Raw genomic sequence first — 57,671 nt, forward strand, 5'->3', positions numbered from 1 at the left:
AAGGACCCTACACATTTGATTCGTCGAAACTTTGTTCAGTTTTCAAAGGTCTACCCCGTCAATAGGCACTGCCTATTGGCAATTACTAATTATAATTAACTGACAAGTAGATGTCAATAGTTAATCTTAATTAGGAAGGAAGTTGAAGGGTGAAACGAACTGTTCCGCCGCAACAACGTTATAAAATATACCAGTGAACCAGAGCCTTTGTCAACAAGATTATCGGAACTTTTTCGCCTTTTTCTTAAAACAGGACAATCTTATATTGCAACTACTTTATGTTCGATTTTTACTGGACGATAAGGACTATTAGTGATGATATATTCGTCATAAATTAAGACGTGCTGAACCTGGATTAATAAGAAAAGCAAACGTGAATTAACAAGATATCATTCAACCGTTACTCATGACTAACCAATAAAAAAGCAGCCAAGCTCATCAACGGCTCAGGCTGCGTAGTTGTTTATTTAATAGTACTACTAGAAAGAATGACGGAAATCGTAGAGACAATCATAGACTTCAATGGCCACTAGGTCGAGATCGTCAAAAATCATCCGCCGGTCGGGTTCATAGCGTTCGACAATAAACTGGTCCTGCTCACGATTAAAGGTGACTTTGCAAACCGGCACTCCAAACTGCATGAACTCACGTGCTTGTGGATCCCCACTGTCATCATGCATCATTGCGTTCAATCGTCTCAATATGTCATATAGATGTGAGTGCTGCATGGTCTCCTCCATTGTTTAATCGTCAATAGATATTCATTAATACACAATCACTAGGGCCCAGTCACATAAAAAGTCTAGATCTGCTGCAAGGGCCCGTCAGCGCACCATTATTTAAGAACGAATCACAGCTGCTAATGGTCGATTATGACTTTGATGCCTTATCCGGACGAATGAATAAGGCAAAGATGCCGGTGAAGATACCAAAGTAGTAAGTCAGGACCCGCCACAGGAGCATAGCGAGCACCATCTTACTATTGGAATGGATAAAGGAACTAAAAAGAACGGAAAAACTGTACTCTGCTCCACCGGTACCACCAGGAATTGGGAAAAGTGAGATGATCATAAAAATCAGCACGTGCAGGCTCGTTACCATGATTAAGTTAACGCCGTGCACACCCAATGCCAAGAGGATGAAGTACGGGATAACATAGTAAGCCTGCAGTTGAATGATCGTCACTAAGGCGACTTTCGCCATCTTCTTGTATTGTGACTTCATCCGCAAACTTTCAGAATAAAAAGAGTCGATCTTCTCGTTCAGACGGACTTTCATATCCGCATAGTGCTGCGGCTCCATGAACCAAGCAGCGGGTTTGATACAGATATTGGTCATCTTCTTGGTGAACTTATACCAGTACATGACCATCAAGAGAGCCACGATCACGCTCAGGTGGATTAAGAATCCAAAAATCACAAAGAGTGACAGGGCGTGCAGCTTACTGGCAATGTAGTGGAACCCAATCAAAATACTAATCAGAAAGTTGATCACGATCATTGACTGAAAGACCACGAACTTCATCAGCAAGACCGAGCTAGCGATTCCGCCATCGACACCTGACTGCAGCATGGCCAGTAATTGGGCCGGTTGACCACCAGTCGAAAATGGGGTGATCCCGTTAAACAGCTGTTCAATCAAAGGCAGGCGCAAAGCATCTTTCCAGGTGAAGTTCTTAAAGCGGTTGCCCATAAAAATTTTGACAACCACACCTTCTAGACCCAGGTAGATGCAGATACAGATAACGGCCACTAAGAACCAGCCCCAGTTCATCGCTGCCAGATCGCGTCCCAGTTGATGAATATCCGTGCCGCGCAAGGAGTAAGCAAAAATGCCACCGCCGGCCAATAACATCAGGATTAAAACCAGCCAATTTTTCCTGGACATTGTTACCGCTCCTTTGCCTGTTCAAGATAAAAACGATGCCAAATTTGAGCCAAGTGATCTTTCGAGTAACGATGAGCTGCTTCGTGGGCCAGCTTTTTCAACATCAACAGCCGTTCTGGGTCGTGACGCAGCCGCACTAATTCGCGCTGCATGGCATCCACGTCCTTAGCCGGTTGGTAATAACCATCGATGATTGAATGGTAAAGATCCAGATCACGCAACATCACCGGTGTACCACAAGAGAATGCCTCCAGCACGGACATCGGGAAAAGTTCATTATACGAAGGCAGGAGAAACAGGTCTGCAACATTATTCAGTTGAGCAATTTCATCACGACTGACAATTCCCGTAAACAACAGGTTCGCCGGTGGATTATCAACGACTCGTTTCAATTGCTTATAGCCATCCGTCATCCGGCCAAAAGAAAAGCCACCGGCCCAGATGAACTGGATGTCCGGGTTCTGCCGCGCCAGTTTAATGAAGTCCGGCACCCCTTTGCGTTCCTGAATCTGACCGCTGCCCAAAACAACAAAGTCATCACGCTTCAAATGAAACTTCTGGCGCAGGTTGATGCGTTCCTGGCTGCTCATCTCATAGAAGCGATCGCTGTCAACGAAATTAGGGATATAGGTGATCTTACTGCCTGGGATTCCATACGCTTCCAGTTTAGGAATGAAAGACGGGTTAACCACCACCAAATGGTCCATCCGCTTATAGAACACAATCACGTAATGATAAAAGATGCTCCGGAATGGCTGCGGGATCGTCAAGCTTTCATCCAAGGTCTCAGGCAAAAAATGGACGTAACCAATTTTGCGCCCACGTTTCTTAGAGAAAGTCGATAAGTAAAATTTAGGATCGATCGTGTGGTAGTGGCTGATGTCACTTTCCCGATACTGATTGATGGCGATGTCAAACTCGCCTTGAAAGCGGGCCCTGAGCATCCGCACCAATTCCACATAGGCGGAGCCAACGCCTTGCCCCTTTACTTTATCTGCCGAAGAATACATTGTGATCTTTAACATCGCTAAGCCTTCTTTCGGTGAAACAGCCGCCGGTGACCAGTCGACTGACGCTCATGTCTTGCCTGACAATCCTCGTAAAAGTCGACAACCCGATGGCCAAAGACCTCCGCTGAAATATCATGTAATTTTGCTTGCCGCTTGGCACTATCCTCAGGCGACGGTGGATTCTCGATGTAGCGCAAAACGCCCTGAACCAACTCTGCCCGCCGCTGGAACGAAATTCCGATGGCTGGGTCGTCAATCAACTCATCCGTGTATGGACTCTGCATCACCACAATCGGTAGGTCTGATGCCAATGCCTCGTCATAGGTCAAGCCCTGTGACTCCGAATCAGACGCAGACACAAACACATTGGCCATCTGATAGTAGTGATAAACCTGATTGTTCGGTACTTCACCAGCAAACTGGATATGATCACCCAGCTGCATTTCTTTAACCTGTCGCTCCAGGCTTTCCTTGGCGGGGCCATCACCGACGATCAGCAGTTGTGCCCGGCTATCTTTAGCCAGAATATCCGGCATGGCTTCAATCAACGCGTGAATGTTCTTCTCAAAGGCCAGCCGACTCAATGACAAGAGCACCGGCGTATCTTCATCATAACCAAAACGCTGCCGCAAAGCATGCGTTTGCTCCGGACTGTCTTCATGACCATAGACATCCAGGTTGACGCCGGTCGGAATGATCCGCATTGGCGAGGTCACCCCGTAGCTTTTCAAAGTCGTATAAACCCGTTCGCTAGGTGCAATGATCCCGTCCATGTTTTTCAGGTAAAGGTGGGCCAACCGCGCCACATCTTTGGGCTTCAGCACATGACCATTGGCAATGTAGTGCAAGTAGTCCTGATACATTGTGTGATAAGTGTGTAGGCAAGGAATGTCCAATTCACGGGCAACCATCTTCCCCATCACACCCAATGAGAACTCGGTTTGGTTGTGTACAATGTCCAAATCCAATTTTTTGGCTAACCGTAACACTTTAAGCCAACCGGCAAAGGCAATCCGCCGGTCGGAGAATGAGACGAATGGCACACTATGAAAACGATAGATGCCCTGTTCTTCATCGACATCTTTTGCGTGGGGATCGGTCGTGGTAAAGATATAGACCTGGTTACCCTGTGCTACCAGCTGGTCACGCAGGGTCTTGATCGAGGTGGCCACACCACTTACCTGAGGAAAATATGTATCTGTGAATAAGCCGATTTTCAAATCAGATTCTCCTTTGGTATGCAACATTGATTGTCGACGTAATCCCAACCATTTTAAACTCAAATAAAATCGCTGGCAAGCACCCCACCTTGACAAGGCCAAATGTAAGCTCCTTCATTATTGTTTTCTTTTTAAAAACAGGGCTTAGGTCACGTCAGGTACGCTTCCTAAGCCCTTGTTACAAAATGTTTAACTTTCAACTAAACAACACAATCTTAAAATACGAGTCACTTTAATTCTCGTACAACTGTGGTAGTTGCGCCTGAACCAGCTTATGCACAGCATTGGCGTTGGCGGCGTCCAGCGCCTGGTGAACTAACGGCTGCAGTTTACGCGCTGACAGACCGTGGACCAGCTGCCGCAGTGGCAGGACCCGTTTACCAGGAACGGAGAAAGCATCCAAGCCCATCGCCATCAGCAACGGCTGGGCGGCGGGCAGTGCGGCCATCTCGCCACACATGCTGACCCACTTGCCTTCTGCATGCCCGCAGTCGATGACCCGGCGAATGGTTCGAAGCATTGCCGGATGCAGGGCCTGATACAGATAGGCCACCTTTTCGTTGTTCCGGTCGGCAGCAAACAGATACTGGATCAAGTCGTTGGACCCAATACTGAAAAAGTCGGCGTACTTGGCTAACTGGTCGGCCATCATGACCGCAGCGGGGGTTTCCACCATCATGCCGACTTCGATATTGTCAGCAATCTTAATCCCTTCTGCCTCTAATTTCTGTGCTTCTTCATCAACGAGTGCCCGTGCTCGGTTGAACTCCTCAACTTCAGAGATCATTGGGAACATGATGGCAACGCGACCGGCCGTCGATGCCCGCAGAATGGCCCGTAATTGGGGACGCAAGAGTTCGGGATGAGCTAGACTGATCCGGATTCCGCGCATTCCTAGAGCTGGATTAACTTCATCGGGAAGCTTCAGGCTGGTTAACAATTTATCATTGCCAATATCTAAGGTCCGGATAACTACCCGTTGACCATGCATTGCACTGACCACTTTGCGGTAAGCGCGATACTGTTCTTCTTCGGTCGGCAATTCCGTTCGGTCCATGAACAAAAATTCGGTACGGAAGATGCCGATTCCTTCTGCCCCGCTCTTCTGGATCGCTGGCAGTTCATTTAATAAGGAGAGGTTTGCCCCAATTGTGTAGTGGTTGCCATCCTTGCTAATCGTTTGATGGTTGCGGAGGCTGCCAACGGCTTTTTGACTCTCCTCGTACTTTTGGGCAATTTCTTGATAGTGATCGATTTCTTTGGGTGATGGTGATAGAACCACCGTACCGTGGATACCATCCACAATCATCACCATGTCATCATGCACATGCTGCAACAGTTGCGGAATACCGACAACCACTGGCAGTGCCAATTCTTCAGATAATAAGGAAAAATGCGACGTTGCACCACCGGTTTCGGTAACCAGGCCGGCAACCAAGTTTCGATTCATTTCGACAACTTGCGTGGGACTAATACTATTAGCGACGATGATGGCCCGGTGATCGATCTGGGTGATGTCCGGCAGCGGCTGGTGCAACAAGTGACTTAATAGGCGCTGGGTCAGGTCACGAACCGTGTTGGCCCAAAATGGACTACTGATGGCCACAGTGGACAAATGCAGCAATTGTTTACCGGCTTCTTGAACGGCCCATTCGGCATTATCGTGGTCTTCATTGATCAACTGGTTAGCTAATTGGCTGAAGACATTGTCCTTTAAAATCGCCAGCTGAGTAGAAATCGTCTGCAGCCGGTGGCCCATCTTCTGTGCGGCCTGCTGATCCAATTGAACCAGTTCCTGCTTAGATAAAGAAAAAGAATCATGAAGCCGCTTAACTTCATGATCCATATTATTTGTCTTCTGATGTAGAGCAGACAAACTGACTGAGCCCAGTACAAAAACCGGTGCGATCGTAATCCCACCGCCGGCCGCAATGCCATGTAGTACCTGGGACATATTAGTCAGATAAGCCTTCCTTCTTCATCGTTTCTTCAATAGCTGCAATGGCGTCCTTTTCGTCGTCACCTTCAGCACTGATCGTAACATCAGCGTTTTGGCCAACACCTAAGGACATAACACCCATGATGGACTTCAGGTTAACACTCTTGCCGTTGTAGGAAAGAGTGATGTCTGAAGTGAACTTGGAAGCAGTCTGGACCAGAATGGTAGCCGGACGTGCGTGAATACCAGTTTCAGCAGTTACAGTAAAATCGCGTTTTTCCATTATAATCAGTCTCCTTAAGACAATTTGGTTAGCAGGGTGTACCCTACCTAAACATGCCTAAATTATATCAATTGTAAGCGGTAAATACAAGAAGAGACATGTGCCTTCTGCATTCACTATTTTGCTTCTTCCTTAATAAGGTGATAGTGAATTTCACCACCATGTTTAGCATTGCCTTCAATCTGTGAACGATATGGGGATGCCTGGAAGATCTTTTGAAAATCCATGAATTCTGGCGGACGCACAACTAATTCGTCGATCTGGCCGTCATGCAATTGCTTTAACAATGTTTCATAGTCCTTCTCTGCCATTGAGCCACCTCCAATCATCAGTTTCCACCCGTATTTTAGCATTCAATGACAAAGAGTGCTAAAATTTTATGGAAGGGTTAATTATGAGATTGGCCTTCAAGCCCGTTAAATCGGCATTTAAACGACTTTCAACTTCTAAGTCAGCTTGCTTGCTTTCTTGGAAAAAGTAAGTATAATGAGAACCAATAGTCAAGAAAGGTCAAACTTTTGATACCTTTCTGGCAACTTTAAGGAGGTAGCACAGAATGCTTTGTCAAAACTGTCATAAAAATCCTGCAACCATCCATCTACAAATGATGGTCAATGGGCAAAAGATGCAGGTCGACCTCTGTCAAAACTGTTACGAAAAATTACAAAACATGCAAATGAACGCAATGAATGGGGGCAATGGTATGGATAATGTCTTTGGCTTCAACAACATGCAAGACTTCATGAACGCCATGAACAACATGCAGCAGAACGCCAACATGGGTAATACTCAGAATCAACGTGGTGGCGGCGGCCGCAACGGTAAAGGCATGCTGGGTCAGTACGGGATCAACATGACCGAACTGGCACGGCAAGGAAAGATCGACCCAGTGATTGGCCGGGAAAAGGAAATCAAGCGGGTCGTCGAAATTCTCAACCGGCGGACCAAGAACAACCCTGTTTTAATTGGTGAAGCCGGGGTTGGTAAGACGGCCGTCGTTGAAGGTTTGGCTACGGCCATTGTTTCTGGCGACGTTCCAGAAAAGCTACAGAACAAGGAAATCATCCGTCTTGATGTTGTTTCCCTGGTTCAAGGCACTGGCATTCGTGGTCAATTTGAAAAGCGGATGCAACAATTGATTAATGAAGTTTCCAAGAACCCGAACATCATTCTGTTCATCGACGAAATCCACGAAATCATGGGTGCCGGTAACGCTGAAGGTGGCATGGACGCAGGTAACGTTTTGAAGCCGGCTTTGGCTCGGGGCGACTTCCAATTGATTGGTGCCACGACCTTGAATGAATACCGGAAGATCGAAAAGGATGGCGCCTTAGCACGGCGGTTCCAACCAGTTGAGGTTAACGAACCAAGTGTGGCCGAAACCATCCAGATTCTGAACGGAATCAAGGGTCGTTACCAGGACTACCACCACGTCAAATACACGGACGATGCCATCAAGGCAGCTGCCAAGTTATCTGATCGTTACATCCAGGATCGTTTCCTGCCTGACAAGGCCATTGACCTGCTCGATGAAGCCGGCTCACGCAAGAACCTGACCTTGAAGAATGTCGATCCGAACGCCATTGAAAACGAGATTCACACCGCTGAAGCACACAAGCAACAAGCGGTTGACAATCAGGACTACGAAAAGGCGGCCTTCTACCGTGACCAAGTTACTCGTTTGACCAAGGCCAAGAAGGAAGCCGAAGAAAACAAGGTTCAAGACGAAGCAACCGTCACCGTTAAGGATATGGAAAAGATCGTCGAAGAGAAGACCAATATCCCTGTTGGCAAGTTGCAGAAACAAGAAGAAAACCAGCTGAAGGACTTAGACAAGGAACTCGACAAACACATCATCGGCCAGAAGACGGCGGTTGATAAGATTGCCCGGGCTATTCGGCGGAACCGGATTGGTCTGAACAAGTCTGGCCGTCCAATCGGCAGCTTCCTGTTTGTTGGCCCGACCGGTGTTGGTAAGACTGAAACCGCTAAGCAATTGGCTAAGCTGCTCTTCGGTTCCAAGGACGCCATGATCCGGTTCGACATGTCCGAATACATGGACAAGATGTCGACTTCCAAACTGATCGGTTCAGCACCTGGTTACGTTGGTTACGAAGAAGCCGGTCAGCTGACTGAACAGGTTCGGCGTCACCCTTACAGCCTGATTCTCTTGGATGAAGTTGAAAAGGCTCACCCAGACGTAATGCACATGTTCCTGCAGATCCTGGATGACGGCCGCCTCACCGATTCACAAGGCCGGACCGTTTCCTTCAAAGATACCATTATCATCATGACTTCTAACGCCGGAACTGGGGACGCGGTTTCCAGTGTGGGATTTGGCGCTGAAGCCAGTGGTGACATGCACTCCGTCTTAGATAAGCTGACCAACTACTTCAAGCCTGAATTCCTGAACCGGTTTGATGACATTGTTGAATTCAATCCACTGACGAAGGATGACTTGAAGAAGATTGTTGACCTGATGATCGCTGACGTTAACGACCAGCTGAAGGATCGGCATCTCCATATCACAATCAACGACGCCGTTCGCGAGAAGTTGGTTGAACTCGGTTACAACCCGAAGATGGGTGCACGTCCATTACGGCGAGTCATCCAGGAACAAATCGAAGACCGGATTGCCGACTTCGTTCTGGATCACAATGATGCTCGCAACCTGGCTGCCGAAATGGATGGTGACAATATCAAGGTCGTAGCTGCTAATGATGAGACTGCAGCCGACAACAGCCAGTCCTCCACGGAAGAAACACTAAATAATGAAGAAAATAGTACTTCAAACACTGATAATAACGATGCAGAATAATTAAGGACTGCCTTTCCTGGGTAGCCCAAGCCGTCAATGTTCGCCCAATCGCGAATGTTGGCGGCTTTTTTGTTTGCATCTGAATGCAACCCACCAAAGCGGCGGTGAAAAGCGGTATACTAAATGAAAACGTTCATATGGAGTGAAAATCATGGTTCATATTATTAAACAGGGCAACCCGATCTGGATTTACTACGAAGACATTGATTCTGGTGAAAACGTCCAGATGCCGAAGTTGCTCCAAGGTCAGGAGGGTGAACAGTTTACGGTCACCCCGCCTAAATTTCCTAAGTATAAGCTGGTGAAAACCGAGGGCGACCTGAAAGGCACCTTTGACATGCAACAGCGCAGTATTCACCTCTTCTACCGCAAAAAGGCCTGGGGCGAAATCGAACGAATCGAATTGTACATTCACCTGGCCAAGCCGGTGCAGCAGTACGATGCCGTTAACGGCCTGCCCGTTGATGAACCATTGCCAGGCGACTTTTATGTCAAATCCTTCGAACGGGTTGCCACGATGAAGGGCGAATTTTGGTATAACGTCAACGCCGACCGCTGGATCAAGTTTGACGTCAACACCATGAAGATTTCCCACGACGACCCCTACGCAAAAGTGGAACCCGCACAAAACGGCCCCGCCTCACAGTTGACCATCTTGCCGCTGAATAACGTTCCCGCCACAGTTGACTACACTGCTGGCGGCCACCTGTTCACTTACAAACGGCCCTATGGCGAGGCCAATGGCACGGTCGAGAATGGTCATCAATTGACCCTGGTCGGTCGGCTGAATGACAACAATGGCGTGACCTGGTACCAGGACAAGGACTTAGGCTTCATCAATGGTTCCTATGTCCGGCTCAACAATGCAGAGGATTAGTATATGTACAAGCCATTAGTAATCGCATTAGTTGGTGATTATGGCTATATCAAGCAGATCGAGACCACGATCAAATCGATCATTTACCATAATCACGACTGTAAGATTTACGTGATCAATCCCGATATCCCCCAGGAATGGTTTTTCTTGGCCAATCAACGGCTGGCCATCATTCACTGTAAAATCATTGACAAAAAGATCCTGCCCAAGACATTGGCCAAGGAATTTGCCTTTCTAGACCAAGTTAGTGTGGTTGCCTACGCCAAATTCCTATTGCCGCGTTTGTTGTCCGATTCGCGCGTCCTCTACCTTGATAGTGATGTCATCGTCAACAATTCGCTGACCCAGCTGTTCTACCAGGATCTGCAGGGGCATCCGCTGGCAGCCGTCGAAGACTACGATGAGCACAACGGGCATTTTAACAGCGGGGTCCTCTTGTTAGATCTCGACCACTTACGCCGCATCCCGAACTTCGTGAGTCAAGCACTAAAACTGGGACAGGATCGTTCCTTAAAGAATGCCGATCAAGATGTTTTCAACCACTTCTTCAAGGACGATTACCTTGCTTTGCCGCTTGCCGACAATTATCAAATTGGGATGGACTCAATTGCCTACTATCACTCAAAAATAAAGCCCTACCTATTGCCAAAATTGGATTCAGTCACCCAACCCGTGATCACCCATTTCTTGACCATCCACAAGCCCTGGAAAGACTTCTCTAGCGGCCGGCTCAGGGAATTGTGGTGGCAATACTATGGCCTAAGCTGGGAAGACGCTGTTTACAACCGGCCGCTACCATTAACTCAGCCCAACCTGTATAAACGCTTCTTCACCTTTTTAATGACTGAAGAGACTGGCCGCTTGGTCGACCTCGCCAAGGCCTGCCCGCAATATGAGTTCAATGTTGCAACTTGGGTACCAGTTGGGCCCAAAATTCACAAACTGCTCCAATATCCTAACATTCACGTCTATGAACACATTGTTGGACGACAGATTGAAGAGTTAGTCAAACACTGTGATGCCTACCTCGATGTTGATTGTCCAGTTAAGGAACACCATGTGTTGAAACAGTTTGCTCAACATCAGACCCCATTTCTGGCCTTTGCCAATGTTGCTGACCACTACCACCACTACCCGAATTACCGGGTGTTTGACGACGATGACTTGCAAGGCTTCATTGACGCATTGAAGCAAATATAAATTTTAAATAACAAAAAAAGAGCAGTTCGCAATGAACTGCTCTTTTTTAGCTCTACTGTATTTAATTATCAATGACCACTTTGGTACCAGCTGGAACATGGTGCTGGATCCAATCAGCATCCGGCATAGCCAGACGGATACAACCATGTGAACCAGGCTCAACACCGAGCTTGGCTGCTTCGGCTGGGTCAATGCGGCCTGTCCAAGGACCATCAAAGATAACGGAGTGGAACAGGTAGACACCGTGATCCTTCCAGGAAGTCCAGTGGAAGGCGTAGTCGAACTCGTCGCCCCGCTCTTGTTGAATATAGTAAGTGCCGGTTGGCGTCAAGGATACACCATTGACATAACGACCAGCCGTGCAGTACATGGTGTAAACCACATTATTGCCATCCATCAGGTAAACCCGGTTTTGGCCGATCCGTACGTGAATCCAGAAGTCATGCAATTGCGACAGGTCTGGGTACGGTACCGTTTCGGAAGACATCCACCACTGAATTGGGTGCCGCATCACATCACCATAGACCATCGCAGAGTTGACGTCTGCATAATCGCTGTTGCCATCGGTGGATGCGGAGTAACGGTGGATGACATAGAAGTTCATCTTATTGGCCCCACCGAGGTTGAAGCTGGCGTTAAAGCCGGCGTGATCAGCACCAGGAACGTAGCCATAGTACTTCAGCAAGTCTGGCCGGCTGATATTTGCCTGCCCATTGCCCAGGTTCATCCGGAAGATTTCACCCTTGCCTTGCTGGATCACGATCAACCATGAATATGGCATCCGGCTTGACTGACTGTTGACGTGCCAACCGGAAACCGTTACGTGGTCGCCGTTAACCTTCACTTGGTCAAAGAAACCAGCATTGGTTGGGTAAGACTGACTCCATTGGCTGCTGTCGCTGTCGGCGTTTTGGTCATCATTGTAGAAACGCAATACCAGTTGCAAATCGCCGGTTACCGTTGCTGGATCAACATCGAAGTTGACGCTGAAGCCACTCTTGCCGGACCGGTAGAGGGATGGGAATGCGGCCGCAACGTCATCACGATCAGCCCAGTCAGTGATCTTGGTCCGGGCCAGTTCACGGGTCTGACCGTTGTTGTGGTTCAACAGGATGACTACCGCATTCGGCTGTGCCAGTGCGTTATCATCGGCTACCCAGCCGGAGACTTGATAGTGCTTGCAAACCGCCTGGAAATTGTCGATGTAGTAGGCACGCTGGTTTAAGGTAAAGGCATTGGACCAGTAGTCCGTGAAGCTTGCTCCAGCATTGCCGCCATTGCCCTTAGCGCTGGTTGAATAACGGGAAACCACTGAGTAAGAATGACCCGGAACTAATTGAGCATCCGCAAACGTGCCGGTGAACCCGCTGTTGGCCGCCGTGGCAATGTTGCCAAATGATTTAGCAACATCCGGACGACTAACAATTGCGGACTTGGTAACGGCAACTTGGCGCTTAGCTGTATTGTCATACAGGATCAAGAAACGATTCTGCTGGGCCAATGAAGCATCCGTGGCGTGCCAACCAGAGACGGTCAACTGTCCCTCGCTCAAATTAAAGTCATCCAAGTAACCCGCATTTTGTGTTGAGGAGGCTGGGAACCAGAAGTCAACGTGCTGGCCTTCCCCATTCTTCGCATCGTTGCTGTAACGCGAGATAATCTGCAGGCTGTCACCGGCAAAGGCAGCCGGAACGACAAATTCGCCGCTAAAGCCCGACTTGCCAGCATTTTCGATGGTTGGGTAAGCTTCAGCAACATCCGGACGAGCAGTTGCAGTGACCTTCTGCCGACTGATTTCCTGCTTCCGACTGGCATCAAAGAGAATCAGCCAGTGACTGTCCGTGGCACTGACCTGGTTAGTCGCCTGCCAACCGGAGACCAGCAGCTTGCCATCTTTGCCTTCCATGTTGTCCAAGGAAGCATAGTTGCCTTGATCAACGTTGACTGGATTGTACCAGTAATCAACGCGAGCACCTTCACCGTTCTTACCGTCATTAGACCAACGGCTGACCACTTGCAGATTCTGGATTCCAGCCAAACTGGTCAATGGAAAACTGACGGAGAAGCCGGAATGCAGAGCGTTGTTCACGGTTGGATATGCCCGAGCAACGTCGGTCCGATCAAGTTGGTCAGTGACCAGTTGCCGGCCAATTTCATGCCCATTGGCTAACAAGATTACCCAGTGGTAGCCGCGACCGACTGCTTGGTTCGTAGCCTGCCAACCGGACACCGTCACTTGGCCATCCTTGACCTGCAGCTTGTCTAGGTAGCCATAGTTGCCATGGTCCATGTTGATTGGGTCGAACCAGTAGTCCAATCGCTGACCTTCGCCGCCCTGTGCTTGACTACTGTAACGGGAAATGATCCGCAGTTGATCATTGGCAACGGCTTGCAGCTGACTGTTATCCAGCTTGAAGTCGGTATTGAAGCCTGACTGGTTGGCTGCGTATACATTATGAACTTTTTGCACGTCAGGCCGGTCAACAGGTTCCACCGCCTGCCGCATCAATTCACGGTTCTGGCTGGCATCATAGACGATCACGTAATGATATGGCATCGTCTTCGTCTGATTGGTGGCCTGCCAACCCGCTAATTGCAGGTGCCCGTCACTCAATGACCAGCTATCGAGGTTAGCATAATTGCCATGATCGTTTTGGTCATAATAGTGAGTGTTGCTTTGAACGGCCGTTGCTGGTGCCTGGCTGGCCGTACTGTTACTTGCTGACTGTGCCTGACCATTATCAGCAGCTGTTTGGGCCGCCAAAACCGTCGTCGGTGCAGTGGCTGGCTGCTCAGCCGCGTGCGCAGTCGTTACGTTCATGCCCGCCCCCAAAGCAAGGGCCATGCCGGCAAGCAGAGCGGTACACCACAGTTTGCCGCTCTTATACATCTTGTAGTGAATCTTTTTAAGCACAATTAATCCTCCCAATAATTAGTCATTTTTTATTATACCAGGTCCGCCTATTCACCATCTCAGCTATTTTAGTGAAAATGTTCCGCCATCTTCTGGAAAATACAAAGAGGGCTCCAGCGTCCGGATCTTCCGAATACTGGAGTCCCTTGGTATACTGCGTTCAAGCATTATCGACTATATAAAGAACTTATGTCACAAACCATCAATGATTAAATGTTGAACCAGTGATCGACAAAGTGACCTTCGCCATGGTCGGCATCGTCGCTATAACGAGCAACGACCGCCAAATTGTCGTTCAAACAATCGTCAGGCAGGGTGAATTGGGCTGTAAAGCCGGAATTAATGGCGTTTGAAACTAACGGATAAACGGCGGCCACGTCAGGACGCTGAATGTCGCTGGCCATCAAGCGGCTCACTTCCTTATTCTGAGTCCGATCGAAGAGGATCACCCAGCGGTACGGGAGACCGGCTGCCTGATTGCTACAACTCCAGCCACTGACCGTCAGCTGGTTGTTGACCCGGTCGGCCCGGTCCAGATAGCCATCGTTGACCTGACTAATCTGAATAGGATCGAACCAATAGTCAACGTTGCTGCCCTCGCCACTATCGGCATTGTCAGAGTAACGACTGACAATCTGCAAGCTGTTGACCTTTGACCAATCAACATTGCTAAAGTCGAAATCATTGCTAAAGCCGGACGTAGCGGCGTCGTTCACCCGCTGGTAGACATCGGCCACATCCTGACGATCAATGCCGTCTTGAACGCGTTGCCGACCAATTTCTTGGCCATTCGCCAGCACGATGATCCAGTGGTAAGGACGCCCGACTGACCGGTTAGTCGCATTCCAGCCGCTGGTGATGATGTGACCATTTTGCAGCTGCAAGTTATCCAAGTGGGCATATTCCCCATTCTGTGCCGGAACGGTGTTGTAGTAATAATCAACATAGTCGCTATTGCCCCATGGATCGCTCGTGTAACGGCTCAAAATCCGCAACGGCGCGTCCATCAGTTCGTCACTCAAGTTAAAATTGATGTCAAAGCCAGCTGCGTGGGCGGTGGCAATCTGCGGGTAAGCAGCGGCAACATCATCCCGGCGTTGACCATTCTGCACTAACTGCCGCGCAATTTCACGGCCGGTGTTGGCGTTCAAAACGATGATGTAGTGGTACAGACGACCCAGCGAATAGTTGGTGGCGTTCCAACCAGCAATGTGCAGTTGGTTGTTTTCGGCCTGACACTTATCGAGCCAACCATTGTTAGAGCGATCGAAACTGATCGGGTTAAACCAGTAGTCGCAAGAATTGCCGTTGCCAGCCGGATCATCGGTCCAGCGGCTGATCACCTGTAATTGATGGTTTGCCAGCTGCGCCAGATCCTGCCATGGAATCTGAATATCGGTGTCAAATCCGGATTCAGCGGCATTGTAGACAGGGAATACCCGCTCAACGTCATCACGTTCAACCTGGTCAATGCGTTGCCGAGCAATTTCATGTTGTCCCTGAACATCCCAGAGAATGATGTAGTGGTACTGCTTACCCTGAGTTTGGTTGCTGGCATGCCAGCCGGCCACGTGCAGGGAGGAGTCGTGCAAGCGAGCATCGTCTAAGTTGGCATAGTTGCCATTGTCCGTCTGATCGAAGTTCTGGCTGGCTGCCTTAACATACTTAACGACAACCGTTTGGCTATCCTGGTTGGGCAAGACCTTAACACTAGCCAACTGTGTGGTTGGAGCGCCGTCGACTAAGGAAACATAGCCCGTGAATTGCGGGATGTCGTACTGAGCCAGTTGACTGTTATCCGTTTGCCAATCACCAACATTGACTAGCCGGTTCGCCGCGGTGTCAAACTGTGCCTGCCGAGTAAAGGAAGCTAATTGTTCCACTCGCTGTTCAGTGCCATCCGGCTGGCTCAAAATGATGGTCCGACTGACTTTGGCTGTCTGCGGCACATCCACTAATTCGTTACTGGATTGAATACCCCAAGTCCGATCCAGGTACTGCAAGCGGGCGTTCACAAATTGGAAGAAGCTTTCCGCACCCGCGAACGGATAATGAGGAAAGGCCGTCGGATTAGAGAACTGGGTCCACAACTGGTCATTGTGCCGGTAAGTTGCCAAGCCAACCTGGTTGTACCAATTATTAAAGAGCTTAAGCAGGTTGCCGGTCGATAAGACATTAGTCCGTAACTGTTGATAAAGATCAATGATGTCCTGCCGGTGATGCTGGTAGATGTTGAGCATCAAGACGTTATTAGCCTGTTGCAAACGATCGGCAAAATTATAATCAGCGGGCACTAACCAATTTCCGGTACCGCTTCCCCAAGTGTAATTCCAGGTCAAATCAAAGTCGTAAGGAACGATCGACCACTTGCTGCCGTCCTTAGCAACGTAGAAGACATTCTTATGTAGGCCGTCGTTGTTGTTGACGACAAATGAGAACAGAAGGAAGTTGATGGCGGAATTGACGTCAAGGTATTGGCTTTCCAGACGGTCATAGTCAGCACCTTGCGCATGAGCCAATTCGTATAATTCATTGATCTGATCAACATTGGCCTGACTAACCTTGGCCGGTGATTCAGCCTCAAAGCCCCGGCCATTCTTGAGGTCATCTAGGGTCATCGGCTGTAAGAAACGACTTTGATCATTGTTGGTACCGGAAATGGCAATCTGGTTTGGCTGCTTATCATCGAGTCCGAACAGCTTGTCTTGGTGATAAGTACTGATGGTGTACAAGCCCTGGTCTAGGCCGTTGACAATCATCTCGAGTGGCAGACCAGCAATCTGGCCGTAATTAGGCATCGTGGCAACCAAACTATCAGCACTGTTGCTTGCATAAATCTCTTTAGCAATCTCTGCGTTGACAATGTTTAAGGAGCCACTGGCATCCGTAAAGTTTGATTTGAGGTTGAAGGAATTGGTCTTGAAATCAGCACCCGGCAATTTCAACTTCAGCTTATCCGTGCAAGCCTCATCCTTAAACAACTTCAGCCGGTAGTTCTTAGCTGGCCAGCCAGTACTGCTGTCACCCTGCGCCTTCACGTTTGCCCAGGCATCCAACTGTTGATTATTGTCCCAATTGATGTGAACCTGGACTTTTGACCACGTACCGTGATTGAAGCCCGTCAAATCACCACTAATGTTGATGTTGGCTAAAGCATTGTTTGTTTGCGAATGCCGATTGACATTTTGGTCGGTCCCTTGGTCTTGCAGGTCGTGCATCTGGCCAGATTGGGTATAAGCCTGCACTTGTCCCTGATCATTGACGGCAGTATTGATCGTATCGTAATCAATAACTTGCTGGGCTGGCTGAGCCGTGGTTGCCTGCACCGCAGCATTCTGCCGGCCCTGCTTGAGTGCCGTTGGCTGGCCAACTTGGGGAGTGGTCAACGGCGCACCATTCTGGTTGCTATCTGCGTGAGCGTCAACACCCGTCATGGTTAATAAGACAACGGTGATCGCCGCCACACACCATAACTTACCGCTCTTGTACAACTTATAATGCTTCTTTGCTTCCACGTTTCTTCCTCCATCCGTTAATAAAACACACAATTAGTTTCATTATATCAGATCAAAGAAGTCCTTATTAATACCAAAACAGTCCAAGCTGATCTCTCAGCTTGGACTGCTTTTTGATTTTACTTATTTGTACCTAACTGTTGCAAAAAGTCGGCTAAGTAGTAACTGCCTTGAGCATAATCGTTTAAACGAATGTGTTCATTAGGAGCGTGGGGACCACTCTTGGCGTAGTGAATGCCGACCATCACCACTGGCAGGTGCAGGGTTTCACCAAACGGCCGTACTGGACCGCCACCGGCAGTGTTGGGCACGAACTTGGTCATCGGTCCATAGACGTTTTTGGCCGTTGCCAATGCCTGTTGAACGAAAGGATCTTCCATCGGAGTCCGCCATGCATCTTCGGCCACGTTCAGGTGAACGTCAAAGTCACTAAAACCATTAGCGGCTAACTGTTGCTGCAACAATTTCATAACTTTCTGCGGATCCTGGTTCGGGGCCAGCCGGCAGTCAAGCTTAGCACTGGCTTCCTTTGGCACAATCGTCTTGACACCCTCACCTTCATAGCCGGATGATAAACCATTCACCGTCAGCGTCGTCCCGTTAACCAGTTCCTCACGAGGATGATCGGTGACCAGTGGCTGCTTCAGCCCATATGTTTCCTTAACGCTTTCCTCGTCAAAGTCCATCTCGTCAACCGCCGCTTTCTCGTTTGGCGTCAAGGATTCGATGTCATCATAAAAGCCTTTGACCGTAATCCGGCCGGTATGGGGATCGCGCAGTGATTCCAGGCCATCCATCAGGCGCCAGGCAGCGTTGGGAACGTAGCTGGCCAAAGATGAGTGAATGTCAGCATCCGCGGTCTTATCGTGGACATCAAAACTAACGATGCCCCGCACTCCGGCAACGACTTCAAAATGGTCGGCCGAGTTCTTGCCCCCGCCTTCCCAAATGCAGGCATCCGCTTGTAGTTCTTCCTGGTGGGCATTCACATATAGGCCCACGTGCCGGCTACCGGTCTCTTCCTCGCCTTCAACGAAGAATTTCAGGTTAACGGGTAAGCCGCCGTGTTCATTGAAGTACTTAACGACTCCCAAACGGGCCATTAATTCACCCTTATCATCACATACCCCACGGGCAACCAGTTTGCCGTTCTTTTCGGTGGGTTCAAACGGATCGGAATGCCATTCGTCTAAGGGTTCCGGTGGTTGCACATCATAGTGGTTGTAAAAGAGAACTGTGTAGTCACTGTTGCCTTTGAATTCGGCAAAGACCACCGGATTGCCGCCCTGGTCCTCCCACTTGGTCGACTTGGCCGCACCCAGTTCCTTGAAGGTGGCAACTAACCAATCGCTGGTTTCTTGAATTCCCTTGTTTTGCGCAGAAATGCTCGGGTGTTTCAAATAATCCTGAAAATCCGCCCAATGATCCAGGGCATATTGTTCGACTTCATTGCGGTCTAGTTCCATCTAAGCCACCTCCATTAGAATTTCTGTTGACCGTGCTGGTAAACGACCTTGTCTGCCTGTTCCACTGCACTCACATCGGCCAACGGGTTGTCCTTCAATACCAGGAAGTCCGCAAACTTGCCAGCTTCTAAGCTCCCATAATCTTTGTCAACCCGGAGCAATTCGGCAGAGCCCATCCCAGCTGCACGCAGGGCCTGATAATTGCTGGCGCCCGCCTTGACCATCAAACTGAGTTCCATTGGGGCGTCCTTGAATTCGTTAAACGGCGTTCCCGAGTCGGTCCCAAAGGCCAGCTTTACGTTGGCTTGTAGGGCACGACCCACGTTTTCAAAGAAGTCATCCAGAAAGGCCTCGGCTTTGTCCAACATGTATTGTGGGAGCTTACCCTGGCCAAACTTCGGAATTGTGTAGCCGGCAATCAAGGTTGGTGTCAGGAAGGTCCCCTTTTCCTTCATCAGGTCAACATCTTCTGGCCGCAAGTAGCAGCCGTGTTCAACCGAGTCGACCCCTGCCACGATGGCGTTGTGAATTCCGCGGGCACCTTCTGCATGGGCAGCAACGGTCATATGCTTGGAGTGCGCCTCTTTGACCGCCATCTGTAATTCTTCCAGGCTCAATTCGGTGTCATCAACCTGGTCGGTGGCAGACATGATGCCGCCAGTCGACATCACTTTGATGTTCTTGGCCCCCTCCTTGAAGGCCAGACGCACAGCATGACGCATCTCTTCCGGGGAATCCACTAGGTAGCCCCAGGTGGTTTCACCATGCTCACCTTCAGTGAAGTCACCGTGACCACCAGTCATTGACATTGGCCGACCGGATGGGAGGATTTCCGGGCCGACAAACGGATGCTCTTTGCGGTACTTGTTGAGCTTAATGTCGACATTAAAGGCGGCCCCACAGTCCCGAACGTAGGTCACACCTGCCTTCAGTGCTGACCGTAAATTCTCCAGCGCTTGCAGAGTGACTTCGGTTTCGGTTAAGTAGTAGAGCTTGTTCGTTAACGCGTTCATCATCATGTGGGTGTGGGCATCGACCAAACCGGGCATGACGTATTGCCCCTGTAAATCCACAGTGCGATCGGCTTGCCCGTTAAACTCGCCGCTGCCGACTTCGCTCAGGCGCCCACTATCTTCATCGACGGTAAACCACGCATCTGGTGTGACCGTATCCTTAGTGCCAGTAAACAAATTGCAATGATTAAATAATGTCGTACTCATATTTGAACCTCCCTACTTCAAATAATGATTAAACCAAGCTAAGACTTCGTTGAGACGTTTTGCACGCTGGTCCGGGCGGCCGTCACGTGACAGGTCGTGATTAGACCCGTGGAAAACCACCATCCGGGTCGGCACACCCTTTAATTTCAATGCCTGAAACATCTGGTAACCTTCCGGAATTGGGCACCGAAAATCATGATCCGAGTGGAGGAACAAGGTCGGTGTCTGCATATTGTTCACGTAAGCCAGTGGTGAATGCTGCCAGAAAGCCTTCATCCCATCAGCTTGAGTCAGACTAGTCGCCATTTGGTCAGTCACAAATTCCGGACCGATATCTGAAATCATCATTGACGACCAAGTAGCAATGCTCCGTTCACTAACTGCGGCCTTAAAACGGTGAGTGTGGCCGACCACCCAGTTAGTCATGAAGCCACCGTAACTGCCGCCAGTCACCCCTAATCTTTCTGGGTCCACATCAGGGTATTGTTGCAGAACTGCATCCACGAAGGTCATCAAGTCATCGTAATCAACCTGGCCATAGCGACCACGCAGATCTGCGTATTCATCGCCTTGGCCTTCTGATCCATGCAGATTGGTCAAGAAAACGAAGTAGCCGGCATTAGCCAAAACCTGCATTTCATGGAAGAAACTGGTCCCATATGCTGCCCGTGGACCGCCATGAACCTCTAGTACGCCCGGATACTGTTGACCCTTTTCATAGTTCACAGGGTACAGGACCCAGCCATGACACTCACGACCCGTCGAATCGTTATAGCTGACCTCATGCATTTTGGCCACCTTACGTTGCTTCAAGAATTGATTCTCAGCCGTCAACTGCTTAAAGTCGCCTGCATGAAAAGAATAAAGCTGTTGCGGTTCGGTCGCCGTCGTTGCGGCAAACAAAAGCTGATGATCTTGAAAGGCTAATGAGTTGACCCCACCGGCCCAGCTAAAGGCCAGGGTCAGATGCTGCCCATCGAAGCAGTGGACTTCGGTATGGTCCACCACCGTTGAGCAGAAGTAGAGCTGGTCATCGCCGACCAGAGCTGTCCGGCCGCCAACCACGGTCATGTCATTAACCAGGATGTTGCCAACGTTATGGTCCCATTTGGCAACCAAGTGGAGTGTCTGCCCGCTATAGCGGTAAAAGTTAGGGTTTTCGCCCATCCCGAAGACCTTGCAGTTGCTGGCCACCACGTACAGTTGTCCTTTCAACCAGGCAACGGTATCCACCCGGTATTTGCCCGGTGCAACCAGTTCCACCAATTTTTGCTGGTCAAAATCATACTCGTAAAGACCATCCTTGAAGGGCCGAACATCCTGGTAACTGGCCCCATTGACCAGCAAGTGACCATCCTGCCACCAATAATTCATGCAATCGAAGTCGGCTGGCAAGAGGTCAGTCAACTGCTGATGATCGCCATCAAACAGCCAGAGGTGACGGCGGGTAGCGTTGACAACTCCTTCATCGTTAGACCAATAAGGGACTTCATTGACCTCATGCCATGGCTCAGCATCCAGCGCTTCTTTACGAGGCGTGCGGCCGCTCAAGAGAAAACGGTTTTCGCCCAGGTATTCAACCACTCGCAGCTGGTGACCAGCTAAGTTGACGGTGGATTGCAGTGCATGTGCCTGCAGGTCATAAGAGTAGAGGCGGGTCTGCTTCTTGTCCTTATCGACCGTGGAATAGACCAACTGATCATCTTCAGCCAGGGCCAGTCCAGGCTGCTGAGCCGTGTTACTTACAACGAAGGCTGCCTGACCATCCGGCTGGGCCCATACTCGCCAGCTATAAGTGTCGGGCTGGTGGGCATTGGCTTGGGCGCTAACCCATGCCCGGACACCGTTTTGGGCGCGCACATTGCCCGTATTGGTTAAGTTATACAGATCATTAACTGTTAATCCATCCATTGGCTAGGCCTCCTTCGTTAAGCGATTGACTAAACAACGTCCTTTGCGATAGACCGCCGTTGCCTGTTCGAACGCGGCAAAGTCATCCAGCGGGTTCTTCTCCAGAACCACAAAATTGGCTTCAAAGCCGTCCGCAACTTGGCCCACCGTCTGATCAACCCGTAAGAGCTTTGCGGCCACCTTGGTTGCGGAATTCAGGACTTGCACCGGCGTCATTCCGGCGTCCAGGTACATCTTCAATTCATTAACCACCCAGTGGCCAAACGTGTTGTACGGTGTACCAGCGTCCGTCCCCATTGCAACGGGAACGCCGGCGGCTACCAGTTTACGAATGCTGTTCAAGTGCGCTTTGGCAACCTGCCGCGCCTTCTTCACCATGAAGGCCGGCAGTTGATCAGGATTTTCATAAATTGCCCGTGGTGCCACCAGGGTTGGTACGACGAAGGTCCCGTGCTGCTTCATCAGCTCAACGGCTTCGTCATCCATATAAATAGCGTGTTCGACCGAATCAATACCGGCGCGGACAGCGTTCTTGATGCCTTCCGTTCCTTGGGCGTGGGCGGCAGTTGGATAACCACGGTGGTGAGCCTCAACTACGGCCGCATGCATTTCGGCTTCGGATAGCTGCACATCGAATGGGGTTTCGCCAGGAGTTGCCACCCCACCAGTTGCCATCAGCTTAACGTTATGAGCACCATGCTTTAAGACTAAGCGCGCCCCCTGCCGGACACCTTCGACCCCGTTAACTTCCAAGGTTCCTTCATCCGGTTCACCATTCTTATTGGAGCCGTGACCACCAGTCATTGAAAGGGCCCGACCACTACCGACAATGCCGGGTAATGTTGGCAGGTCATATTTCATCAGGGTTAAGTCAACATCATCGGTTGATCCAACGTCACGAACGTAGGTCACCCCAACGGATAACGCCTCTTTCAGGTTTTGCATTGCCAGAACGGTTTTGCTGACGGTGTTCTTCGGATGAAAGTTCCAGTAGAACGGATCGGCCGAAATTGTCATATGGGTATGGGCATTAATCAGGCCGGGCGTCACAAACTTTCCTGCTAAATCCACAGTCTTTTCCGCTGCTTGCTTGCTGCCCACATTTTTAAAGTGCCCGTCCTCAACGGTGAAATCGATCTTAACAAATTGTTCGCCGTTAAAGACTTGGGCGTTTTGATATTGAACTGCCATAATTAAGCCTCCCTTAGTATTTTTATTCCGCCAGGGCTACAAAATGACCTGGTCGAACTTCACGTAATGGTAGATTTGCCGGTTCTTTTTCATAAGTAAATTGTTTACGCACCCGTTCGTAAGTCGGATCCGGTACCGGCACCGCCGACAATAAGCTTTGCGTGTACGGGTGGAGCGGATGGTTCACGATCTCATCGGCCGTCCCCAATTCAAGTAACTTGCCGTGGAACATGACCCCAATCCGGTCGGAAATGTATTTGACCATCGAAATGTCATGGGCGATGAACATGTAAGTCAGGTTACGGGCCGCCTTCAGATGTTCCATCAGTTTAACGATTTGCGCCTGCACCGAAACATCCAGTGCTGACAGTGGTTCGTCAGCCACGACAAATTCGGGTTCCACCGCTAATGCTCTAGCAATCCCAATCCGTTGCCGCTGGCCGCCAGAGAATTCGTAAGGATAACGGTTCATGAAATCAGGGGATAAACCCACCAGCTTCATCGTTTCGGCGACCTTGTCATCCAAGTCGCTTCGGTTGGCGACTTTTTGGTGAATCCGCAAGCCTTCAGCAATGATGTCACGCACTGACATCCGCGGATCCAGTGATGAATATGGGTCTTGGAAGATCATCGCGGTCTTTTGGTGAAAATTCTTTAACTCGTGACGCTTCTTCAGCTTGGTCACATCTTCCCCATCGTAAATGACGTCACCGGAAGTCGGTGAGTACAGGTCCAAAAGGCAACGGCCCGTGGTGGTCTTGCCAGAACCGGATTCACCAACCAGGCCAAAGACCTCACCCCGATGAATCTCAAAGGAGACATCATCGACAGCGTGGACTTCATCTGATCGCCCTTGGTGGAAGTATTTCTTTAAATGGTGAACTTCTACTAAATTATCAGTCATCTGCCTGTGCCTCCCTTTCGGCCAGTTTTGCGTAATGCTCGCGGCGTTGCTCCAGCTTATCGGTTAAATGAACTTTTGGTGCCTGCTTGTCCAACAGCCAGGTTGCCGCATAATGGGTGTCGCTGACTTTGAAGAACGGCGGCATCTTCTCAAAATCGATGTTCAATGCGTGTCGATTACGATTGGCAAACGGGTCGCCAACTGGTGGATCGATCAGGTTCGGAGTGGTACCCGGAATAGATTCCAGGTCTCCTTCGTTCATATCCATGGTTGGGGTCGACTTCAAGAGGCCCACTGTGTACGGATGCTGCGGGTGATAGAAGATATCATTGACCGTGCCGAATTCCAGAATCCGTCCCGCATACATAACGGCAACCCGGTCAGCAATCCCAGCAACCACGCCTAAATCGTGGGTGATGAAGATAACGGCCGTTCCCAGTTCATCCTTCAGTTGCTTGATCAGCGCCAGAATTTGGGACTGAATCGTTACATCCAAAGCCGTCGTTGGTTCGTCGGCAATCAGGACTTTCGGGTGACAGATCAGAGCCATCGCAATCACAATTCGTTGCCGCATCCCACCGGAGAATTGGTAAGGAAAGTTCCGGAACCGTTCCTTCGCATTCACAATTCCGACCTTTTCCATGATGGCCAGGGCCTTTTGCCGCGCCTCATCTTTGGTCAGGTCTTGGTGTTGAAGGAGGGGTTCCATGATCTGCTTGCCAACCCGCATGGTCGGATCCAGCGCAGTCATTGGATCTTGAAAAATTTCGGCTAACTCGTTGCCCCGTAAATTTTGCAACTCTTTTTCCGGCAACTTCAGCAAATCACGTCCATCGTATTCAACGCTGCCGCTCACCACTTTGGCGTTTTTCGGCAGGAGCTGCATCACCGTTTTCGTCGTGACTGATTTTCCGGAACCAGATTCGCCAACCAGAGCCAGCACTTCACCAGGGTGCAGTTTCAAAGTCACGTCCCGCACTGCATGGACCGTGCCTTCCAGAGTCTGGAAATCGACTGAAAGATGTTTAATTGTCAGTACGTCTTCTGTCATCTAGAACTACCCCCTCGTATTTGGATCAAATGCATCACGTAAACCGTCGCCCAGCAGGTTGAAGGCAATCATCATCAGGGACAAAACCAGAACGGGTTCCCACAATTGATATTGATAGAATTGGAAACCTTTCTCACCGGCGTTCAGCAGCGTACCTAACGAAGCGTTGGGTGCCTTAACCCCAATTCCGATGAAGGACAGCAGGGCTTCCAGGAAAATAGCCGCTGGAATGGTGAACATCGTCCGCGTAATGACCACACCCATCGTGTTCGGCAGGATATGGTGCAAGGCAATTTGGAAAGGACTTTCACCCATGGCCTGCGCCGCTAGAACAAAGTCGGCACTCTTGATCTGCATGGCCGAAGCCCGGACAAGCCGTGCCATCAGAACCCATGAACTCAAGGCAATGGCGATGATGATGGAAACCATCCCTGGCTTCAACACGATCAGCAACAACATGATCAATACCAGTTCAGGCACTGAGCTGATGATTTCGATGATCCGTTGCATCACGTTGTCGACCCGGCCACCGCACCAGCCGGAGACCAGTCCGTATGGCACCCCAATCAGGATGTCAACCAAGGTTGCAAAGAGGGCGATCATTAGGGAAATCCGTGTTCCGTAAAGCAGGCGTGAAAGCATGTCACGACCAAGCCCATCCGTGCCTAAGATGTAACTGCCGTTAGTGAATGGCTTCAAATTGGACAAATCAACGTTTTGTGCGTTGGGATTGTGCGGCATCCAGAACAGTGAAACGACTGAGAATAAAGCAACCAAGAGGAGGAATACCAGCGAAACCATTGCCGCATGGTCGTGTTTCAGTTGATGCCAGGCCTTTTCGTGGAAGGATAATGATTTTTGTGCCACCCCATCGTGTTGCGAATTCAGCTTGCTTGGGTCGGCAAACTGGAATTGATCCGCGGTGGCCTGATTTGTGTTTTGCTTTGTCATCTTAGTGTTCCCCCTTTTCCTTGGAAAGAATTCTCGGATCAACCAGGCCGTAAACCACGTCGGTCAGCAGCAAAATGCCACAGAGCAACAGGCAGTAGAACATGGTCAATCCCATGATGACTGGGTAATCGTTAGACAGGACTGAGTTGATGAACAATTCACCGATTCCAGGTACGGAGAAGATATTTTCGACCACCATCGACCCGGTGATTAAAGTCACGGCCAGGGGCCCGATCAGCGTTAATGCTGGAATGATGCTATTCTTCAATGCGTGGTGGAAAACCACTTGAGCTACTGACAAACCTTTTGCCTTCGCCAGCAGGATGTAATCAGAATTCAAGACTTCAACCATTTCTGTCCGGACAAAGCGCGAAACTTGCGCCATCGGGACCGCTGATAAGGCAACGGTCGGCAGGATGGTTGAAGGGAAGCCGTTCCAATTGGCAACCGGGAACCAACCTAACTTAAAGCCCAGGTAGTACTGCAGAAGGATCGCCAGAATGAAGCTTGGGAAGGAGATCCCGATGACCGCCAACGTACTGCTGGCTGCATCAGCCCAGGTTCCCTTATTCAATGCTCCCACACAACCAAGGACGATACCGACGACCACACCTAAGACCAGTGCTTGGAAACTGATCAATACGGATGGTCCAACCCGGTGGCCAATCAATGACGCTACGCTCGTACTGTTGTATTGGTAGGACATCCCGAAGTTGCCATGTAAAACGCCGCCCATGTAGGCTAAGTATTGTTGCCAAACCGGCTTATTCAACCCATATTGTTTTTCAACCGCCAGCTGTTGTGCCTTAGTCAGCTTCATTGTGTTGCCCAGTGGTGAACCCGGAATCATCTTCATCAGGAAGAAGGTCAAGGTGGCAACAATGAACAGCGTCAAAACCATCATGAGCAAACGTTTGAGAATATACTTTTTCATAAAATCCTCCTGTTCTTATAAATAAAGAAGGTCGAATTGATGTTCAGACCTTCTTTATCATTGCTTCAATGTTGCTTTTACTTCTTCCATTGAGCGTATTGGTATTGTGCGGTGATGTTAAATGGACCGTAGTTTAAACCAGTAACGTGCTTGGAAACCAAGTGTGCTTGTGCAGCAGTGTAAAGCGGAACCCCGTCGGCATTTGCGTGAACCTGCTTGTTAGCTTGTTGTAAGAGATCGTAGCGTTCACTAGCAAATTGTGAGCCATCATTAGCCTTGTTCAGCAGGTCATCGAGCTTCTGGTCGGTGTTGTTCGTGAAGTTAACCTTGTTGCCGGTCTTCAACAGTGACAGGAAGTCGGAAGCATCCGGAACACTGGAGTTCCAGTCGGTTAAGTTCAGTTCGAATTTGCCGGCAAAGTCGCGGCTAACGTGTTGAGCGTGTGGCAAAGTTGTAACTTCAACCTTCAGACCCTTGAATTGCTTCTGCAGAGTTGATTGCAGGTATTCGGCAACGGCCTTTTGATCATCGGTGTTGTCAGCTAACAGATTCAGTGTCATCTGCTTCTTGCCCAGGTCCTTCTGAGCTGCCTTCCAGTATTGCTGAGCCTTCTGCTTGTTTTGCTTCTGCAGGTGGCCAGCATCCGTGGCGAAGTCCTTGCCCGTCTTTGGATCCTTCATGTCACCCTTTGGTACCCAGCCAGTTGCGCCAACGGAACCATCTTGCAGAACCTTCTTGGCTAACTGATCGTTGTCAAAGGCGTAGTTAACGGCCTGCCGGAAGTTTTCGTTCTTGGTCAGTTCGTTCTTGCCGTTGAAGTACAGGTAGTATTGAGTGGCCATCAGAGCGGTGTGCAGCTCTTTGTTGTTCTTGTTGCCCTTTACATAATCGGCAGTGACTGAAGTTTCCTGAACCTTGCCGGACTTGAAGAGGTTTTGGGCGGTGTTGTTGTCCTTAGTAACCTGGACGTTAACCTTGTTCATGTGAACGCCCTTCTTGTTCCAGTAGTTGTCATTCTTAACGTAGCTCCAGTTGTCGTCGCTACCACCGGTCCAGTTGACAACCTTGTATGGTCCGTTGTAGACCGCCTTATTAGAACTAGAACCATACTTGTTGCCTTCCTTAGCCAGTACCTTGTGATCAACTGGCTTCAGGTTAGCAGCGAAGTTGTTGCGGACGTTGGCAGTTGGCTGTTTCTTAGCAAAGTCGAATTCCACTTTGTTCTTGCCTAATGCCTTGACCCCTAATTCAGACGTTGGTGCCTGGCCCTTAGAAACGGCATCATAGTTTTGCAGGTTGGAAACCTTGTCAGCGGCTTGTGACTTGGTCTTTGGATCTGCCCAGTGCCGCATGGATGCAACGTAGTCTTGAGCGGTAACCGGATCACCGTTGCTCCACTTGAGGCCCTTCTTTAAGGTGAAGGTCCAAGTCTTGCCATCGTTGGTGACTTTTGGTTCGCTGGCCGCTTCACCTAAGACAACTTTGTTATTCTTGTCAAACTTCAGCAGACCTTCGAATGATTGTACCTGCATTGAAGAACTTGGAGTTTCGATGGTCTTCGATGGGTCCAGGGTAACTGGATTGGCTTTTAAGGTAACGTTCAAGTCCCCGCTGGCTTTGTTCTTCCCACTATTGCCACAAGCGGCTAAGGACATGGCGGCTAAAGCGACAGTTGCTAAAGTAACGACTTTTTTGTTCATTTTCAGATTCATAAGCAATTCCTCCCGTAAGGCTGATAATAAGATTGTTTTCTAATTTGTTTTTAATGTTACTAATGCCACTAATGTCAACAATGTCAGATTCCATCTTCTTCACCTCACTTAAGAAATTGTTTTAATTGAACAAAAAAAGTCCTAAGCAACATCTTTTTGATGCTGCTTAGGACGATCCATTACCGTGTTACCACCTAATTTTATTTAGCTATCGCTAGCTAAACCTCTGGCGTACGTATTCATACGCTGGCACGATAAAGGGTGCATTCCTGGTAGCTTTACTATCGGTTCAAGCTACAATGCTCAAGGATGATCTTCAAGCTCTGCATTGCTTCCCCCTCTCACCTAAACGGGGGCTCTCTGAATGCTCAACAGAACTTTACTGTTCCTCTCATTGCATTTCCTGTTCAATTAATTGTTGTCTAAGATATTAATGAGAAAGTTCTAATTTGTCAACGCCTTTTTCAAAGTTTTTTAACCAGCAGATTTTCTGATAACGTTAACAAGTTGATGAGGTCAACTGTTAAGCCCGTCCTAAATTATTTGGCCGGAAGACGACTTGATTCGGCCGACCGGCATAGTTCCAGTACCAGTTGTAATTAAATTCTTGGACGGCCGTGCCTGGTTGCTCGTTAGTATAACCGCACACGGAGATGACGTTTGGATTATTGCCAAAGCTGGAGATGACCATGGCATGACCTTCAGAACCATATGGATCCCAAACTACAATGTCACCATATTGAGGAGTGTATTGCCCACCGCCTTGATAAACCTGGTGATAGCCATTGTTCACGATGTAGTTATAGAAGTCCTGGTGTTTCGTGTCGTAATTATCGTGGTAGATGTGGCCGTAATCATAACCACCGGCATCACGGATGGCCTGGGTAATGGCGCCAGAACAGTGGGCGGTACCATCACTGCCATTCCGCGAACCCCATTGTGAATAAGTCAGTCGTCCTTCACGGGACCGGAACCAATCGATCACACGCTGGGAGAAGCTGTAGAACTTACCCGTGGACCGGTCAAAATGATAGGTCTGGCCATTGATGTTAACATCGCCGACTGACATCAAACCATTGTCGCCAAAGTAGACAGAACGGTCCTGACTTGGCAGAGACAGGAAACGATTCCGAACCAATGCGTGACTTTGTGGGTCAAAATAGCACCAGCGCGAATATGCATCCTTGTAATTGCCGTTGCCGGCTGGATCATCTGTGTAACGGTGAATGAATTCGACTAGTTGACTATTGAAGTGCGTTTGCGGAATTGACACTTGGAATCCGGATTGGCCGCTATCATCAATCCACGGATAAGCTTGGGCAACGTCTGGACGGGACAAGTTTTGCGATTTTACCTGCCAGCGGCCCAGTTCATGACCATTAGTTGCATCCAAAGCAATGATGTATTGATATGGCCGAGATGACGCACCATTCAAAGCGTGCCAACCGGTGATTTGCAGCTGGCCATTAACTTCCTGAACGCTGTCAAAGCTGCCGGCATTCGTGCTGTATTTGTCAGTCCAAATGTCTGCCGCGTTGCCATTGCCGGCCGGGTCATCGGTGAAACGCAGAACCAGTTGGTAATCATTGGCTGCGGCATTTGACAGCGGCAATTGCGCCTGGAAGCCACTTTCACTGCTGCCTAAGCCGTGCGGATAAACTTTGCCAACATCTGGCCGTGCAGTCAGTGTCAAAGCCTGCCGGGACACTTCTCTACCGTCAGCCAGTAAAATTGCGTATACGTACGGACGGCCGTTGCGTGCGTTGTTAAAGAACCAGCCGCTGATGTTTAAATGACCATTTTCAGCCTTCAGCGAGTCCAGCCAGTAAGCTTGTTGCTGCGGGTCAATGGCAAAGGATGGGTACCAGTAATCGGTGAAATCACCGTGGCCGTCGTCACCGTTCCCACTTTGAATGGCGGAATAACGGCTGACTAAGGCGTATTGGTGGCCAGCGATCAAGTTTGCCTGGTCAAAATCATAATTGAAACGTGAATGACCGGCCGTCTTAGTGTCAGCACCAAACACTTTTGCCACGTCAGCTGAATCTTCCGTTGGCACAAGCGCTGAAGCCAGCTGACGGTTGGCCGTTTGATCGAATAAGATCAGGAAATGGTATGGTTCATAAACGCTGGCGTCGTTGGCATGCCATCCGCTCACCGTCACATGACCATCACTGACATTCCAGGAGTCTAAATTACCTCGGTTGACTTTTTGAATTGGGCTGAACCAGTAATCAACAACGGCGCTACCGTTACCAGCCGGATCATTCGTCCACCGTGAAATGAACTGAATGTTGTCCTTAGCATAAGCCGGCGTCAGTTTGAATTGCACCTGAAAACCGGCCTGACCAGCATTGGCGATGGTTGGGAATGCTTGGGCAACATCGGGACGGGCCTGCCCATCGGCGACTAATTGCCGGGCAATCTCGTGTCCCATCGTCTGGTCAAAGGCGATGATGTAGTGGTACTTCTTGTCTGCCGCTGCGTTGCTGGCGTGCCAGCCACTAACCGTTAGCTGACCATCTTCGCTCGTCAAACTATCCAAGTTAGCCCGGTTGGTCTGGTCAAGGTATAAGGGGCCAAACCAGTAATCAGTGTGCTGGCCCTCACCGTTCTCACTATCGTCACTGTATCTTGCTACCACGCTTAAAGAATCTGACAATGCGTTAGCCGGAATGTTCAGTGACAGGTTAAAGCCCGCATTCAGGCTGTTAGCCACATGCGGATAGGCCTGCTGCACATCTGGCCGCTGAACCACCGGTGACTGGCTCCGGGTCAGTTCGGTGTGCCGACTGTTGTCATAGACCAACACATAGCGATTGCGTTGCATGTTGCTGTTGCCGGTTGCTTGCCAGCCGGAGACGTGCAGCTGTGCCTCGTTATTTTGGCCCATCGTGACGCTATAACCATCTAAATGCCCCTGATTAACGTTGACATGATTGCCTTGTGTCTGATGGTCAACCGGGACTTGATTAGTTGGCGTTGTCTGGCTGGTCTGTGCCACGGATTGATCAACACCCGTTTGACTATCAGCATGGGCGGTCGTGGCCAACGCACCGGTTAATAACAGTGTGCTGATGGCCGCCACGCACCACAACTTGCCGCTCTTGTATAACTTGTAATGACGTTTCACGTTCATCTTCACTCGCTTCCTAACATACTTACCCCGCAATTATAACAAAAAGAGGCAAAGTCGCCACTCTGCCTCTTATTTAATTAATATCATCATCACTGCATGATCTGCTTAGTAGCGATCGCCAATTGCTGGATAAGATTGATCCCATCCTGCATCGTGCCGTTACCATCCGTGTAGACGGCGATCGTGTAGCTATTACCGTTACCAGGAATAAAGCCAATGCTGTTGACGTGCCAGCTGCCATCGTAAGGTAACCAACCGTTCTTGACATAGAAGTTGCCAGATCCAGCAGAAATTCCCCAGCGTTGACTCGGATTAATGGAACCCATCAGGCTGCGGATGTAATTACGCGATTGATCGTTTAAGTAATTTGTCCGCGGATTCAAGTAGATTTCATTTAAGAGCTTCAATTGGTCAGCAGCAGTCGTGGCCGTTAATCCCCAAGCATCATTTGTTGAAGATTCATTCATGCCAAGCGCACTGTATAGTTGACCAATGCCACCGGTACCTCCGATATAGTAATCGAACAGCGTCGAAGTTGAATCATTATCACTGTTGCGAATCATATTGGATGCCAACGCCTGCTCAGTGCCATCAAGGTTGCCACCTGTGATGTGGAGCAACTGACTTAAGACCGACACCTTCACCGTGCTAGCCATGTCAAAACGGTAACCCGGCACGTTGGTGTATGAGTATACCAAGCCAGTTTGCTGTGATTGAACGGCAATGGATACACGCCGCCCAGAGTTGTTAATGATATTGGACCAGGCCTGCTGCAGCCGGTCGCTTAAGAAGTGGGCATCGACAGGGCTGGAATAAAAGTCGACATAATTGCCATTACCATTCTTGTCGTCCGTGTAACGATGCAGGAAAGTGACTAAGCGATGATTCAAATTGCTGAGGTCGACCGTGCCACTAAAGCCTGACTGACCGCTGTTCCAAATCCACGGAAAGGCATGCTGAACATCACCACGCGCTGCGGATGCCTGCCAGTTGCCATGTTGGTCAATGCGCCACCGTCTCAGTTCACGATTGCCATTGAGACTATCCAAAGCAATGATGTACTGATAAGGCTTGTCGGTAACACTCGTGGCCGCATGCCAACCAGCCAGGTCAATCGAATTGCCGTTAACTTGGACCTTGTCCCAACTACCAGCGTTGGTAGCGAGTTTGTCCGACCAAAAATCAGTGGTATGAGCACCGTTGCCATTCGGATCATTGGTAAAGCGCAATACCAATTGCAAGTCATTCGTTAATTCATTTGCCGGAATCGTAAAGCTAGCGGAGAATCCACTCTTCCCGGAGTTATAAAGGTGCGGATAGACCTTCGCAACATCTGGACGAGCCGTTAAAGTCAGCCGCTGTCGTTGTAATTCATGACCATTGCCGTTCAGCAGAATGGCATACGCATAAGGATTCGTCAGTGCTTCATCGCTGGCCATCCAGCCATGCACGCTCAAATGGTCCTGGTTCGCATCCCAGCCATCGACAAAGTGATCGCTGTTGTTCAAAGTGAACATGTTGAACCAATAGCCAACATGCACACCACTGCCACCATTACCATTTGCGGAGGTCGAGTACCGACTCACCAGAGAATAATGGTGTCCAGGCAATAAAGTCAGTTGACCGAAATCATAGCTAAAGCGTGCCTGTTTGGCAGTTTTTACAGCAGGGAATGCCTTAGCAACGTCGGCTGATTTCTTCACTGCAACTTCTGCAGAGACCACTTGGCGATTTGCCGTTTGATCAAAGACAATCAGATAGTGGTGAGGCGCATAGATTGACGTGTCATTTGCGTGCCAGCCACTCACCTGCAAATTGCCACTACTCAAATCAGCCCGATCAAGGTAGCCTTCGTTATCCCGGTTGATTGCGCCAAACCAATAATCGACCGCAGAACCATTGCCGTGCGGGTCGTTGGTCCAACGAGAGACAAACTGAATGTCATCACTGGCGTAAACCGGTGAAAAGTTAAAACTGACATTAAAACCAGAATTAATGGCATTCGCAATCGTCGGATAGACTTTCGCAACGTCCGGACGAGTGATTGCTGTTACTTCTTGGCGAGCAATTTCACGATGCTGGGTCTGATCGTAGACAATGATGTAATGGTAGTGCTTGTTTGCGGCTGCATTACTGACATGCCAACCGGACACATTGATCTTACCGTCTTTAACCTCGATATGGTCCAAGTGAGCCCGATTATGCTGATCAAGGTAGAGGGGTCCAAACCAGTAATCAGTGTGATTTCCCTCACCATGGACAGCATCGTTGCTATAACGAGCCACGATACTTAATGAATGCGTCGCCTCAGTATTTGGCAGGGCAATATCGAAATCGAATCCCGACCACTGGCTGTTGTCGATATGTGGATATGCACGTTGCACATCTGACCGTTGCTGAGGAGCTATCTTCTGCCGCTTGATTTCGCGATGGTCAGTGTGGTCATAAACAATCACGTAGCGGTAAGACTGATTATTACTCTGACCGCTTGCCTGCCAACCACTGGCATGTAAAACGGTCTGTCCTTTTTCATTTTGACTCAGTGAATATGAATCCAGATGTCCCTGATTCGCATTGACATCGTTATTGAATGTGGTCATGTCAGTCGGGACTTTATTATTCACAGTTGACTGTGGAGCTACATTGTCGCTTGTTTGAAGACTTGCTGCCTTTGTTTTTTGCAGATTTGTCTGTCCAACCACTTGATTGTTGTTAGCATCCGCGTGTGCCGTAGTTTGTGTCAATACGCCCACACCTAGTGATGCGCCCACAATCAATGCACTAATCCACAGCTTGCCTGATTTATATAATTTATAATGTTGTTTATTCATAACAATCCTCTCAATATGTTTCCTAGGTGAGTCAATAGGAATATCTACTGTCCCATTTACGTGCTACAAGCATAATATTTATTACACTAATTATAACTTATAAAAGCTAATATATTTCATTGAACATATTATATTATATAATTTCGATTTATGGTCATGATAATACAAAATGCTTAATAACGCTCAACGCTTAAATACTGGTATTCTTTCGGTTTTGTTTAAGACCTTCGTCAATACAAAAGCCCTCCAGGTACAAGATAGTTCATTCTTATACTCAGAGGACTTTATAGTCATTCTAATAGTCTAATTATAGTTGAGTCAGTATACAATTTTTAACAAACTAATTAAGCTTTCATAGCTAAACTGGTTTTATTAACATTATTAAAACAAATACAAGTCCAATCACTGTTGTGAAGATAGATATCAAGCATGTTTTTGAGGGTTGTACTTTTATTTGCAGCTTGTGCTTTTGATGGCCTTTGATATTTGTTAATAACAAAGTACCTCTCTTGCTTTATTTTATATTATTTACTATATGTCCATTATCATACACCTTGTACTTAGAAGCTGACATCAAAACAGGTAGATCTACATAGCCATTTTCCTTTTTAATAAACTCGTAGTTAACCTGGTTGCTTTTAGGTGTCATCTTATATTTTATCCGTTGATGATTGGTTGTATAAATTACATTGTCAGCAATGGAATCGAAATGTTCACTCTGATTACTTGTAAGGTAATCTTTAGGGCCTCCTTTGGAGTTATAAACACCACTATATATGTTAGGAAAATTAACCTTGTTAACTTTAAAGTTGGCATAATCCGGCTGGTGATGATTAGACGGCTTCTTTGTTATGGCTTGTTGCCTCATCCCCTCGGCTCTAAAACTGCTCATCTGATTTATATTAAACGCTCCAATTACAAATGCCAAAAGCAATACTTCAAATATCCGTGGCTTAGCCAATAAGGACATGTCTATAGTGATAAATAAAACAACGAAAATCAGAAATCTAAAAGTAAATTGAATAATGGTTACATTCAAAAAATGTTCCTTTAAGTAAGCCCAGCAAAACAAATTAGTTGACAATATTAAAAATCCTAATGCAAGCCATAAAAAACATTTCTCCAGGTTATTTAGCTTAGAATAGTTCGCCATAATATAGATTAGAAATACAAATGGAATTATTCCAATGCTAACAACCTTAATCGGATCAAAATTACCCGTCGAAATACTATTATTTAAGCTGTTTTCTATTAATTGAATAGTATTAATAATGTTAAGATATTTTTCAGGTCCTGTAATATTTTGGCCAAGATAAGCTTTGAAAAAGTTAATCCAATAAAAGGACGTTGCTAGCAAATATATTAATACTATTCGAATGTCATAAAGTAATTTTTTGAAGCTTGGCTTAATGATAAGGTCACATAAGAAGCAAATACTTAAAAATGCAAGACATATCAGTGTCGTTAATAAATGCGAAAATGTGATCCATGTTAAAACAATTACTAAAAGAGGTTCTCTATATTGACATAATGAATCATTAACATATGAAGGTCTAATAAAAGATAAAGTAAGAGGAATTAACAAGGGTAAAACAACAAACGAAAGCATTTCCCCTAACTCAAACGCAAACCAATAAACAAACGCTATATATCCAGAGAATGTATAAACCATCGAAAACATTATTGAACTACTTTTCTGTATTTTTAATAATCTTGCAGAATAGTAAGAGCATATCTCCGTAGCCGTTAATAATAAAAACTGCGTACAGTAAAAAGCATCTATTGGGTTGCTAATAATTTTAAAAAGAAAAGCAATTGGATAAAGTGTTAAAAGTGGATAGAAAGAATTTACATTGTATCCTACATGACTAAATGTAAAAAAATTTAGAAGAGGATAATGGTAATTAGATTTAACAATTTCCATAATTCTACTTACATGAAATCTAAGATCACTTCCTGAAAAAATATATCCTGTATGCCATGGAATTATTACACAAATTAATGCCATACATATGAAAAAAAGAAAAACTAAGCATTTGTATAAAAATGATTTATAATCCATCTCTCTTAATATGTAATGCCTTTCTTTGATTATCACTTATGCCTTCGAATGCTTCAAAATGATTGTTAAAAGGAGAAATTGTTCATAGTAAAATCCCTCAAGCTTAATAAAAATACATATCCTAACTGTAGAAACATGAAAAAGTACACCTTATTTTGACATAAATCCATTGCTTAAAAGAAAAACTCTCTATAGATATCAGTTATCACTTAACTACAAGTTTGGGAAAAGTATCCTAATTAATTCATTCCTAAAATTCGAACATAAAATGTAAGATTAATAAATAATCGATTCTCTCAATAAAATAAATTATAGCTGTTTTAATATAATTTTATGGCAGTTATTACTTATGACTATCGTATATTTTGTAAACTAAATTTTATTATGTTTATAATTCAACAAAACGTAAGTTCATTAAAATGTTTCATCTCATCTTTCTGAGTTTCAAAAAGATTAAACTTATCCAACTCAACAAACTAACAATTCTCGCAATAACTAATATGTGACTAGTTTTATAGGTTACTGAAATAGTATTTTGACCAGCATTTAAATGACTGCATACCGTTCCTCTATCTGATACACGTGTTTTTATTGTATGATGATTGATCCTGACCAAAGTATGCTTATAGGCAAGCACAGGAAGATCAACCATGGATCCTTTATTTAAATAGATACGATAAGTAATCGAATTAGGAGAGGTTTTCATATTTACCTTGGAAGAACTTCTCTTATTATCAACCAGTACAACTCTGTTTAAGACAGATTTAGATTTGTTAAAAGCATTCATAGGCATGTAATCAGTTTCGCCATATAGAGCTCCATATGAAAATTGATCATTATAATGTCTATTATCGATTAATAGTGGAGTATCTTTAGCGTCTCGTAAGGTTCTATAAGAGCCGCGCTGTGCATGTGTCAATCTTGAAATATCTGGCAGATCACCCTTATTTCTAAAGTAATCGTTATAAATAGATCCGCCATAGAGAGTTAACAAAATAATTCCAATAAGCACTGATTTTGTAAAAAGCGGTATTTTATCAAAATGTACATTGAATAATAGTTTTGATAATACTATTGCCAAGAAAAATGCTGCAAAACTGGTATATCTGTATGGAAATTGGATGATCGACAACGGTGTTTTGACAAGATATTTCCATGGAAATGCTGTTGTGATCATCCATGTCAACAGCACTCCCAAAGTATAGATCCACATATATACAGAATTTCTGTTAATTTGTTTCCATCCAACCATAATGGAAATTAATAATAGCAAACCTATACCACCACGATTTAGGGCATCATTATTAATCGCACTAACAACAAAATCCCCAGCTGATTCAATCAGCGTAAATCCTGATGTTGGACGAACAAGGCCTTTGTGGAAATAATCTGTCATTAGTGGAATAAATTGCCATAATGACAATACCAAGAATAAACCAATAGCTTTTAAAATATTAATGATTGGCAATAAGGTGATCTTGCGTTCTTGAATCCAATAAATCACTAAAATGGCAGCGCATAATTCTATGGAAATAAATAGGCTTACATAATGACAATATGCCATAAACGACATTCCCACTGCTAACATTATCCACTTTTTATTGTAAAGGACATTATACATTCCCAACATTACAAGCGGAATGAATGTATATGCTTGTGCCTCGCCTAATACATAATTAGAAAGCGTAAGGTAAAGATGATATGGAACAATAGCATAAATGATTGCATGCAGAAGAACGCAATTAATAAAGTAGCAAAAAACAGTAACCATACGTGAAGTAAGTATGCAGTAATTGGGCTAAAAATAAACTTCAGCAAAGCCCATGGATAAAGGAACACCACTGGGTAAAAGATAAAGTTTGCATTACCAACCTTACTGAAAGTCTCAGTTCCAATGTAAGTAAACCAATGTCCTCTTTGTATGTTCAAATAGAGTTGTTGAACTCTAGCAGCATGAAAGCTCCAATCAGAGTGAACACCCAATTGACCTACCATTAAAAAAGGTAGAATCATTATCACTGAAACCAAGAATAATAAACTTATTCTCTTTAAATTAGCCTTTATCATTCTATTTCTCCCTAAGAACTAAAGTTTCGCCGTTAACTTAACATCTGGGTATTTTTGCTTAAACCAATTCAAGGCAAACTCATTTTCAAACAGGAACAGTGGGTCACCATGAATATCTTTTACCAAAATATTGCGAGATGAGGCCATTTTTGGATCCAGTTGATCAGGATCAATCCAACGAGCTTGCTTACTACCCATCGGTTCCATTTCAACTTGTGAGTTATATTCGTTTTCCATCCGGAATTTGAACACTTCAAATTGCAACTGACCAACAGCACCCAGAATGTAATCGTTGCTGTTGTAACCATGGAACAGTTGAACAGCCCCTTCTTGAACCAATTGATTGATTCCTTTGTGGAAGGACTTCTGCTTCATCACATTCTTGGCTGTAACACGGACAAATAGTTCTGGCGTAAATTGTGGCAGTTTCTCGAACTTGATGTCCTTCTTGCCAGTATAAATTGAATCACCGATTTGAAAGTTTCCAGTGTCGTATAAACCAATGATGTCGCCAGCAACAGCCTTATTAACATTTTCACGAGTATTGGCCATGAATTCGGTGACGTTTGATAAACGCAGTGGCTTTCCAGTCCGTTCAAGAGTTACATCCATACCCTTATCGAACTCACCGGAACAAACCCGTACAAAAGCAATCCGGTCACGGTGACGCGGATTCATGTTTGCTTGAATTTTAAACACAAAGCCAGAGAACTCTGGATCCAGTGGCTCCACTTCGTCTCCGTTTTCCAGTTTGTGTGAACTAGGAGCCGGTGCAAACTTTAAATAGGTAGTTAAAAATGTACGGACCCCAAAATTAGTTAATGCAGAGCCAAAGAAGACCGGTGTTTGATCACCTTTCAAAACTTTGTCTTCACTGAATTGGTTACCAGCCATTTCGATGAGTTCCATCCCATCCATGGCATCTTTCCATTCACCTTCATCGGCCAATGGATTTTCATCCTTTACCTTGCCGTCATCATCCAGAGGCAAGTATGGATTGTCTTTATCCTTTGGGTGAGTTAAAGCAACACGGTGATTGTAGCGATCATACACACCCATAAATTGTCGTCCCATTCCGATTGGCCAATCCATTGGGTAGGTTTCGATTCCCAGTGTTTCCTCAATTTCGTTCATCAAATCCAAGGGATCACGAGCGTCACGGTCAAACTTATTAATAAAGGTAAAGATTGGAATACCCCGCATCTTACAAATCTTGAAAAGCTTCCGGGTTTGCGGTTCAATCCCCTTTGCGCCATCGATAACCATCACTGCAGAATCAACGGCCATCAGTGTCCGATACGTATCTTCGGAAAAGTCTTCGTGTCCTGGAGTATCCAGGATATTAATCCGTTTACCTTCAAAATCAAATTGCATAACAGATGAAGTAACGGAAATTCCACGCTTCTTTTCAATTTCCATCCAGTCTGATTTGGCAAAATTGCTGCTTCCGCGTCCCTTAACGGTTCCGGCTTCACGAACAATGCCACCAAACAAGAGCATTTGTTCAGTGATCGTCGTCTTACCAGCGTCTGGGTGTGAAATAATCGCAAATGTACGCCGCTTATTTACTGCATCTGCCAACTGTTTTGAAGTCATGCTAATTAATCGTCCTTTCAAGCATTATCCATAATATCTTATCATAAGAAAGGCCTTGATTTCGGCATTATCAGCAAATATTGTTAAGTTTTCTTTTACATCTTCTTTAAATTACCCTTCCAAAATTGACTAGACGTCCTGGTTTTGCTAGAGTGAGAGAGTTAATACTTTAATAAAATCAAGTCGGAATTTTCGAGGTAACTACAACATGGATCACGAACATGAAACGCGGGCGGAATACCGCCGTCACCTTGAGGAAAGCATCGAAGAAAAAGCTCATAATGAAAATTCCAACGGTGCAATCCCACATCCCCCGTACCATCACCACACTAATGGCGGTGGCTACAGGTGGATCAAACGTTTCATCACCTTGTTTGTCCTGATTCTTTGTATTGCTGGTGGCTATGAATACCATAAAATCCATAACACCGCACAAGGGGTCTTCTCCACTGGTGATGGCAAGGTTGATAAAAAATTAGCTGAAGGAAAACCGGTTTCCGTTTTAGCAATGGGTACTGATGTTGGTGCTTTAAACCGTGGAAATAAAGGTGGTAACACTGACACCCTAGAAGTCGTAACGATTAACCCTAAAAAGGAAACCATTACTTTAACCAGTGTGCCACGTGACACGTTGGTTAAAGTGGATACTGATGAAGGCGCTGATTACGTCAAGATTAACGCGGCTTATTCACTGGGCGGCCCTAAACAGACCGTTAAACAAGTTAAAGAATTGCTAGGCATCCCAATTGACTACTATGTAGTCATTAACATGGGTGTGCTGCAAAAAGTGGTTAATGCCGTCGGCGGTGTCGACGTTGACAACCCATTTGCCTTCACTTATGAAGGCCACCATTTCCCGAAAGGCAAGCAACACCTAAATGGTGAATTAGCTTTGAAGTACTCACGGATGCGTTATGATGATCCAAACAATGATTATGGCCGTCAAAAGCGGCAGCAACAGATCATGACAAGCGTAATTCACAACTTCAAACATTCAGGTTCGATTGGTGCTGCCAACAAGATTCTTGCAGCTGTCAAGGATGGTGTCCACACCAACTTGCCAATTGACAGCGTGTCTGTTTTGTATGGTAACTACCGTCGGGCAATGAACAACGTTAAGACTTACCACTTCCATGGTAAAGACGCCACTATTGAAGGTACGTCATTTCAGATTGCTACCCCAAAGGAAATCAATCGTATTTCTAAGTTGATTCGCATTCAACTTGGTTTGAAGCCAATCACGGTAACTAACAACGAAACCAAGATGTACAAGATGCAAAAGTCTTACAACGGCTACAATAATACTAACTTCGTATTACCTGGCCATGCTGAATACAACGTGCCTGGTTCCGGCCATGGTACAAGCACTTCTTCTAATTCATCCAACCGTTCTATAACGTATGGCTATAGAAGAAGCACAAGATCAACATATTAAACAAGAAATAAGGGAGGTCATTAAATGACCTCCCTTATTTCTTATTCATTCTCATTCTTCCTCAGTCTATAAATCGACCATAAGTAGTTAAAGACAGTTTTCAAAACAGCATAGAATGGTATACACAAAATCATTCCTGGAATCCCTGCAATATTCCCTGCCGCTAACAACAGAACAATGATCGTTAGTGGATGAATCTGCAAAGTCCGACCAATGATATTTGGATAGATGATATTCCCATCAATTTGCTGAACGACAATGACAACCACAATGACCCAGATGATTTTCTTCGGTGACATTGCTAATGAGACCATCAAAGCCGGTGCAATCCCAATATATGGCCCCACATATGGGATCATGTTCGTTAACCCAGCTACTAAACCTAAACCGATGGCTAAAGGTTGTTTAATGATCAAATAACCGATGCTGGTTGCTACAGCGACAAAGATACATTCCAAAGCTTGACCTGAAATGTAAGATGACAAAGTCTTGTTCATCTTACGTAACAAAATTTCCACTTGCTTAGCATTATTCTTAGAGAAGAAACGCTGAATGCTAGGAATCAACTTGTTGCCATCTTTGAACATATAGAACAGCATAACTGGGACGGTAATCGCCACAATGACCGTACTTGTCACCGCTCCAATAACTGTGCTTGCTTTGCTGGTCAACTGTCCCAAAGCTGTCTGTGCATACTTAACAATTTGCTGGTTAGCTTGCTTGTAATAAGTGTTCAAATCAATATTACGCAGCCATGGATGCTGTGAAAGTTGAGTTAGGTATTTCTGAGTGTCCTTAGCGGCATCTGGCAACCATTTGATCAATTGCGTCAGTTCGTTAATCATTGGCGGAGTTAATGCCGCAATTGTGCCGAGAACGATCAAAATCAAGCCCATGACGATAATCAAACTTGCTAATCCGCGTGGCATAGCATGACTGCCCACTTTTACCTTGAGTAATAAATGAAAAAGCGGCACTAGCATGTAATACAAGAACAACGAGATAATAAGTGGCACAAAAACCACTGATATAAAAATGAGGAACGGACGAAAGACAAAATCAATCTTGGTGCAAACATACACTAGCAGTGCCAACACCAATAGTTCTACCGACCAATACAGAATATTACGTTTATTTGACATTATTTCTTTTCCTTAATGATGTAAATCGGACGATGCTTAACTTGCATGTAAATTCGTCCAATGTATTTGCCGAGAACACCAATACACAGTAATTGCAACCCACCAAGCAATAGAATGACACTGATCATCGATGCCCAGCCAAAAACTGAACTGCTTGGATCTACAAGACGTCTAATGATAACAAACAGAATTCCAATGATGGATAGAATGAATGACGTTGTTCCCAACCAGACTGCTAGTGACAATGGTGCTTGAGAGAAGTCTGCAATCCCATTCATTGCATATTTAAATAGTTTCCAGGTATTCCAGTCGGTAGTTCCCGCAACCCGTTCAACATTATGGTAATCAAGATATTTAGTCTTGAAGCCAACCCACGAAAAGATCCCTTTTGAAAAGCGGTCATATTCGGTTAATGACAGAACAGCATTTACCATCTGTCGTGTCATCATCCGATAGTCACGTGCTCCTGGTACAATATTGGTTTGCGAAATACGATTAATGACATGGTAAAACTGACTACTAAGAAAAGACTTAAAGCGTGCCTCTCCCGTTCGATCAACCCGGCGTGTTCCAATACAGTCATAGTCACCACTGGTAATTAAGCTGTACATCTTAGGTAAAAATTCAGGCGGGTCCTGTAAGTCAACATCCATTACCACCACATAATCGCCAGTAGCAGCTTGTAGTCCAGCATAAAGAGCCGCTTCCTTGCCAAAGTTACGTGAGAAAGAAACGTAATGAACCAATTGATCATGCTCTCTATGCAACTTTCGCATTTCACCTAGAGTATTATCTGATGATCCATCATTTACAAACCAATACTCAATATTTAGGTTTTTTATATTATTTACAACCTTTTGCACTGCAGGAAAAAACAGTGGAATTGATTCTTCTTCGTTATAACAAGGCACAACTATTGAAAGTTTCGTCATGCTAATACCCCATTTTCTTCAATAATTACTAATAAAAAAAGCCGATACAAACGTACCGACCTATTATACACTATTTATTCATTAGTTACCTGTAATGGCAGTAGGCGTTACATGGTAAGTGTAAGTATGCCCATTGTATGATCCAGAAATGGTCCAATCATTCGTACCATTCTGCGTGGCACTAAAGCCATCCACAGCATCAATGCTTGGTTGGGTAATTGTCTTACCGTTTTCCCTAGCAGTTGCCATTGAATTGCCCAAATGCTCCTTAACCAGGTTTCTTGCATCGGTTTCATTCATCACAGCACTTTGCCGATTATTAACCGACTTAGCAGTTTGGCTGTTCTTAACACCATTAATGGTGGTCTTAGTGGAACTAGCATTGCTGCTTGAAGATACATCGTCTTCCTTCATCTTGTCAGACTTCTTGGATGAACGATGATGACTCTTTTTAGACGTCTGACTGCTGGTGGCTTCATCATGATGTGTTTCGGTAGCCGACTTACTGCCACATGCTGCCAGTGACACAATCATCATCCCTGCAACACCGGTCATCAACAGTTGTTTAATCTTCATTGAAATATATCCTTTCTTTATCTAAAAACCTTAGGAGCAAACCAGAGATCACTGTAATTACTGTTACCGTCGTTTGAAGAAGTGTAACGACTAATAATCCGTAAACTGTGACCCTTTAATTTAGCTGGAATAGAAAAGTTAGTGGTGAAACGACATTTATTAGAGTTGTAAACATTTTGGTAACCTGCATTGTAAACGTCATTGCTACCAAAGGTTGGAACTAACTTCCGTGCGACTTCTTTACCCGTCGTCGCGTCAAACAAGATTACGTAGTGCTTGTTATAGCTGGAACTAAAGTCATTTGCATTCCAACCAGTTACATCAATCTCGCCATCGTCATTTTCACTAAATTCGTCCAAGTAGCCAGCATTCACAAAATTAAACTCCTGTGGACTAAACCAGTAATCAGAGTAATTACTGTTGCCATCATCAGAGCTAGTATAACGACTAACGATTTGAAGATCGTGACCGGCTAATGATGGATCGTAATCAAAGCTGGCTTGGAAACGACAATCCTTAGCACCATAAACATTACTGTAGCCGTTATTATATACATCTACACTAGACTGATTGTTCACTACCTGCCGGCTAACTTCCTTATGGGTAGTAGCATCATATAAGATTACATAGTGCTTCTTATACTGGGAACTGAGATCATTAGCATTCCAACCGCTAGCAATAATCTTACCATTACTTAATTTGAAGTTGTCCAACCATGCATCATTAGCAAAAGTAATTGTCTTTGGACTAAACCAATAATCAGAATAGTTACTATTACCATCATTAGAACTAGTGTAACGACTAATAACTGCTAATTTATGACCCGCTACCGATGGATCATATGTAAATTCAGCACTGAAACGACAATGGTTTGAACCATAGTCATCACCAAATCCGGCGTTAGCAACGTCTTCACTATCACCATTCTGAACCTCTTTACGAGCAATCTCTCGACCGGTTGTTTCATCGTAAAGGATAATGAAATGGCGTTGATACTTAACGCTCATATCATTTGCATTCCATCCGGAAACGTAAAGCTTACCATCAGCCGTATCCACTTTAAAGTTATCCAAGTAGGCATCATTAGCGTTAAAGGAAACCGGATCAAACCAATAGTCAGAGTAATCACTATTACCATCACTGGAAGCAGTGTACCGACTAATAATCTGTAAGTCGTGACCGGCAATGGCAGGTGTATAGTCAAAACTAGTACTGAAACGAGAATGATCAGCTCCATACACATCACTATGTACGTTAGCCACATCTGCACTATTACCATTAGTTACTTCATGACGAGCAACCTCTTTATTAGTAGTGTGGTCAAACAGAATGATGTAGTGGTGACCATCTTTGATTGTCATATCATTGGCATTCCACCCTGAAACGTCAATCTTTGATCCATTTACTTTAAAGTTATCAAGGTAAGCATAGTTAGCATTCATTGCTACTGGGTCAAAGTAGTAATCATCACCACCATTGGGCTCACCATTATTATTGTAAGTATACCGGGAAACTACCTGCAGTGAGTGACCAGCAATAGAAGCATTATATGGCATTGCTAAGCTGTAGCCACCCCAACCAGAGATTTTGCTAGTTGGGTACGCATTTTGCACATCTTGACGGTAGACACCAGCAACTTCTTGACGGTAAATTTCATGGCCCGTTGTCTTATCAAGAATGATAATAAAGTGATGCATCTTGCTGTCATACTTGTTAGAAGCATGCCAACCAGAAATATGAATCTGTCCATCGGTTCCAGCATACATAGCATCCAGATTACCGATATTGGTGTTCATTGCTTCACCATCCCAAGCGTTTAAGTTATAGCGCTCGATTAGGTTGTTTAGAGCAACAGTGTAACCTGGATCGGTAGCATAGCCGTCAGCCCGGATCAAGTAGGTAACGTCCCGATAATTGGTCTTCCATAATAAGTTGTGATAACGAGAATTAGAAGCAAGGAAGTACCCATGGTCAGCAACACTTTCACTGTTGTTTGCATAACGCCGGAAAGCTGCGTTGACATAAACCGAACTACCACCATATACCTCACGGGTCATCATGTAGATGGATTGACCATTGTAAGAACCCTTGATACCAAAAAGGTTATGGCCTTCAGTCGAAAGAGCAGACCGACCCCATGCAGATTCCAAGATAGCTTGGGCAGCAGTCAGTGATGGCAGGACACCATATTTACGCCAGCCATCCATTGCACCACTCTTGATGCTATCCAAGAATGCTCGTTGACTGGCATCAAGGTTGCGCAAACCATCGTCACTGCTGCTAGCAGAAGTTGCTAAGTTAACTCTCATATTTACAGCAGCAAATGATGGTTGCATTTTAGCAACGTTTAAAGTCGTAGTAGTTGCTGTTGAATTAACAACATTGGCAGAACTCGATGCAGCAGAAGACTGTGCACTTGAAGCAGAGTCGTTGACAGTGTTCGTTGGTACTTTAACGACAGTTTGGGTATTTTGAGCAGCCGAAGCACTGTTTGTAGCACTACTTTCATTGTTAACCGCCGCACTACTATTCTGATTTAAAACAATGTTACCTGATTGGTTATTGTTCGCATTATTATCCTTATTATTTCCGGAGACGACAGCCTTGTGATTGTTAGCAGCTACGTCATTCTGGGTTGCGGCATGTGCTGCCCCTTGCAGAAGCAGTAGTGATGCACTAAAAGTAAAGATCGTGGACCAAAGCGTTAAAGCAGGCTTTTTAAATCCATTATTTCCATTTTCATTCATAAAGAAGCCTTCCCGAAAATTAATTTTGTAACAACATTTTCATTGTAGCACGATTGATAAATAAACCCTGTTCATTTATCAGGCTAATTTAAAACAAAACGCGGTACTGAAAAGTACTGCGTTCATTGTTTATTACATAACCACGTAGAAAGTTGGTTGGTAGTATCTCATTTCGGTTACCTTAACCACATCACCAGGTTCTGGTGCATGAACATAAGTACCATTACCAAGTGAAATACCAACGTGGTAAGGAGCAGTACCTGAGCCAAAGAATACCAATGCACCAACCGGAGCGTTGTATACATCGTAGTGGTGTGCACCTAACGTTTCCTGAGTGTAAGTGGTTCGATGACCACCATCAAGGCCGTATGCCCATTGAACTAAGCCAGAGCAGTCAAAACCAGCCGGTGTGTTACCACCCCAAACGTAACGCGTACCACGAACAGATAAGGCACGGTTAACAGCTTCTTGTTGACGAGACATTAACTTACCATTGTTATCAAAGTAGTAAGTTTGACCATTGATGTTGGTTTGACCAGTAGCCATCCGCCCAGTAGTTGGATCGTAATAGTGGTCACCCTGCCAACCAGAGTTAACTGAATGACTATTATCCCAGAAATCAACATAGTTTGAATTGCCATCAGCAGAAGTACTGTAACGATGAACAATCTTCAAGCCTTTGTGCTGCATACTGTCCAGCAGTGGAATGTCAACACTGTAGCCAGAAACATTGGCATTGCTCATCCATGGGTACGCTTTAGCAACATCATTACGAGAAAGATTCTTTTGACCGGCAGTTAATTCAGTCCGGTAAAGTTCATGATTGTTCATATCCAAAACGATGATGAATTGGTGATCCATACCTTGAGCATTAGTAGCTGCATGCCAACCACTTAAATGAATGTGATTACCTTGAACAGTGAAGTTATCGGTGTAACCGGCATTAGTCGTGTAAACCTTACTGTATTGATCACTGAAATTGCCATTACCATTCACATCGTCAGTGAAGCGCATCATAATTTGCAGATTACCAGTTAACTGGTAAGGATCAACATTAAAGGTAACGTTGAAACCACTGTTAGCACTGTTGTATACATCCTTGTATGCACGAGCAACATCGTGACGTGGCATTAAGATGACGTGCTGACGAGCAACTTCTTTGCCATCACGCATCAAGAAGACGTAAGCATTGTGCTTAGAGTATGACTGGCTATCAATCATCCAGCCAGATACTTTTAAGCCAGCTTCGGTTTGCTTCAGTGAGTCAATGTAGTAGCCACGTTTGTTTAAATTAATTGGATTAAACCAGTAATCAACGTAGTTACTGTTACCACTTTCTGAGGCAGAATAACGACTAACAATTTGCAAAGTGTCATTCAAGTAAGCCGAACTATCGATATTAAAATCAGCCGAAAAGCCGGAATACTTTGCGTTGTAAACACCTTGGTAGGCGTTTTGCACATCGTCACGTTCAGTGTTCTGAACTGCTTGGCGAGCTAATTCACGGTGCTGAGTTTGATCATAAACAATGACGTAGTGGTAATTCTTACCTTGATCTTGGTTAGATGCATTCCAACCAGAAAGATGTAAACTACCGTTTGAAACATCTACATTATCTAAATATGCATGATTGCCATTATCGGCATTGGCAGTAGCCTTTTGCATTTGTGCATCAGCAGGTTGCCATGTCTTTACAGAAGACAGCTGAGCAGAAGTGCTGGCAACTGAAGAACTCATTGCTGATGAACTAGCATTATTGGTTTGTTGCGTAGCCACTGCTGGTTGTGCAGGAGTCGTGTCAGCTTGAGCAGCTGTGCTTCCAGTAAAAATACCTACAGCGACGGAAACAGTTGCAATTGCTGCATAGCACCATTGTTTGCCGTTCTTGTACATCTTGTAGTGTTTCTTAGTATCCATAGGTTATTGATTCATGCCTTTCTAAAAATCTTGTTTTTTAAAACGTGTTTGTTATTAATTTACGATTATTAAACTAACACAATATATCCTTAGAAAAGCAAAATCGGCCCTATTGTTAGGGGATTGATATAGTTCGCAACACAGCTGTAATATTAATGCAATATAAAAATGGAAGGCATTGGCCTTCCATTTTTATCAATTGTTCTTATGTAAGTATTCTATCTGAGGATGAAAACTAAAGCCCCTCCTCGTCGCACTAAATATAATGTGAAGTCGTTCCTTCTTATGATCTTTAGATTTCAAAAGAACTTTGCAGGTATGCAAGATTGTCTTTAATATCAGATGATTCCAGCCTGCTAATCCTTCTCTTCTATATACGTAAACCTCATTACGGTATGCACATTTATAGCGATTAAACCTGTCTGGAGAATCATCTACGATACTACTCCCCACATTTGAAGGAGACTTATGAATAACAATGCTTGAAGGGACAAAATAACACGAATATTTACGTGATATCCTTCTTGAATACTCGAAATCATCAGCCCAGATGAAGAACTCCTTAATTGGCAATCCAACCTCATTAACTATCTTTAATGGAACTAAGAAAGATACAAAGGTACCCATGATCACTCTCTTAGGACTACCATCAAAGTCATCCAACTTTCGGTTAAGTGAAATTTTGGGAATATTCATCTTACAAATAGAGTGATCTTTCCACAACACCTTGCTGCACATGAACCCGAAAGATCCTTTTTGAGAAGCTTCTTTCATTAGAACATTTAAGGCATCAGGCGTTGGGATGGAATCATCATCCATTAGCCAAAGGTAGTCGTATCCTCTTTGCGCAGCTTCACGAACACCAAACTGGAATCCACCTGCTCCACCCAGATTCTTTCCAGTATTTACATACAATACTCTTTTATCTTTAATCGAATTTACAAAAGATGAAGTTCCGTCAGTACTAGCATTATCGATAATTAAAATATCTAGCAACTTATAGGTTTGGTTTAGTAATGAATTTATACATTCTTTGAGCAAAGATTTTCTATTATAAGTAACTACAACCGCAACTACACGCTTACCCATTCCTATGTCTCCTCAAGCTTACAAGAAAATTAATTATGCCAAATGCAATTTACGCCACAATGTGTGCTTCACCAATTTTAGAGGTGCAATTAATAAAAGACTCAATTTACTCCGAGTATTCCAAGTTGTAACAGTCGTGTTGATGGAAGAAAAATGTTTGCCATATCGACGTACAATTTCCTTACCTGTTTGAATGTACTGCCAGTTTTCCGAAAATCCTGTTGAACGGTGCCACATCCTACAAGGAACCACGTAATTAACTTTTCCATTCAGCAATGCCACTAAACATTGTTCCACAGCATACATATGCCAGCCATCAATATCAGAAAACGGATGTTGTTGGCAAAAATCACGATCCATAACAAATAAACACTCGTCCACTGTCTGAACCTTGGTGGGTTGCTTAATAGCTTGCCCAAATCGATGGGCAGGATCACCATGAACAATCGTTGAAACAACCGTTGACTTGTGGTGATGAAGCTTAAACAAGCAACCGGAGATTCCAGCAACACCAAGGTTCGGCAACTTAGTTACTTGGTCAAGAACATCTCTTAAAGCATACTTATCCAAGAAACGCATGTCGGGATGTAGAAAAACTACGTAATTCCCATGACTTTTCTTGAATGCATGATTATAAGCTTCACGTGCTGAAGAGAACTGGTTATGATCGTTATTAACCTTAATAAGTTCATAATTAACGCCCTTTTGAGTTCGCAAATTATTTTTAAAGTCTTCGTATACATTTTCCTTGTTAACAATTGTAATTAAAGAAAATAAATTACTCTCCATCATGGTGTGAATTCCCTTCGAGCTGGTTTAAGTTAGTCCTTACTCATCAGTTTGATGTTTTTAATTTGGAAGCATAACGAATAAGAATACTGTCATACAATAGTTGCTTTTGTTTGGAAGTTTCTTTTGGGGGTAATGACAAAATTAATTGCAGATTATGAGAAACACTGCTTCGATTTGTTAAATCCGAATATTCCTCTAAATATCGTTTTGAAATACCGTCAATTTGATCACCATATTCTTCATTAAAATTAGTGATCATGTTAAGACACTTCAAAAACTCTTCATAATCATATGATGGTTTTAAAACACGTCTAATCGAATTAAGAGTACCCTTTATATTTTTACTATCTAAACTTCCAAGTACGTTGGAGGAATGTTGGCGATAAAGAATAGTTGGAGAATTAATGTATGAGACAACCCCGAAAGCCGCCGCGATTAATGCTAACCACCAATCATGCATATAAATGTTACTTGATTTTACTTTGTCAAACTTCACAGTATCTCGCAACCTTCTATTTATCATCATTGTGCAACCAGTAACACAATTATTAAATAAAAGACGATCAAAATCATGCCAAAGCGATCCTGTATTATACAGGCGATATGGGGTCAAGTTATCATCAGTTACTTTTAAATTAGTATGAACACAAATAGGAGCTTTGCGCCCAGTTTCTTCAAGTGATTTCATCCTAGCTAGAGAAACTTCAATTTTATCAGGAAGCCAATAATCATCTTGATCAGAGAACATGTAATAATCTGCATCTACTTCCGACAATAGTTGCAAAAAAGACTGCGAGGCACCAAGACTCTTAGGTTGATTATCATTAACAAAACTAATCAGTGGATTCTTGGCAAATTCCCTAATTAAAGAAATTGTGCCATCATTGGACCCATCGTCTCTAATATACAAATGCCAATCATGATTTGTCTGGTTTAAAATCGATTGAACTTGTTCTTCTAAATAATCGTAACCATTATAAGTTGAAAGTAAGATGGCAATTTTTTGTTTCATAATTATTGGTTCATCAGAATAAGGAAGATTGAGTTAGACACTACATCATTTTCTATTCAGATGAAGTTTCCTCCATAACTTGTGTTTGATGTATTTAAGAGGCGGTATAAGCGCTAAATTTATACGACTCGTTGTATTCCAGGTTGTCATCGTTGTGTTGATCGAAGAAAAATATTTCCCATATCTGTGCACTATCTCTCGACCAGTTTGTACATATTGCCAATTCTCTGAGCTACCTGGAGACATATGCCATATCCTTGCTGGGACCACATAATTCTTTTTTCCGTTTATTAAAGCAATTAGGCATTGCTCAACTGCATACATATGCCAACCCTTAATATCAGAAAAAGGATATTTATTAGCAAATTCACGGTCCATAACAAAAAAATTTTCATCAAGCGTCTGCACTTCGGTAGCTTTGGAGATAGATTGTCCAAAATGATATGGGGGATCATCTTGCACTATCGTCGTAAGAATTAAGGATTTGTGATGATGTAGCTTAAAAGGACAACCAGCTATACCGGCAACACCTAGATTGGAAATATTCACAATAGGTTGTAAAACGTCATGCAGTGCCATGTCGTCAAGAAAACGAATATCAGGATGTAAGAAGATCACAAAATCACCATGTGCTTTTTTCAATGCATGGTTATAAGCCTGACGAGCTGAGTCAAACTGATTATGGTCGTTATTAACCTTTATCAGCTCGTACTTAACTCCCCTTTGGGCCATCAGATCACGTTTAAAGTCCTTATAAATGTCTTCTTTATTTACTATTGTAATAATCGAAAAGAAGTTGTTTGTTAGTGTCATCACTTATTTTTCCTCACAGATCATCTTGAAATCGATTAATGCCTTATTTAATAAGATTCTTCAATTTATGTTTGAAGAAAGATAATCTTAGTCTTAAACGTGTTGCGACCTGGTTAAATGCATCAGACTTATTGTTTTCTTGAATATTTACTACCCCAACATACTGACAATCATTTTTGGCAGTTGCTCTAATATAAACGTTGAATAAACGTTCAGATACAAAGCCAAACAATCTTTGTTGATATTTGTCGTAGTTACTAATGTCAACCTGCTTTTCAAGCTTAAATAATATAGGGAAAAGCCACTCGCAGTACTTATTAAGCTCTTCTCTTCTTGTGTAAAACATGTTGTAAGGGCTTAGATAGTTTTGCTGCATTACATCATCAAATGCCTTTATATACTTTTCATCATACATCTCACTTATTATTTCTTTAGTTTTTTTTAGATCCTTTATATGATGCGCAGCTGCAAACTGTGTCCAAATAGTTTCGCCGGGGTTTAATTTTTGAGGAGCTGCCACTATCCATTTTTTCTTTCCTAATAATCTTTCCAATTGTGTATCTGTTAGTGGCTTTCTTGGACGACCAGCAATTTGATTCAATAAAACTCCGGTCTGACTGCTATTATTCGTAAAGTAACGGCGATAATGCACTAACCCGACCTTTGTAGCTTTGGAATGTTTCCAGATCCAGTATAATCCAGTTAATTCACAAAATGTGGCATTCTTAGAGGATATATTGTCACCAGTATTATCAGCTAGATAATTGTGATTATTGTCCTTACCCTCAGCACCAACCAGCAATACACGATAGTCCTTTTGGGGTAAATATGAATATGTAAAGTTTTTGTGTGTTATTACATAAACCGTCATAAGTTAAATCCTATTTATTGTATTTTCTTTATTAACTCTTTGACAGAGTGAGTAACATAGAAGCCTTGCCTTATTTGTTTACCTAGTTCTTTTGCGTTGTTTCTCATTTGCTTATATTGTTCATAAGATATTTTTCTTAACCGTTCATCAATTTGAGTTAAATCATCGACAACAATACCCGCATTATAATGCAACACTATATCTGCTAATGCAGCTTCTGACCAAATAATGATCGGAATACCAGAACTTAAGTAAAGTGAGGCTTTATGTGGATCATTTAATTTTAGATATTTTCCTAATGAGCCAGCACATGTATGAATATCATTACCATCCCACACTAGTCCATATTGTTCAGTTAATTTATCTCCGATTTTATCAGCGGAGTAGTAACCCTTATATACCATATTGTTAGGATAAGAAGAAGCAGGATTGGTTCCATATAGGTGAATTGGAGTGTTTATATTTAAATCTCGCAAAAATTCTGATTTTCCAAGATTCCCCGTAAAGCAAATAGAAACATCTGAAATGGAATCACTAGGTGTAGATAATGGTGTATTACTATCATAATCAAATAAGCCGAGATTGCTCATTGGAACTCTAACACCCTTACTAGTCAGATAGTTATTCATTTTTTCATTATGAACGATAAGACCATCTGTACGATTAAAAAGCTCGATCTCCTGACTTAGTATATCTGGTAAATATTGAAATTGAATGCCCATAATATCATGAACTAAGAATACTATTTTCCCATGTGGACAGTAATGTCTATAGATAGTTACCATCTTGTTCATCACATAAAAAGATAGGTTCGGATACTGAAACAAAAGCAAACTCGGTTTTTGTTGCTTTACAAAATGTCTAAAATTAACATTCATAAACCAATGGATGTAAAGTTTGTTGCTATTTTCGACGGATAAATTATAGTTTTCAAAGTTTAGATTCTTTTTTAAAAAGTGAACGATATCTTTCTTAGCCTTGCTTCCACCACTTTTTTTGTCACGATCAATTGATGTAACAATAAACTGCTTACCCATTTGAAAACCTCGCATTATTTTCTTCTTTTATGACGCTCAGACCATGCAGTAACATAAACCATTACTTGGTCTAGAATAGGTGCATGCAACAAAACAAGCATTAAAATATAGATAAACGCACCTGCTACAACTTCTACAATCAAATTTGCAACATTCATTCTGATTGTTAGCGATAGTCTGTGAATAACAATACACATCAGTGCCCCACTAATAAAGTATTTCCAGCTACCGTGAAATAATCTCCGGCGACTTATTGTATTTCTAATGCAGTTAAGCTGTAATGCAGTAACTGCTAATTCGGAAATATTAGTAGCAAGTACTGCTCCCTTTGCTCCCCATGCTGATATAAAAAATAAATTACAAATTATGTTTACTACAGCTCCAGCTGTGACTGATATCGTAAATTCATTTGTTCTATTAACTGGCATCAAGTATTGGGAACCTGTTACATTACTCCAGGCAATAAATAATATTGTCGGAGATTCAAACATCATAAGTTCCCCAGCCGGGGCAAAGTCATGACCTAAAAACCAAGGAGCAAGCACCATTGATATAGCCATTAAGCCAAACATCATAGGTGTTGCAGTTGCAGTTATGAAATCAAAGGAATTGTATAAACTATGACGAATTCCTTTTATATCACCTTTGGAAAATTTATTAGCAATATGTGGCAACATCACTTGACCAGAGGCAGTTACAACAGCCAATACAACTTTAACTAATTTATCAGCATTCTCAAACTGCCCCAACTGATTTTGAGTTGACATTTTCCCTAGCATTAGACGATTAACAACTAAATAAATCTGAGTCGTAATCGTAGGTATAAAGAGTAAGAAAGCAGGATAGAAATGCTTAAAAGGATGCCATCTCCGAATTGGAACCCATAATATCTCTTTACGTAAATATGGCCAAAGTGATAAGTTTCCAATCAAACTTGAAGCACCTAGTAAAACAATGTATTTACCTAAATCATTATGCCCTTTAACTATAGTAAAAATTAGTGCAACAGAGATCAGTTTAACAATCATATTACGAAGGACAGTCTTTTGAAAATCCTCCATACCCATAAAATACCAAGAAACATCAATACCCGCACCAATAATCCAAAGTGATTGAAGTAAGAAGTACCGTTTGAACGTAGAACTAAACAGAAAAACTGCTACCAAGTAAGCTATTAAAGCAGCAGAGATAGTCAACGCTTGTAGTACTTCAATACCCCAAAAGATACGGGAACGATCTTCTTTGTCGTCCCTATGGTAGGCAACTTCACGGTTTCCATAGAGTGCAATCCCCATTTGCCCAAAGAGCATAAAAAAGGTCATCCAACTGTTTGTATAAGAGTTAATCCCAACAAGGTCGGGCCCTAACACCCGCGCAATGTATGGAACTGTAATCAGTGGTACCAGCAACAGAAGTACCTGATAAACCACATTATACAAATAGTTCTTGATGACCTTCATAACTAATCTTCAAACTCCTTATTCACTGCAATAAGTGCAGCATTAAGTACTTGATCCATATTGTAATACCGATACTGACCAAGTCTACCACCAAATATTACATTAGGGGCCTCTTTTTGTGCTAATTTAGCATATTCTTTATAGAGTGAGTTGTTTTCAGTGTTGTTGATTGGGTAATATGGTTCATCACCACGATGCCAATCAGCTGGGTATTCACGAGTGATAATTGTCTTGCCCTTGTCACCCTTACCAAACTCAAAGTGCTTGTGTTCGATGATTCGGGTGAATGGTGTGTCAGCATCCGTATAGTTGACAACTGCATTACCTTGGTGATTGTCCTCATTCAATTCTTCCGTCTCAAAGTGCAAACTCCGGTACTGTAATTCCCCAAGTTTGTAATTGAAGTATTGATCAATCATTCCAGTAAAGACGATCTTTGGAAATTCACTGACATATTCTTCTTGATAGTCAAAGAAATCAGTATTCAACTCTACGTCAATCAGATCACTAGCAAGCATCTTTTCTACGATCTGAGTATAACCGCCAATTGGAATGCCTTGATAATCATCATTAAAGTAGTTGTTGTCGTAAGTCAGACGCACAGGCAACCGCCGAATGATGAATGCTGGCAATTCCGTTGCTTTCCGGCCCCACTGCTTTTCGGTGTATCCTTTGATTAACTTCTCATAGATGTCCCGACCAATCAAAGAGATAGCTTGTTCTTCCAGATTTTGCGGCTTCTTGCCAGCCATCTCTTGCCGCTGCTCATTGATTTTTGCCAGCGCTTCTTTAGGAGTACTAGTCCCCCACATTTCATTAAAGGTGTTCATGTTAAACGGCAGGTTGAACATCTGGCCTTTATAGTTTGCCACTGGAGAATTAGTGTAACGATTAAACTCCGCAAACTGGTTTACATATTGCCAAATCTTCTTGTTAGAAGTGTGAAAAATATGAGCACCATATTCGTGAACCTGAATACCATCAACTTCTTTGGTGTAAATATTACCAGCGATGTGATCACGTTTTTCAATTACTTTGACACGTTTACCACGCTTAGCTGCTTCGTAAGCAAAAGTAGCGCCAAACAAACCGGCACCAACCACTAAATAATCATACTTCATAGATATTTCTCCCACTCTTAGTGAATTTT

General features: G+C 44.7%; 41 protein-coding genes and 1 other annotated feature (1 of these 42 running past the window's edge). Of the genes, 4 read left to right on the top strand and 37 right to left on the bottom strand.

Annotated elements, in window-relative coordinates:
• Positions 1-479: 479 nt before the first annotated feature.
• From IV45_RS04900 to IV45_RS04930, 7 genes are all read right to left on the bottom strand, one after another.
• Positions 480-728: a DUF1797 family protein gene (locus IV45_RS04900; protein WP_057741230.1), complete on the bottom strand. Its 249-nt coding sequence runs from the start codon at positions 726-728 to the stop codon at positions 480-482.
• A 142-nt stretch (positions 729-870) separates the two neighbouring features.
• Entirely contained in the window at positions 871-1,887 is a 1,017-nt protein-coding gene (locus IV45_RS04905; protein WP_057741232.1) for a lysylphosphatidylglycerol synthase transmembrane domain-containing protein, read from the bottom strand.
• Positions 1,888-1,889: 2 nt separating this feature from the next.
• Positions 1,890-2,912 (bottom strand): glycosyltransferase family 4 protein, encoded by a 1,023-nt coding sequence (locus IV45_RS04910; RefSeq protein ID WP_057741233.1) that lies wholly within the window; start codon positions 2,910-2,912, stop codon positions 1,890-1,892.
• A gap of 2 nt (positions 2,913-2,914) precedes the next feature.
• On the bottom strand, positions 2,915-4,117 hold the full coding sequence (locus IV45_RS04915) for a glycosyltransferase family 4 protein (protein ID WP_057741235.1): 1,203 nt from the start codon (positions 4,115-4,117) through the stop codon (positions 2,915-2,917).
• A 232-nt stretch (positions 4,118-4,349) separates the two neighbouring features.
• Positions 4,350-6,071: a phosphoenolpyruvate--protein phosphotransferase gene (gene ptsP, locus IV45_RS04920; protein ID WP_057741237.1), complete on the bottom strand. Its 1,722-nt coding sequence runs from the start codon at positions 6,069-6,071 to the stop codon at positions 4,350-4,352.
• Between the two features lies 1 nt (position 6,072).
• Positions 6,073-6,339, bottom strand: coding sequence for a phosphocarrier protein HPr (locus tag IV45_RS04925; protein WP_057741239.1), 267 nt, complete (start codon positions 6,337-6,339; stop codon positions 6,073-6,075).
• A gap of 116 nt (positions 6,340-6,455) precedes the next feature.
• On the bottom strand, positions 6,456-6,650 hold the full coding sequence (locus tag IV45_RS04930; RefSeq protein WP_057741241.1) for a hypothetical protein: 195 nt from the start codon (positions 6,648-6,650) through the stop codon (positions 6,456-6,458).
• A gap of 245 nt (positions 6,651-6,895) precedes the next feature.
• Here IV45_RS04930 and IV45_RS04935 point away from each other — a divergent pair, with 245 nt between their 5' ends.
• The 3 genes from IV45_RS04935 to IV45_RS08030 all read left to right on the top strand — a co-directional run bounded on the left by IV45_RS04935 (position 6,896) and on the right by IV45_RS08030 (position 11,234).
• The gene (locus tag IV45_RS04935) at positions 6,896-9,157 is read left to right on the top strand and encodes an ATP-dependent Clp protease ATP-binding subunit (RefSeq protein ID WP_083487267.1); all 2,262 of its coding nucleotides are present in this window, start codon (positions 6,896-6,898) and stop codon (positions 9,155-9,157) included.
• 151 nt (positions 9,158-9,308) lie between these two features.
• On the top strand, positions 9,309-10,034 hold the full coding sequence (locus IV45_RS04940) for a MucBP domain-containing protein (protein WP_057741242.1): 726 nt from the start codon (positions 9,309-9,311) through the stop codon (positions 10,032-10,034).
• A 3-nt stretch (positions 10,035-10,037) separates the two neighbouring features.
• Positions 10,038-11,234 carry a glycosyltransferase family 8 protein gene (locus IV45_RS08030; RefSeq protein ID WP_235807665.1) on the top strand — a complete coding sequence of 399 codons (1,197 nt, stop codon included), beginning with the start codon at positions 10,038-10,040 and terminating at the stop codon, positions 11,232-11,234.
• A 61-nt stretch (positions 11,235-11,295) separates the two neighbouring features.
• Here the strand turns inward: IV45_RS08030 and IV45_RS04955 are convergent, their stop codons facing one another.
• The 16 genes from IV45_RS04955 to IV45_RS05035 all read right to left on the bottom strand — a co-directional run bounded on the left by IV45_RS04955 (position 11,296) and on the right by IV45_RS05035 (position 40,698).
• A complete protein-coding gene (locus tag IV45_RS04955; RefSeq protein ID WP_057741246.1) occupies positions 11,296-14,148 on the bottom strand; it encodes a L,D-transpeptidase family protein in 2,853 nt (950 codons plus the stop codon).
• A 209-nt stretch (positions 14,149-14,357) separates the two neighbouring features.
• Complete coding sequence (locus IV45_RS04960; protein ID WP_057741248.1) at positions 14,358-17,663, bottom strand: CotH kinase family protein; 3,306 nt, start codon at positions 17,661-17,663, stop codon at positions 14,358-14,360.
• 119 nt (positions 17,664-17,782) lie between these two features.
• Positions 17,783-19,129 carry a M20/M25/M40 family metallo-hydrolase gene (locus tag IV45_RS04965; protein WP_057741250.1) on the bottom strand — a complete coding sequence of 449 codons (1,347 nt, stop codon included), beginning with the start codon at positions 19,127-19,129 and terminating at the stop codon, positions 17,783-17,785.
• Positions 19,130-19,143: 14 nt separating this feature from the next.
• Positions 19,144-20,349: a metal-dependent hydrolase family protein gene (locus IV45_RS04970; protein WP_057741252.1), complete on the bottom strand. Its 1,206-nt coding sequence runs from the start codon at positions 20,347-20,349 to the stop codon at positions 19,144-19,146.
• A 12-nt stretch (positions 20,350-20,361) separates the two neighbouring features.
• Positions 20,362-22,260, bottom strand: coding sequence for an alpha/beta hydrolase family protein (locus tag IV45_RS04975; RefSeq protein WP_057741254.1), 1,899 nt, complete (start codon positions 22,258-22,260; stop codon positions 20,362-20,364).
• A 3-nt stretch (positions 22,261-22,263) separates the two neighbouring features.
• Positions 22,264-23,451, bottom strand: a complete 1,188-nt coding sequence (locus IV45_RS04980; protein WP_057741255.1) for a metal-dependent hydrolase family protein — start codon at positions 23,449-23,451, stop codon at positions 22,264-22,266.
• A gap of 22 nt (positions 23,452-23,473) precedes the next feature.
• Positions 23,474-24,355, bottom strand: a complete 882-nt coding sequence (locus tag IV45_RS04985; RefSeq protein WP_057741257.1) for an ABC transporter ATP-binding protein — start codon at positions 24,353-24,355, stop codon at positions 23,474-23,476.
• Positions 24,348-25,406, bottom strand: a complete 1,059-nt coding sequence (locus IV45_RS04990) for an ABC transporter ATP-binding protein (RefSeq protein ID WP_057741258.1) — start codon at positions 25,404-25,406, stop codon at positions 24,348-24,350. The genes IV45_RS04985 and IV45_RS04990 overlap by 8 nt, the downstream gene beginning before the upstream one ends.
• Positions 25,407-25,412: 6 nt before the next feature.
• Positions 25,413-26,357 carry an ABC transporter permease gene (locus tag IV45_RS04995; protein WP_057741260.1) on the bottom strand — a complete coding sequence of 315 codons (945 nt, stop codon included), beginning with the start codon at positions 26,355-26,357 and terminating at the stop codon, positions 25,413-25,415.
• Position 26,358: 1 nt separating this feature from the next.
• The gene (locus IV45_RS05000) at positions 26,359-27,291 is read right to left on the bottom strand and encodes an ABC transporter permease (protein ID WP_057741262.1); all 933 of its coding nucleotides are present in this window, start codon (positions 27,289-27,291) and stop codon (positions 26,359-26,361) included.
• Between the two features lie 77 nt (positions 27,292-27,368).
• Positions 27,369-29,003 (bottom strand): peptide ABC transporter substrate-binding protein, encoded by a 1,635-nt coding sequence (locus tag IV45_RS05005; protein ID WP_235807666.1) that lies wholly within the window; start codon positions 29,001-29,003, stop codon positions 27,369-27,371.
• A 164-nt stretch (positions 29,004-29,167) separates the two neighbouring features.
• Positions 29,168-29,407: a binding site (T-box leader), on the bottom strand.
• Positions 29,408-29,526: 119 nt separating this feature from the next.
• Complete coding sequence (locus IV45_RS07985; protein WP_057741263.1) at positions 29,527-32,142, bottom strand: peptidoglycan amidohydrolase family protein; 2,616 nt, start codon at positions 32,140-32,142, stop codon at positions 29,527-29,529.
• An 89-nt stretch (positions 32,143-32,231) separates the two neighbouring features.
• Positions 32,232-34,973 carry a KxYKxGKxW signal peptide domain-containing protein gene (locus IV45_RS05015; RefSeq protein WP_057741265.1) on the bottom strand — a complete coding sequence of 914 codons (2,742 nt, stop codon included), beginning with the start codon at positions 34,971-34,973 and terminating at the stop codon, positions 32,232-32,234.
• 514 nt (positions 34,974-35,487) lie between these two features.
• Complete coding sequence (locus IV45_RS05020; RefSeq protein WP_235807667.1) at positions 35,488-36,897, bottom strand: glycosyltransferase family protein; 1,410 nt, start codon at positions 36,895-36,897, stop codon at positions 35,488-35,490.
• 562 nt (positions 36,898-37,459) lie between these two features.
• On the bottom strand, positions 37,460-38,599 hold the full coding sequence (locus IV45_RS05025) for a glycosyltransferase family protein (RefSeq protein ID WP_157051212.1): 1,140 nt from the start codon (positions 38,597-38,599) through the stop codon (positions 37,460-37,462).
• A 521-nt stretch (positions 38,600-39,120) separates the two neighbouring features.
• Positions 39,121-40,698, bottom strand: coding sequence for a peptide chain release factor 3 (locus IV45_RS05035; protein WP_057741271.1), 1,578 nt, complete (start codon positions 40,696-40,698; stop codon positions 39,121-39,123).
• Between the two features lie 208 nt (positions 40,699-40,906).
• Here IV45_RS05035 and IV45_RS05040 point away from each other — a divergent pair, with 208 nt between their 5' ends.
• Positions 40,907-42,133 (top strand): LCP family protein, encoded by a 1,227-nt coding sequence (locus IV45_RS05040; protein ID WP_057741273.1) that lies wholly within the window; start codon positions 40,907-40,909, stop codon positions 42,131-42,133.
• A 41-nt stretch (positions 42,134-42,174) separates the two neighbouring features.
• Here the strand turns inward: IV45_RS05040 and IV45_RS05045 are convergent, their stop codons facing one another.
• From IV45_RS05045 to IV45_RS05110, 14 genes are all read right to left on the bottom strand, one after another.
• Positions 42,175-43,275 (bottom strand): AI-2E family transporter, encoded by a 1,101-nt coding sequence (locus IV45_RS05045; protein ID WP_057741275.1) that lies wholly within the window; start codon positions 43,273-43,275, stop codon positions 42,175-42,177.
• Positions 43,275-44,207, bottom strand: coding sequence for a glycosyltransferase family 2 protein (locus tag IV45_RS05050; RefSeq protein WP_057741277.1), 933 nt, complete (start codon positions 44,205-44,207; stop codon positions 43,275-43,277). The genes IV45_RS05045 and IV45_RS05050 overlap by 1 nt, the downstream gene beginning before the upstream one ends.
• 81 nt (positions 44,208-44,288) lie before the next feature.
• Complete coding sequence (locus tag IV45_RS05055; protein ID WP_057741278.1) at positions 44,289-44,783, bottom strand: hypothetical protein; 495 nt, start codon at positions 44,781-44,783, stop codon at positions 44,289-44,291.
• Between the two features lie 17 nt (positions 44,784-44,800).
• The gene (locus tag IV45_RS05060) at positions 44,801-47,530 is read right to left on the bottom strand and encodes a glycoside hydrolase family 73 protein (RefSeq protein WP_057741280.1); all 2,730 of its coding nucleotides are present in this window, start codon (positions 47,528-47,530) and stop codon (positions 44,801-44,803) included.
• Between the two features lie 132 nt (positions 47,531-47,662).
• A complete protein-coding gene (locus IV45_RS05065) occupies positions 47,663-49,447 on the bottom strand; it encodes an NlpC/P60 family protein (protein ID WP_057741282.1) in 1,785 nt (594 codons plus the stop codon).
• A 195-nt stretch (positions 49,448-49,642) separates the two neighbouring features.
• Positions 49,643-50,536, bottom strand: a complete 894-nt coding sequence (locus tag IV45_RS05070; RefSeq protein ID WP_057741284.1) for a glycosyltransferase family 2 protein — start codon at positions 50,534-50,536, stop codon at positions 49,643-49,645.
• Positions 50,537-50,569: 33 nt separating this feature from the next.
• On the bottom strand, positions 50,570-51,328 hold the full coding sequence (locus IV45_RS05075; RefSeq protein WP_057741286.1) for a glycosyltransferase: 759 nt from the start codon (positions 51,326-51,328) through the stop codon (positions 50,570-50,572).
• A gap of 43 nt (positions 51,329-51,371) precedes the next feature.
• On the bottom strand, positions 51,372-52,340 hold the full coding sequence (locus tag IV45_RS05080) for a glycosyltransferase family 2 protein (protein WP_057741288.1): 969 nt from the start codon (positions 52,338-52,340) through the stop codon (positions 51,372-51,374).
• 45 nt (positions 52,341-52,385) lie between these two features.
• Positions 52,386-53,153: a glycosyltransferase gene (locus tag IV45_RS05085; RefSeq protein ID WP_057741290.1), complete on the bottom strand. Its 768-nt coding sequence runs from the start codon at positions 53,151-53,153 to the stop codon at positions 52,386-52,388.
• Between the two features lie 43 nt (positions 53,154-53,196).
• Complete coding sequence (locus IV45_RS05090) at positions 53,197-54,024, bottom strand: DUF4422 domain-containing protein (protein ID WP_083487269.1); 828 nt, start codon at positions 54,022-54,024, stop codon at positions 53,197-53,199.
• A gap of 14 nt (positions 54,025-54,038) precedes the next feature.
• A complete protein-coding gene (locus IV45_RS05095) occupies positions 54,039-55,061 on the bottom strand; it encodes a glycosyltransferase (protein ID WP_157051213.1) in 1,023 nt (340 codons plus the stop codon).
• A gap of 14 nt (positions 55,062-55,075) precedes the next feature.
• Positions 55,076-56,521, bottom strand: a complete 1,446-nt coding sequence (locus tag IV45_RS05100; RefSeq protein ID WP_057741295.1) for an oligosaccharide flippase family protein — start codon at positions 56,519-56,521, stop codon at positions 55,076-55,078.
• 2 nt (positions 56,522-56,523) lie between these two features.
• Complete coding sequence (gene glf, locus IV45_RS05105; RefSeq protein ID WP_057741297.1) at positions 56,524-57,642, bottom strand: UDP-galactopyranose mutase; 1,119 nt, start codon at positions 57,640-57,642, stop codon at positions 56,524-56,526.
• Positions 57,643-57,659: 17 nt separating this feature from the next.
• Positions 57,660-57,671: the 3' end of a YveK family protein gene (locus tag IV45_RS05110; RefSeq protein ID WP_057741298.1), read on the bottom strand. 609 nt of this gene lie beyond the right edge of the window; 12 of the gene's 621 nt are visible here — the last part of the coding sequence; its start codon lies off the right edge, out of view; the stop codon is at positions 57,660-57,662.

The organism is Limosilactobacillus secaliphilus (assembly GCF_001437055.1).
GTDB lineage: Bacteria > Bacillota > Bacilli > Lactobacillales > Lactobacillaceae > Limosilactobacillus > Limosilactobacillus secaliphilus.

Bases quoted from the DNA above. Each gene is read 5' to 3' on its own strand.
- IV45_RS05000 (WP_057741262.1), bottom strand. From the start codon at position 27,291: ATGAAAAAGTATATTCTCAAACGTTTGCTCATGATGGTTTTGACGCTG.
- IV45_RS05035 (WP_057741271.1), bottom strand. From the start codon at position 40,698: ATGACTTCAAAACAGTTGGCAGATGCAGTAAATAAGCGGCGTACATTT.
- IV45_RS05025 (WP_157051212.1), bottom strand. From the start codon at position 38,599: ATGGCATATTGTCATTATGTAAGCCTATTTATTTCCATAGAATTATGC.
- IV45_RS08030 (WP_235807665.1), top strand. From the start codon at position 10,038: ATGTACAAGCCATTAGTAATCGCATTAGTTGGTGATTATGGCTATATC.
- IV45_RS05020 (WP_235807667.1), bottom strand. From the start codon at position 36,897: ATGGAAATTGTTAAATCTAATTACCATTATCCTCTTCTAAATTTTTTT.
- IV45_RS05015 (WP_057741265.1), bottom strand. From the start codon at position 34,973: ATGAATAAACAACATTATAAATTATATAAATCAGGCAAGCTGTGGATT.
- IV45_RS05095 (WP_157051213.1), bottom strand. From the start codon at position 55,061: ATGGGTAAGCAGTTTATTGTTACATCAATTGATCGTGACAAAAAAAGT.
- IV45_RS04975 (WP_057741254.1), bottom strand. From the start codon at position 22,260: ATGGATGGATTAACAGTTAATGATCTGTATAACTTAACCAATACGGGC.
- glf (WP_057741297.1), bottom strand. From the start codon at position 57,642: ATGAAGTATGATTATTTAGTGGTTGGTGCCGGTTTGTTTGGCGCTACT.
- IV45_RS07985 (WP_057741263.1), bottom strand. From the start codon at position 32,142: ATGAACGTGAAACGTCATTACAAGTTATACAAGAGCGGCAAGTTGTGG.
- IV45_RS04940 (WP_057741242.1), top strand. From the start codon at position 9,309: ATGGTTCATATTATTAAACAGGGCAACCCGATCTGGATTTACTACGAA.
- IV45_RS04965 (WP_057741250.1), bottom strand. From the start codon at position 19,129: ATGGAACTAGACCGCAATGAAGTCGAACAATATGCCCTGGATCATTGG.
- IV45_RS04935 (WP_083487267.1), top strand. From the start codon at position 6,896: ATGCTTTGTCAAAACTGTCATAAAAATCCTGCAACCATCCATCTACAA.
- IV45_RS05060 (WP_057741280.1), bottom strand. From the start codon at position 47,530: ATGAATGAAAATGGAAATAATGGATTTAAAAAGCCTGCTTTAACGCTT.
- IV45_RS04970 (WP_057741252.1), bottom strand. From the start codon at position 20,349: ATGAGTACGACATTATTTAATCATTGCAATTTGTTTACTGGCACTAAG.
- IV45_RS05090 (WP_083487269.1), bottom strand. From the start codon at position 54,024: ATGACGGTTTATGTAATAACACACAAAAACTTTACATATTCATATTTA.
- IV45_RS05040 (WP_057741273.1), top strand. From the start codon at position 40,907: ATGGATCACGAACATGAAACGCGGGCGGAATACCGCCGTCACCTTGAG.
- IV45_RS05005 (WP_235807666.1), bottom strand. From the start codon at position 29,003: ATGAATCTGAAAATGAACAAAAAAGTCGTTACTTTAGCAACTGTCGCT.
- IV45_RS05080 (WP_057741288.1), bottom strand. From the start codon at position 52,340: ATGAAACAAAAAATTGCCATCTTACTTTCAACTTATAATGGTTACGAT.
- IV45_RS04995 (WP_057741260.1), bottom strand. From the start codon at position 26,357: ATGACAAAGCAAAACACAAATCAGGCCACCGCGGATCAATTCCAGTTT.
- IV45_RS05070 (WP_057741284.1), bottom strand. From the start codon at position 50,536: ATGGGTAAGCGTGTAGTTGCGGTTGTAGTTACTTATAATAGAAAATCT.
- ptsP (WP_057741237.1), bottom strand. From the start codon at position 6,071: ATGTCCCAGGTACTACATGGCATTGCGGCCGGCGGTGGGATTACGATC.
- IV45_RS04980 (WP_057741255.1), bottom strand. From the start codon at position 23,451: ATGGCAGTTCAATATCAAAACGCCCAAGTCTTTAACGGCGAACAATTT.
- IV45_RS05075 (WP_057741286.1), bottom strand. From the start codon at position 51,328: ATGATGGAGAGTAATTTATTTTCTTTAATTACAATTGTTAACAAGGAA.
- IV45_RS04900 (WP_057741230.1), bottom strand. From the start codon at position 728: ATGCAGCACTCACATCTATATGACATATTGAGACGATTGAACGCAATG.
- IV45_RS04925 (WP_057741239.1), bottom strand. From the start codon at position 6,339: ATGGAAAAACGCGATTTTACTGTAACTGCTGAAACTGGTATTCACGCA.
- IV45_RS05065 (WP_057741282.1), bottom strand. From the start codon at position 49,447: ATGGATACTAAGAAACACTACAAGATGTACAAGAACGGCAAACAATGG.
- IV45_RS05100 (WP_057741295.1), bottom strand. From the start codon at position 56,521: ATGAAGGTCATCAAGAACTATTTGTATAATGTGGTTTATCAGGTACTT.
- IV45_RS05050 (WP_057741277.1), bottom strand. From the start codon at position 44,207: ATGACGAAACTTTCAATAGTTGTGCCTTGTTATAACGAAGAAGAATCA.
- IV45_RS04985 (WP_057741257.1), bottom strand. From the start codon at position 24,355: ATGACTGATAATTTAGTAGAAGTTCACCATTTAAAGAAATACTTCCAC.
- IV45_RS04910 (WP_057741233.1), bottom strand. From the start codon at position 2,912: ATGTTAAAGATCACAATGTATTCTTCGGCAGATAAAGTAAAGGGGCAA.
- IV45_RS04905 (WP_057741232.1), bottom strand. From the start codon at position 1,887: ATGTCCAGGAAAAATTGGCTGGTTTTAATCCTGATGTTATTGGCCGGC.
- IV45_RS04930 (WP_057741241.1), bottom strand. From the start codon at position 6,650: ATGGCAGAGAAGGACTATGAAACATTGTTAAAGCAATTGCATGACGGC.
- IV45_RS05045 (WP_057741275.1), bottom strand. From the start codon at position 43,275: ATGTCAAATAAACGTAATATTCTGTATTGGTCGGTAGAACTATTGGTG.
- IV45_RS05055 (WP_057741278.1), bottom strand. From the start codon at position 44,783: ATGAAGATTAAACAACTGTTGATGACCGGTGTTGCAGGGATGATGATT.
- IV45_RS05085 (WP_057741290.1), bottom strand. From the start codon at position 53,153: ATGACACTAACAAACAACTTCTTTTCGATTATTACAATAGTAAATAAA.
- IV45_RS04990 (WP_057741258.1), bottom strand. From the start codon at position 25,406: ATGACAGAAGACGTACTGACAATTAAACATCTTTCAGTCGATTTCCAG.